General features: G+C 70.1%; 46 protein-coding genes (1 of these 46 running past the window's edge). 22 read left to right on the top strand and 24 right to left on the bottom strand.

Annotation, left to right across the window (positions count from 1 at the left end; genetic code table 11):
• The 3 genes from ACGGCP_RS25800 to mgrA form a co-directional block, all read left to right on the top strand.
• Window positions 1-764 carry the 3' portion of a sensor histidine kinase gene (locus ACGGCP_RS25800; protein ID WP_392971240.1) on the top strand. It extends 484 nt beyond the left edge of the window, so the window shows 764 of its 1248 coding nt (coding positions 485-1248); its start codon lies beyond the left edge, outside the window; it ends in the stop codon at window positions 762-764.
• 12 nt (window positions 765-776) lie between these two features.
• Window positions 777-1463, top strand: coding sequence for a response regulator transcription factor (locus ACGGCP_RS25795; protein ID WP_205325813.1), 687 nt, complete (start codon window positions 777-779; stop codon window positions 1461-1463).
• 90 nt (window positions 1464-1553) lie between these two features.
• On the top strand, window positions 1554-2546 hold the full coding sequence (gene mgrA / locus ACGGCP_RS25790) for an L-glyceraldehyde 3-phosphate reductase (RefSeq protein ID WP_392971236.1): 993 nt from the start codon (window positions 1554-1556) through the stop codon (window positions 2544-2546).
• Window positions 2547-2626: 80 nt separating this feature from the next.
• On the opposite strand, the gene ACGGCP_RS25785 is transcribed toward mgrA, so the two are convergent.
• Complete coding sequence (locus ACGGCP_RS25785) at window positions 2627-3067, bottom strand: Hsp20/alpha crystallin family protein (RefSeq protein ID WP_392971233.1); 441 nt, start codon at window positions 3065-3067, stop codon at window positions 2627-2629.
• Window positions 3068-3249: 182 nt separating this feature from the next.
• Between ACGGCP_RS25785 and ACGGCP_RS25780 the strand changes: the two genes are divergently transcribed.
• Both ACGGCP_RS25780 and ACGGCP_RS25775 read left to right on the top strand, forming a co-directional pair.
• Window positions 3250-3747, top strand: a complete 498-nt coding sequence (locus ACGGCP_RS25780) for a PH domain-containing protein (protein ID WP_392971230.1) — start codon at window positions 3250-3252, stop codon at window positions 3745-3747.
• Window positions 3744-5252 carry a PH domain-containing protein gene (locus tag ACGGCP_RS25775; RefSeq protein WP_392971227.1) on the top strand — a complete coding sequence of 503 codons (1509 nt, stop codon included), beginning with the start codon at window positions 3744-3746 and terminating at the stop codon, window positions 5250-5252. Before ACGGCP_RS25780 ends, ACGGCP_RS25775 begins: the two co-directional genes overlap by 4 nt.
• On the opposite strand, the gene ACGGCP_RS25770 is transcribed toward ACGGCP_RS25775, so the two are convergent.
• The gene (locus ACGGCP_RS25770; protein ID WP_392971224.1) at window positions 5241-6461 is read right to left on the bottom strand and encodes an NAD(P)/FAD-dependent oxidoreductase; all 1221 of its coding nucleotides are present in this window, start codon (window positions 6459-6461) and stop codon (window positions 5241-5243) included. The two genes, ACGGCP_RS25775 and ACGGCP_RS25770, sit on opposite strands and share 12 nt — an antisense overlap.
• Between ACGGCP_RS25770 and ACGGCP_RS25765 the strand changes: the two genes are divergently transcribed.
• Complete coding sequence (locus ACGGCP_RS25765) at window positions 6345-7388, top strand: DNA polymerase beta superfamily protein (protein WP_392971221.1); 1044 nt, start codon at window positions 6345-6347, stop codon at window positions 7386-7388. The genes ACGGCP_RS25770 and ACGGCP_RS25765 overlap by 117 nt on opposite strands.
• On the opposite strand, the gene ACGGCP_RS25760 is transcribed toward ACGGCP_RS25765, so the two are convergent.
• From ACGGCP_RS25760 to ACGGCP_RS25735, 6 genes are read right to left on the bottom strand one after another with little or no spacing between them, the layout of a single operon-like run.
• A complete protein-coding gene (locus ACGGCP_RS25760; protein ID WP_392971218.1) occupies window positions 7385-7807 on the bottom strand; it encodes a polynucleotide kinase in 423 nt (140 codons plus the stop codon). The genes ACGGCP_RS25765 and ACGGCP_RS25760 overlap by 4 nt on opposite strands.
• A gap of 19 nt (window positions 7808-7826) precedes the next feature.
• Window positions 7827-8474, bottom strand: coding sequence for a hypothetical protein (locus ACGGCP_RS25755; RefSeq protein WP_392971215.1), 648 nt, complete (start codon window positions 8472-8474; stop codon window positions 7827-7829).
• An 18-nt stretch (window positions 8475-8492) separates the two neighbouring features.
• A complete protein-coding gene (gene narI, locus ACGGCP_RS25750; protein ID WP_392971212.1) occupies window positions 8493-9239 on the bottom strand; it encodes a respiratory nitrate reductase subunit gamma in 747 nt (248 codons plus the stop codon).
• Complete coding sequence (gene narJ / locus ACGGCP_RS25745; protein WP_392971209.1) at window positions 9236-9856, bottom strand: nitrate reductase molybdenum cofactor assembly chaperone; 621 nt, start codon at window positions 9854-9856, stop codon at window positions 9236-9238. Before narJ ends, narI begins: the two co-directional genes overlap by 4 nt.
• A complete protein-coding gene (narH, locus tag ACGGCP_RS25740) occupies window positions 9853-11604 on the bottom strand; it encodes a nitrate reductase subunit beta (protein ID WP_392971206.1) in 1752 nt (583 codons plus the stop codon). Before narH ends, narJ begins: the two co-directional genes overlap by 4 nt.
• Window positions 11604-15281, bottom strand: coding sequence for a nitrate reductase subunit alpha (locus ACGGCP_RS25735; protein WP_392971203.1), 3678 nt, complete (start codon window positions 15279-15281; stop codon window positions 11604-11606). Before ACGGCP_RS25735 ends, narH begins: the two co-directional genes overlap by 1 nt.
• 125 nt (window positions 15282-15406) lie before the next feature.
• Between ACGGCP_RS25735 and ACGGCP_RS25730 the strand changes: the two genes are divergently transcribed.
• The 4 genes from ACGGCP_RS25730 (at window position 15407) to ACGGCP_RS25715 (ending at window position 19601) form a co-directional block, all read left to right on the top strand.
• A complete protein-coding gene (locus ACGGCP_RS25730; protein ID WP_392971200.1) occupies window positions 15407-16615 on the top strand; it encodes a nitrate/nitrite transporter in 1209 nt (402 codons plus the stop codon).
• A gap of 128 nt (window positions 16616-16743) precedes the next feature.
• On the top strand, window positions 16744-17613 hold the full coding sequence (locus tag ACGGCP_RS25725; RefSeq protein WP_392971197.1) for an ABC transporter ATP-binding protein: 870 nt from the start codon (window positions 16744-16746) through the stop codon (window positions 17611-17613).
• The gene (locus tag ACGGCP_RS25720; RefSeq protein WP_392971194.1) at window positions 17610-18803 is read left to right on the top strand and encodes an ABC transporter permease; all 1194 of its coding nucleotides are present in this window, start codon (window positions 17610-17612) and stop codon (window positions 18801-18803) included. Before ACGGCP_RS25725 ends, ACGGCP_RS25720 begins: the two co-directional genes overlap by 4 nt.
• Window positions 18804-18902: 99 nt before the next feature.
• Window positions 18903-19601, top strand: coding sequence for a hypothetical protein (locus ACGGCP_RS25715; protein WP_392971191.1), 699 nt, complete (start codon window positions 18903-18905; stop codon window positions 19599-19601).
• An 82-nt stretch (window positions 19602-19683) separates the two neighbouring features.
• On the opposite strand, the gene ACGGCP_RS25710 is transcribed toward ACGGCP_RS25715, so the two are convergent.
• The 4 genes from ACGGCP_RS25710 to ACGGCP_RS25695 all read right to left on the bottom strand — a co-directional run bounded on the left by ACGGCP_RS25710 (window position 19684) and on the right by ACGGCP_RS25695 (window position 24336).
• Complete coding sequence (locus ACGGCP_RS25710; RefSeq protein ID WP_392971188.1) at window positions 19684-21057, bottom strand: NCS2 family permease; 1374 nt, start codon at window positions 21055-21057, stop codon at window positions 19684-19686.
• Window positions 21058-21448: 391 nt separating this feature from the next.
• Complete coding sequence (locus ACGGCP_RS25705) at window positions 21449-22591, bottom strand: hypothetical protein (protein WP_392971185.1); 1143 nt, start codon at window positions 22589-22591, stop codon at window positions 21449-21451.
• Between the two features lie 288 nt (window positions 22592-22879).
• Window positions 22880-23590, bottom strand: a complete 711-nt coding sequence (locus ACGGCP_RS25700) for a hypothetical protein (protein ID WP_392971182.1) — start codon at window positions 23588-23590, stop codon at window positions 22880-22882.
• Window positions 23591-23826: 236 nt separating this feature from the next.
• Window positions 23827-24336, bottom strand: a complete 510-nt coding sequence (locus ACGGCP_RS25695) for a hypothetical protein (protein ID WP_392971179.1) — start codon at window positions 24334-24336, stop codon at window positions 23827-23829.
• A 72-nt stretch (window positions 24337-24408) separates the two neighbouring features.
• Here ACGGCP_RS25695 and ACGGCP_RS25690 point away from each other — a divergent pair, with 72 nt between their 5' ends.
• Window positions 24409-26661, top strand: coding sequence for a glycoside hydrolase N-terminal domain-containing protein (locus tag ACGGCP_RS25690; protein ID WP_392971176.1), 2253 nt, complete (start codon window positions 24409-24411; stop codon window positions 26659-26661).
• 89 nt (window positions 26662-26750) lie between these two features.
• Here ACGGCP_RS25690 and ACGGCP_RS25685 read toward each other — a convergent pair whose 3' ends face one another.
• From ACGGCP_RS25685 to ACGGCP_RS25665, 5 genes are all read right to left on the bottom strand, one after another.
• Window positions 26751-27254: a hypothetical protein gene (locus ACGGCP_RS25685; RefSeq protein ID WP_392971173.1), complete on the bottom strand. Its 504-nt coding sequence runs from the start codon at window positions 27252-27254 to the stop codon at window positions 26751-26753.
• A 48-nt stretch (window positions 27255-27302) separates the two neighbouring features.
• Window positions 27303-27713: a hypothetical protein gene (locus tag ACGGCP_RS25680; protein ID WP_392971170.1), complete on the bottom strand. Its 411-nt coding sequence runs from the start codon at window positions 27711-27713 to the stop codon at window positions 27303-27305.
• Window positions 27714-27775: 62 nt separating this feature from the next.
• Complete coding sequence (locus ACGGCP_RS25675) at window positions 27776-28153, bottom strand: hypothetical protein (protein WP_392971167.1); 378 nt, start codon at window positions 28151-28153, stop codon at window positions 27776-27778.
• Between the two features lie 84 nt (window positions 28154-28237).
• Window positions 28238-28612 carry a hypothetical protein gene (locus ACGGCP_RS25670; protein ID WP_392971164.1) on the bottom strand — a complete coding sequence of 125 codons (375 nt, stop codon included), beginning with the start codon at window positions 28610-28612 and terminating at the stop codon, window positions 28238-28240.
• A gap of 203 nt (window positions 28613-28815) precedes the next feature.
• Entirely contained in the window at window positions 28816-29826 is a 1011-nt protein-coding gene (locus tag ACGGCP_RS25665) for a hypothetical protein (RefSeq protein WP_392971161.1), read from the bottom strand.
• Between the two features lie 341 nt (window positions 29827-30167).
• Between ACGGCP_RS25665 and glnII the strand changes: the two genes are divergently transcribed.
• The 4 genes from glnII (at window position 30168) to ACGGCP_RS25645 (ending at window position 35805) form a co-directional block, all read left to right on the top strand.
• A complete protein-coding gene (gene glnII / locus ACGGCP_RS25660) occupies window positions 30168-31187 on the top strand; it encodes a glutamine synthetase GlnII (protein WP_392971158.1) in 1020 nt (339 codons plus the stop codon).
• A 260-nt stretch (window positions 31188-31447) separates the two neighbouring features.
• Window positions 31448-32803 (top strand): glycosyltransferase, encoded by a 1356-nt coding sequence (locus ACGGCP_RS25655; protein ID WP_392971155.1) that lies wholly within the window; start codon window positions 31448-31450, stop codon window positions 32801-32803.
• Window positions 32800-34107: a glycosyltransferase gene (locus ACGGCP_RS25650; protein ID WP_392971152.1), complete on the top strand. Its 1308-nt coding sequence runs from the start codon at window positions 32800-32802 to the stop codon at window positions 34105-34107. Before ACGGCP_RS25655 ends, ACGGCP_RS25650 begins: the two co-directional genes overlap by 4 nt.
• 132 nt (window positions 34108-34239) lie before the next feature.
• Window positions 34240-35805 carry a glycosyltransferase gene (locus tag ACGGCP_RS25645; protein ID WP_392971149.1) on the top strand — a complete coding sequence of 522 codons (1566 nt, stop codon included), beginning with the start codon at window positions 34240-34242 and terminating at the stop codon, window positions 35803-35805.
• Here ACGGCP_RS25645 and ACGGCP_RS25640 read toward each other — a convergent pair.
• Window positions 35802-38333 carry a D-glucuronyl C5-epimerase family protein gene (locus tag ACGGCP_RS25640; protein ID WP_392971146.1) on the bottom strand — a complete coding sequence of 844 codons (2532 nt, stop codon included), beginning with the start codon at window positions 38331-38333 and terminating at the stop codon, window positions 35802-35804. The two genes, ACGGCP_RS25645 and ACGGCP_RS25640, sit on opposite strands and share 4 nt — an antisense overlap.
• A gap of 422 nt (window positions 38334-38755) precedes the next feature.
• On the opposite strand from ACGGCP_RS25640, the gene ACGGCP_RS25635 reads away from it, so the two are divergent.
• Entirely contained in the window at window positions 38756-40840 is a 2085-nt protein-coding gene (locus ACGGCP_RS25635) for a glycosyltransferase family 2 protein (protein ID WP_392971143.1), read from the top strand.
• Window positions 40837-42381: a hypothetical protein gene (locus ACGGCP_RS25630; protein ID WP_392971140.1), complete on the top strand. Its 1545-nt coding sequence runs from the start codon at window positions 40837-40839 to the stop codon at window positions 42379-42381. Before ACGGCP_RS25635 ends, ACGGCP_RS25630 begins: the two co-directional genes overlap by 4 nt.
• 7 nt (window positions 42382-42388) lie before the next feature.
• Here the strand turns inward: ACGGCP_RS25630 and ACGGCP_RS25625 are convergent, their stop codons facing one another.
• The 6 genes from ACGGCP_RS25625 to ACGGCP_RS25600 form a co-directional block, all read right to left on the bottom strand.
• Window positions 42389-42997 carry a hypothetical protein gene (locus ACGGCP_RS25625; RefSeq protein WP_392971137.1) on the bottom strand — a complete coding sequence of 203 codons (609 nt, stop codon included), beginning with the start codon at window positions 42995-42997 and terminating at the stop codon, window positions 42389-42391.
• Window positions 42998-43174: 177 nt separating this feature from the next.
• The gene (locus ACGGCP_RS25620; RefSeq protein ID WP_392971134.1) at window positions 43175-45460 is read right to left on the bottom strand and encodes an acyltransferase family protein; all 2286 of its coding nucleotides are present in this window, start codon (window positions 45458-45460) and stop codon (window positions 43175-43177) included.
• A gap of 221 nt (window positions 45461-45681) precedes the next feature.
• The gene (locus ACGGCP_RS25615; RefSeq protein WP_392971131.1) at window positions 45682-47367 is read right to left on the bottom strand and encodes a hypothetical protein; all 1686 of its coding nucleotides are present in this window, start codon (window positions 47365-47367) and stop codon (window positions 45682-45684) included.
• Window positions 47354-48409 carry an iron-containing alcohol dehydrogenase family protein gene (locus ACGGCP_RS25610; RefSeq protein ID WP_392971124.1) on the bottom strand — a complete coding sequence of 352 codons (1056 nt, stop codon included), beginning with the start codon at window positions 48407-48409 and terminating at the stop codon, window positions 47354-47356. Before ACGGCP_RS25610 ends, ACGGCP_RS25615 begins: the two co-directional genes overlap by 14 nt.
• Complete coding sequence (locus tag ACGGCP_RS25605; protein ID WP_392971121.1) at window positions 48410-49138, bottom strand: NTP transferase domain-containing protein; 729 nt, start codon at window positions 49136-49138, stop codon at window positions 48410-48412.
• Between the two features lie 205 nt (window positions 49139-49343).
• On the bottom strand, window positions 49344-50561 hold the full coding sequence (locus tag ACGGCP_RS25600; RefSeq protein WP_392971118.1) for an NADP-dependent isocitrate dehydrogenase: 1218 nt from the start codon (window positions 50559-50561) through the stop codon (window positions 49344-49346).
• A 310-nt stretch (window positions 50562-50871) separates the two neighbouring features.
• On the opposite strand from ACGGCP_RS25600, the gene ACGGCP_RS25595 reads away from it, so the two are divergent.
• From ACGGCP_RS25595 to ACGGCP_RS25575, 5 genes are all read left to right on the top strand, one after another.
• Window positions 50872-51963 carry an ABC transporter permease gene (locus tag ACGGCP_RS25595; RefSeq protein WP_392971115.1) on the top strand — a complete coding sequence of 364 codons (1092 nt, stop codon included), beginning with the start codon at window positions 50872-50874 and terminating at the stop codon, window positions 51961-51963.
• 2 nt (window positions 51964-51965) lie between these two features.
• Window positions 51966-52859 carry an ABC transporter permease gene (locus ACGGCP_RS25590; protein ID WP_392971112.1) on the top strand — a complete coding sequence of 298 codons (894 nt, stop codon included), beginning with the start codon at window positions 51966-51968 and terminating at the stop codon, window positions 52857-52859.
• Window positions 52860-52863: 4 nt separating this feature from the next.
• Window positions 52864-53952 (top strand): ABC transporter ATP-binding protein, encoded by a 1089-nt coding sequence (locus tag ACGGCP_RS25585; RefSeq protein WP_392971109.1) that lies wholly within the window; start codon window positions 52864-52866, stop codon window positions 53950-53952.
• Window positions 53945-55012 carry an ABC transporter ATP-binding protein gene (locus ACGGCP_RS25580; RefSeq protein ID WP_392971106.1) on the top strand — a complete coding sequence of 356 codons (1068 nt, stop codon included), beginning with the start codon at window positions 53945-53947 and terminating at the stop codon, window positions 55010-55012. Before ACGGCP_RS25585 ends, ACGGCP_RS25580 begins: the two co-directional genes overlap by 8 nt.
• Before the next feature lie 67 nt (window positions 55013-55079).
• The gene (locus ACGGCP_RS25575; RefSeq protein WP_392971103.1) at window positions 55080-56861 is read left to right on the top strand and encodes an ABC transporter substrate-binding protein; all 1782 of its coding nucleotides are present in this window, start codon (window positions 55080-55082) and stop codon (window positions 56859-56861) included.
• Window positions 56862-57671 lie beyond the last annotated feature (810 nt).

Below are 57671 nucleotides of genomic sequence, written 5' to 3'. Positions count from 1 at the left end.
GGGTGCGCCGCGACTTCGTCGCGAACATCAGCCACGAGCTGAAGACGCCGGTCGGCGCGATGCAGATCCTCGCCGAGGCGCTCAAGGACGCCGCGGAGGACCCGGACGCGTCGGCGCGGTTCGCGACCCGTATCCAATCCGAGTCGAAGCGCATGAACCACCTGGTCACAGACCTGTTGGAACTGTCGCGGCTGCAGGGCGCGGAAAAGCTGCCGGACCCCGAGCCCGTCGAGGTCGACCGGATCGTGGCCGAGGCGTTCGACCAGACGCGGATCTCGGCCGAGGAGAAGGGCATCGAGCTCACGTACTCAGGCGTCAAGGGCGCGGAGGTGCTCGGCTCGGAGCAGCAGCTCGTCACCGCCGTGAAGAACCTCGTGGGCAACGCCATCTCCTATTCACCTGACGACACGGCCGTTGAGGTGTCGACGTCGATCGCCTCCCCGACGGGGCACCTGGCGGGTGTCAAGATGGTGTGCATCGCCGTGCGCGACCAGGGGATCGGCATTCCCGCCGAGGAGCTGGACAGGATCTTCGAGCGGTTCTACCGGGTGGACGCGGCGAGGTCGCGCCAGACCGGCGGCACCGGCCTCGGCCTGGCGATCGTCAAGCATGTGGCGGTCAACCACGGGGGTAGGGTCGAAGTGTCCAGTATGCCCGAAGCCGGATCAGTGTTTACCTTGATGTTGCCTGCTCGTTCCCTTCCGTCCGACGCCACGGCACCGGAATCGGATGCAATCGGAAACACCCAGCAAGCCGGCCTGTAGAAAGGTTCACTCGTGACCCGCGTGCTCGTAGTTGAAGACGAGGAATCGTTCTCCGATGCCCTCTCCTACATGCTCCGCAAGGAGGGCTTCGAGGTGGCCGTGGCCGCCGACGGCGACGCCGCCATCAAGGAGTACGAGCGCGCCGGGGCCGACGTGGTCCTGCTGGACCTGATGCTGCCGGAGAAGTCGGGCACCGAGGTGTGCCGCGAGCTGCGGGCGAACTCGAACGTGCCCATCATCATGGTCACCGCCCGCGACTCCGAAGTGGACAAAGTGGTGGGCCTGGAGCTGGGCGCGGACGACTACATCACCAAGCCCTACTCCTCGCGCGAGCTCGTGGCCCGCATCCGGGCGGTGCTGCGCCGCTCGGCCGAGCCCGACGACCCGATCGTCACCGTCCTGGAGGCCGGGCCGGTCCGCATGGACGTCGACCGCCACACCGTCACCGTGAACAGCGCCGACGTGCAGCTGCCGCTCAAGGAGTTCGAGCTGCTGGAGATGCTGCTGCGCAACGCCGGGCGCGTGCTCACCCGCGGCCAGCTCATCGACCGCGTCTGGGGCGCGAACTACGTGGGCGACACCAAGACCCTCGACGTGCACGTCAAGCGCCTGCGCTCCAAGATCGAGCCCGAACCGGGCAAACCGCGCCACCTCGTCACCGTGCGCGGCCTCGGCTACAAGTTCGACCCGCACGCCTAGACACCTCCCGTTCACCTTCGCCCGGCACCCGGTGTTCACCTTGCTCCGAGCGTCGATGAGACCGCTTTCCAGACGGGTTAGGCTTCACTCGTGACTTACCTTGCCGCGGACGACCGCTACGAGACCATGCCTTACCGCCGCTGCGGCCGCAGCGGCCTGAAGCTCCCCGCGATCTCCCTCGGCCTGTGGCACAACTTCGGCCACACCCGGCCGGTCGAGACGCAGCGCGCGATCCTGCGCCGCGCCTTCGACCTCGGGGTCACCCACTTCGACCTCGCGAACAACTACGGGCCGCCCGCCGGGAGCGCCGAGGAGAACTTCGGGCGGATCTTCGCAGAGGACTTCAAGGCCTACCGCGACGAGATCGTCGTGTCGTCCAAGGCCGGGTACTACATGTGGCCCGGCCCCTACGGCGAATGGGGCTCCCGCAAGAACCTCATCGCCTCCGCCGACCAGTCGCTCAAGCGCCTCGGACTGGACTATGTGGACGTGTTCTACCACCACCGTCCCGACCCCGACACCCCGCTCGAGGAGACCATGGGCGCGCTCGACGCGATCGTGCGCTCCGGCAAGGCCCTCTACGTCGGCGTCTCCAACTACACGTCCGAGCAGGTCAAGGCCGCCGCCGCGATCCTGCGGGACCTCGGCACGCCGCTCCTGATCGACCAGCCGCGCTACTCGATGTTCGACCGCCGCATCGAGGACGACAACCTGCTCGACGCGCTCGAGGAGGTCGGTGCGGGCTGCATCGTCTTCAGCCCCCTCGAACAGGGCCTGCTCACCGACCGGTACCTCAAGGGCATCCCCGAGGACTCGCGCATGGCCACCAGCCACTTCCTCAACGAGGACCGCCTGGACCAGGCCACGCTCGACCGCGTCACCGGCCTCAACGCGATCGCCGCCGAACGCGGCCAGACTCTCGCCCAGACCGCGCTCGCGTGGGCCCTGCGCGACGCGCGCATGACCAGCGTCATCATCGGCGCGAGCAGCGTCAAGCAGCTCGAGGACAACGTCGCCTCGATCGGCGGCCTCGGCTTCAACGAGGAAGAGCTGACCGCGATCGACAAGCTCTCGATCGGCTAGGACTCAGGGCCGCCCCTCGCGGGGCGGCCTCCTCTGCTCCTTCGGTCGCGATACGCCGGTGTTCTCGGGAGCGGCCTTCCCTACTTGATCTCGATCTTCCGGTGGCCCTCGGACGCGGCCTTCGGGATCGTCAGGCACAGCACGCCGTCCTCCAGCGACGCCGAGCAGTTCGCGGCGTCGACCGTGTGCGGCATGCGCAGCCCGAACTCGAAGCGGCCCTCGCGCCGCGACGAGCGGCGGCCGGTGCCGTCACCGTGGTCCTCCCGGTGGAACTCCCCGGTCACCGTGAGCTCCTGGCCCTCGATGTCGACCGTGATGTCCTCGCGGGCGACGCCCGGCAGCTCGATGTCGACGTGGTACGCCTCGGCGTTCTCACTCACGTCCGACAGCGGCGTCCAGGACCCCTCGCCGGTCTCCATCGGCGCGAAGTACGGGCCCATCATCCGGTTCATGTACGCGGAGAAGTCGTCCATCAGGCCCATCGGGTCGGCGGCGGTCCTCCGTGCGGGCAGGTGTGTCATCACTGCCACCTCTCTCTTCACAGCGGGTTCCTTGCGTTCCGCGCGCAACACGGGATGCCCGGTCCGGACCCGGGCTAACCGCGACGCCCCGGCACGAGGCGATACCTGGGTATGAGACGCACCGGGGCGAAATCCACCCTGAGTCGGAAGTCCGGTCCGTCACGGGAAACTACGATTCGGGCATGACCGCCTCAGGCACGACCCTGCGCCCGCCCCAGCACCGGTTCGACCCCCGAGTCGTGCCCTGGTGGCGCGCCCAGGGCCACATCACCACGGCCGTGCTCGTCGTGCCGCTCGTCGTGCTCGGCATCCTCATCGCCCCGGCCCGCCCGTGGCTCCTCGGACCGGCGGCCGTGATCCTCGTGATCGGCGTGGCGTCCACACTGGCCATGCCGGCCTGGTGGCACCGCGTCCACCGCTGGGAGGTCACCGACACCGCCGTCTACACCCTCACCGGGTACTTCTGGCGCACCTGGCGCATCGCCCCGATGTCGCGCATCCAGACCGTCGACACCACCCAGGGCCCGCTGCAGCGCAAGTACGGACTGTCCACTCTGGTCGTCACCACCGCTTCCTCGGCAGGCGAGATCAAACTCGAAGGGCTGGAACAGGAGCAGGCCGCCGCGCTCGCCGCGCGCCTCACCGAGATCACCGACGCCACCCCCGGGGACGCGACATGACCGAGACGACCGAGACGCCCTGGCTGCGCCTGCACCGCGACGGCCTCAAGGTCACCGCCCTGTACACCGCCGGGGCCGTGGCCGCCGCCGGGACGCCCGCCGCGATCGCCATCGCCTCGGGGCTGTCCTGGCCGGTCACGCTCGCCTTCGTGATCCCGGGCGCGGCCCTCATCGTCGGCGGGGTCGTCGTCTTCGAGCTCGTGCGCCTGCGCACCACCCGCTACCGCGTCACCGAGACCCGCGTCGAGATGCACTCCGGCATCCTCTTCAAACGCCGCCGGTCCCTCGCCCGCGAGCGCATCCGCTCCGTCGACCTCGCCGCCAACCCGCTCGAACGCGCCTTCGGCCTCACCAAGGTCAAGGTCGGCACCGGCGAGACCGGCAGCGGCTCGGGCTCGGCCACCGAGCAGACCCTCACCCTCGACTCCGTCCACCGGACCGAGGCCGACCGGCTCCGCCTCGCCCTGCTCCGCCGCGAGGGCACCGCCGACCTCGACACCGAAGGGCGCCTTGCGACCTGGGAGCCCGGCTGGCTCAAGTACGCGCCGCTGTCGTTCCTCACCCCGATGCTCGCGGGCGTCGCCGTCGGCGCGGTCTTCCAGGTCGCCGACTGGTTCGGCAAGGGCGGCCTGCCCGTCGAGATCACCGCCGACCTCGTCGACGCGTACGGCCCGTGGGCCGTCCTCGGCGTCGGCCTCGCCGCGCTCCTGGTCTTCGGCGCGGCCGCCAGCCTCGTCTTCCAAGGCGAGGCCTGGTGGAACCACCGGCTCGACCGCGAACCCGGCGGCACCCTGCGCGTCCGCCGCGGCCTCATGGTCGCCCGCTCGCTCAGCCTCGAAGAGGAGCGCATCAGAGGCGTCGAGATCGTCGAACCGCTCGGCGTGCGCACCGCCGGGGCCGGACGCCTCGACGTGGTCGCCATCGGCCTCAAAACCAACGAGGAGGGCAGCGACCTCAGCACCCTCGTTCCCGCTGCGCCCCTTGCGAAGACGCTCGCCGCCGCCGAAGCCGTCATCGGCCCGGTCGGCGTCGCGCTCACCGGGCACCCCAGGGCCGCACTGCACCGGCGCCTGCGCTGGGCCGTCGCGACCGTGGTCGCCGCCGCCGGTGCGGCGACCGCTGCGCACCTCCTGTGGTCGATGCCCGCGCTCCTTAGCGCCGCCGTCCTCCTCGCCGCCGTCCTGACCTCGGCGTTCGCCGTGTGGACCGCGTTCGACTCGTACGCGTCCCTCGGCCACGCCGCCAGCGCGCGCCACCTGGTCTCGCGGCGCGGCAGCACCCGCCGGGCCACCGTGCACCTCGACCGCTCGGGCATCATCGGCTGGCGTATCCAGCAGTCGGTGTTCCAGAAGCGCATGGGGCTCATGACCTTGGACGCGACGACCGCCGCCGGACGCGGCCACTACGAGGTCGTCGACGCCGACGAGCACGAGATCCTCGACTTCGCCGACGCGGCCGTCCCGGACCTGCTGCGGCCGTTCCTCGTCAAGGGCTCAGCGGAATGACTGCAGCGCTTCGGTACTCGGGGGCTCGTCCGCGCGGATGAGCGCCTCGACGTCGGCCATGCGGTCCCACGTGTTCACGGCCATGCCCGCGAGCACTCGGCCTGCCTTCGTCCAGAACGCGACGAACTCGAGGGATTCGAGGCTGCCGGAGACCACGACCTCGTCGTAGTCGCCCTGTCCGGCCACGAACCCGAGGTACTCCATGCCGAGGTCGTACTGGTCGGTGAAGAAGTACGGCAGCTTGTCGTACGGGGTCTCGTCGCCGAGCATGGCCTTCGCGGCGTGCGGGCCGGAGTCGAGCGCGGTCTGCCAGTGCTCGACGCGAATCGGGCGTCCGTAGTGGACGGACGGGATGCTCGCGACGTCACCGGCGGCCCACACCGCGGGGGCGCTCGTGCGCAGCGTCCCGTCGACGGCGATGCCGCCGCCGAAGGCCTTGGGGCGCAGGTTGATCCCGGCTTCGACGGCCAGGCCGGTGTTGGGGGTCGCGCCGACGGCCAGGAGCACGACGTCGGCGGCGACGCGCCTGCCGTCCTCGGTCTCGACGCCGACCGCCTTCCCGTCCTCGCCGAGGATCTTCGCGGCCTGCGTGCGCCGCAGCAGCTCCACGCCGTGGTCGGTGTGCAGGCGGGCGAACACGAGGCCCATCTCGGGGCCGAGCACGGCTTCGAGCGGCTGCGCGCCGAGCCCGAACACGGTCACGTCCCGGCCGAGCTGCCTGGCGGAGGCGGCGACCTCCATGCCGATCCACCCGTCGCCGACGATCGCGACGCGCTCGGCGTCCTTGATCGCGGCGTGCAGGAGGTCCGACTGCTCCACGGTGCGCAGCAGGTGGACCCCCTGCAGGTCCGCGCCGGGGATCGGCAGCGGCCTCGGGCTCGACCCGGTCGCGATGAGGAGCTTCCCGTAGTCGACCGTGGAGCCGTCGGCCAGCGCGAGCCGCTTCGCCCCGGTGTCGAGCCCGGTCGCGGGCTCCCCGGTGCGCAGCTCCGCGTTCTGGGCGTACCAGTCCTCGTCGACGGTGAACACCTTCGACCGGTCGGCTTCGCCGCGCAGGTAGTCCTTCAAGAGCGGCGGCCGCTCGTACGGCCGGTGCGCCTCTCCCGTGACGACCACGAGATCGCCTTCGAACCCCTCGTCACGCAATGTCTGCGCGGCTTTCGAGGCGGCGAGCCCGCCTCCGACGATCACCCACGGCGCACTGCCCACGACAACCTCCCGCTGCTCGGCCCCATTGTCCCGTGTTCACGGGCTCCCTACCCGGATTCCCAGCGGGCCCGACTCTCACCCGCCGTTTCCGGTTCGGTTTCGCAAACGCGAAGACGACCAACCGCGACGAGCGCGACGAGCGCGACGAGCGCGACGAGCGCGAGCAAAGCTCGCGTCAATCGCGAATGTCGGACCCGTGTGGGAGAGTCATCCCATTTCTTCGGTTGGTCGGAGGTGGATGCGGGTGGGAAGGGGCACGCCCTATGTCCATCGGCCGCGAAAGCGGGCCACCGACCGAGATGCCCGCTCGGCCGCATCTATGAGCTGCGCACCCAGCCCGAGGGGCACCGGTCGGGGCACGGCGACACCGACCTGGTCATGTACTCGCTGCGGAAGTTCCTGCGGCTGGCGATCGCCGGGAACCCCACGATCCTGCTGCCGCTCTTCGCTCCCGAGGCTTCGGTCTACGCGGTCACCGGCCTCGGCGAGGAGCTGCGCGCGCTCGCGCCCGCGTTCCTGTCGCAGAACACGGCCTCGCGTTTCGTCGGCTACCTCGACGGGCAGACCGACCGGCTGCTCGGCCGGGGCCGCCAGGGCTCGGTCCCGAACCGGCCCGAGCTGGTCGAGAAGTACGGCTACGACGTCAAGTACGCCTCGCATGCGCTTCGGCTTGGCCTTCAGGGTCTGGAGATCGCCGAGCACGCCCGGCTGACGCTGCCGATGCCCGACGCCGACCGCGAGCGGGTGCTGCACGTCAAGTCCGGCGGGGTCGCGCGGTTGGAGGACGTGGTCGAGGAGATCGCCGCGGTCCGGGACCGCATCGTCGCGCTCCTCGAATCGGGAGGGACGGCGCTGCCCGCCGAGGCGGACGCCGACCGGATCTCGGCCTGGTCGGTCGACGCCCACCAGCGGCACTGGCGCGGCTAGAAGTCCCCGTAGGCGACTTGGAGGCAGGTGAGGCCGAGGTCTTCGCGCCACATCTGGACGACCTGGTCGCGGTCGTCGATGACGCAGAGGACCTCGCGGTGGGCGAGGTGGGCGTCGTAGAGCTCCCGCTTCACCGTGGAGTCGCGGCGGGAGTCGCCCGCTTTGCGCATGTACAGCTCGACCTCGGGCACGGCGATGTGGCGCTTCAGCCAGGTGAGGGTGTCGGTGCGGCACACCTCGTCGCGGCCGGAGAGGAACACGATCTTGTTCCCGGCCTGGGCGAGCGCCTCCACGACCGCGATGACGGGCTGGTTGGGGGCGTCCTCGCCGACCCGGTTGAACGCGTAGGGCTTGCGGGGGTTCTCGCCGAGGCGGAGGGCGACGGTCCCGTCGATGTCGACGATCACGACCTTGGGCATGGGGGTTCCTTCCAGGGGCTCACCGGAGGCCGAAAAGGTCGGCGACGCGGTGGACCGCTTCGCTTTCCGATACGGCCGCATCGACTGTAATCGTCTGCAGCCCGAGTTCGCGAGTCTCGATCCGCAGCCGGTCGGCGAACATCCGCTCCCGTTCGGCGAGGTTCCGTCCCGCCCGTTCGGGGTCGCTGGTCTGCTCGATGAAGCCGGGCCTTCGCGTCTCCTTCGCGCGCTTGTCGACCGCCCAGGCGCGGAACTCGGGGCTCGGCAGCAGCCACACGGCCCGGGTCGGGTCGGCCAGCAGCGGCGCGACCAGGTGCGGGAGGAGCCGGAACCCTTCGACGACGATGCCCCGGTCTTTCGGCATGGCGAGCAGGTCTTCGACGATGAGGTGGAACGCCTCACCCCGGAACCAGTGGAACGTCTCGAGCATGACCTCAGGGGAGCGGTCGAGCCAGCGCTCGTCCATGGTCATGGCGGCGAACCGGTGGAGGTGCGGCGCTTCGGCGGCGGTGGTGCGCTTCGCGTGGTCCGGCATCGACTCGTCGGTGCCGTAGAGGCGCAGGCCGTACCGGTCGGCGAGCGCGGCGGCCACGGTCGACTTCCCCGCGCCGCTCCCCCCGCCGATCCAGTACACGTGCCGCAGGCGTTCGGTCTCGTTGCGCTCCACGGGAATGAAGGTAGCGGGCTAGGTCCAGCCGCGGCGGATCGGGCGGGTCGCCTGGGTCGGCTCCTTGTCGCGGGTGCGGTAGACGACGTAGGGGCGGAAGAGGTACCAGACGGGTGCGCTGAAGGCGTGGACGAGGCGGGTGAAGGGGAAGAGCGCGAACAGGGTCAGGCCGATGAGGGCGTGGAGCTTGAAGTCGGCGGACGCGGCGGTCATGGCGGCGACGTCCGGTTGGAGGACGAAGATGCTGCGGAACCACGGCGAGACGGTCTCGCGGTAGTCGACCTCGGTGGCGCCGTTGAGGCCCGCGACCGCGGAGAGCAGTGTCGTGGTGAGCCCGGCGAGGATCGCGGCGACGAGGACGAGGTACATGACCTTGTCGTTGACCGTGGTGGCGCTGAAGACCGGGCCGTTGGTGCGGCGGCGCCAGATGAGGAGGGCGATGCCGCCGAGGGTGGTCACGCCCGCGACGGCGCCCAGGGAGAGGGCCGTGGCGTGGTACATGTCGTCGGTGACGCCGACTGCGTCGGTCCAGGCCTCCGGGATCAGCAGGCCCACGACGTGGCCGATGACCACCACGAGGAGTCCGAAGTGGAACACCGGGCTGGCGATCCGCAGGATCCGCGACTCGTAGAGCTGGGAGGAGCGGGTCGTCCAGCCGAAGCGGTCGTACCGGTAGCGCCAGACGGTGCCGCCGACGAGGACCGCGAGCACGACGTACGGCAGCGCGCCCCACAGCAGGTAGTCGACGGTGGTCGGGTCGCTCATCGCTTGGCTCCCATCGCCATCGGCATACCGAGTGCCACCTTGCCGCCGAACGGGTCGAGCCCTACGTCCTCGACCGGGGGTCCTGCGGCGGCCATTCGCGCGGCCTCGCGGCGGGCTTCGTCGGAGGGCGGGAGGGTTGCGGCCACGGCGTCCAGGACAGCGGCGTAGGCGCTGCCGCAGTCGTGGAGGGCGGCGCGCAGCAGCTCGACGGCGGGCTGGAAGGCCGCGAGCAGCCGCATGCCTTGGACGGCATCGCCTCTGGCCGCGAATTCGAGGACCACCGCCAGGTGGTCGGGGAGTTCGCCGGGGTCGAGCCGCCATCCGCAGGCCGCATAGATCTCCTTGATCCGGGCCAGCGCGTGGCCGCGTCGTCGTGTGTCGCCGTCGGTGTAGTAGGTGAGATGGAGCGCCCTGCGGCGCTTGAGGTCGAAGGTCCGGACGTATTCGGCGCCGAGGTCGAGCTCGCCGGTCTCCCTGGCGTGCTTGCAGAACGCGTCGAGCGGCGTCGGCTCCTGCTCCGCCAGCGCGCTCTCGATGAGCGGCAGACGTTCGTAGAACGCCTGGTCCGGGTAGCACAGGAGCATCGCGGCGGCTTGGCGTACGACGGCCTCGTTCACTTCGCCTCCTCGTTCTGGTCCTGGTTCTGGCGGTCGGGACTGCTCTTCTGGTCCCGTTCCGGACTGCTCTTCCGGTCCCGTCCCGGACTGCTCCTCTGGTCCCGTCCCGGGAACAGCCCCGGCGGCCTGCCGTTGCCGTCCCAGTTGAGGAGGTTGAAGCGGCGGGCGGCGCCGGCGGAGTCGTCGCTGGTCTGGCGGTCGCGCAAGGCGTGGAACGTCTCGACGCTGGCGGGCTGCGGGATCCCGGAGGCCTCGCCGAAGGGCCCGCCCATGCCGGGGCCGCCCTCGAAGTCGAGGGAGCAGCCGATCTCCTCGATGACGCCCCGGTCCGCCTCGTCCACGCCGTAGGCGGTGGGGATGGCGTACCGGTCGTCGTACTTCGCGATGGCGAGCAGCCGGTACATCTCCTCGATGTCCTTGCCGCTCAGGTCGACCGCTTCGGCGATCGTCTCGTCGGGCTGCTCGCCGAGGTTGAGGCGGCGCATGTACGCGCGCATCGCCGCGAGCTTGTGCAGCACCGATTTCACCGGTGCCACGTCGCCAGCGGTGAACAGCTCGGCGAGGTACTCGACCGGGATGCGGAGCGTGTCGACGGCCGCGAAGAGGTTCCCGGCGTCCTCGCCGTCGTGTCCGGTCTCGCTCAGGGCATCGACCACGGGCGAGAGCGGCGGGATGTACCAGACCATCGGCATCGTCCGGTACTCCGGATGCAGCGGCAGGGCGACGCGGAACCGCTTGGCGAGCGCGTAGACCGGCGAGCGGCGGGCCGAGTCGATCCAGCGCTGCGGGATGCCGTCGCGCAGGGCGGCGGCCTGGACCTCGGGGTCGTCGGGGTCGAGGAACACGTCGAGCTGGGCCGGGTAGAGCGCCTGCTCGTCCTTGACGGCGGCGGCGCGGCCGACGCGTTCGACGTCGTAGAGGACGACGCCGAGGTAGCGCAGGCGTCCCACGCAGGTCTCGGAGCAGACCGTGGGCATCCCGACCTCGACGCGCGGGTAGCAGAGCGTGCACTTCTCGGCCTTGCCGGTCTTGTGGTTGAAGTACACCTTCTTGTAGGGGCAGCCGGTCACGCACATGCGCCAGCCCCGGCACTTGTCCTGGTCGACGAGGACGATGCCGTCCTCGGCGCGCTTGTACATCGCGCCGGACGGGCACGACGCGACGCAGCTGGGGTTGAGGCAGTGCTCGCAGATGCGCGGCAGGTAGAACATGAAGCTCTGCTCGTACTCGAACTTCACCTTGTCGCCGATCTTCTGCACGATCGGGTCCTGCGAACCGAGCTCCTCGCCGCCCGCGAGGTCGTCGTCCCAGTTCGCCGACCACTTGATCTGCATCGGGTCGCCGGTGAGGAGCGAGCGCGGCCGCGCGCCGGGGATGTCGTCGCCGAGCGGCGCGGTGACGAGGTGCTCGTAGTCGTACGTCCAGGGCTCGTAGTAGTCCTGGATCGACGGCATCTTCGGGTTGGCGAAGATCGTCGCGAGCTTCTTGAGCCGCCCGCCCGCACGCGGCTTCAACCTGCCTGCGGCCGTGCGCTTCCAGCCGCCCTGCCAGCGCTCCTGGTCCTCGTGGCGGCGCGGGTAGCCCTGGCCGGGGCGGGTCTCGACGTTGTTGAACCAGACGTACTCGACGCCGCCGCGGTTGGTCCAGGCCTGCTTGCACGTGACGGAGCAGGTGTGGCAGCCGATGCACTTGTCGAGGTTCATGACCATGGCGACCTGCGCCATGACCTTGCCGATGCGCTGTGCCATCAGTACTGGACCTCCGTGGTGCGCTTGCGGACGACGGTGACCTCGTCGCGCTGGTTGCCGGTGGGGCCGATGTAGTTGAACGCGTAGGAGAACTGCGCGTACCCGCCGATGAGGTGGGTGGGTTTGACGAGCAGGCGGGTGAGCGAGTTGTGGATGCCGCCGCGCTTGCCCGTGGTCTCGGTCTTCGGGACGTCGACCACGCGCTCCTGCGCGTGGTACATGTACACCGTCCCCTGCGGCATCCGGTGCGAGACGACGAGGCGGGCGGCGACGACGCCGTTGCGGTTGACCGCCTCGACCCAGTCGTTGTCCTGGGCCCCTATGGCTTCGGCGTCCTGCGGGCTCATCCAGATGTTGGGGCCGCCGCGCGAGAGCGTGAGCATGAGCAGGTTGTCCTGGTACTCGGAGTGGATGGACCACTTGGAGTGCGGGGTGAGGTACCGGACGGCGACGGCGCGCTCGCCGTGCGGCCCGACCTCGGGCTCGCCGAAGAGCCGGTGCATGTTCAGCGGCGGCCGGTACACGGGCAGGGCCTCGCCGAACTCGTGCATCCAGTCGTGGTCGAGGTAGCAGTGCTGGCGGCCGGTGAGGGTGTGCCAGGGCTTGTCGTGCTCGAGGTTGATGGTGAACGGCGAGTAGCGGCGGTCGTGCGCCTCCTTGCCGGACCATTCGGGGCTCGCGCCCACGGGCGTGGGCCCGTGCTGGGTGTCGGCGAAGACGACGCGGCGTTCGGCCGAGCCGTGGATGAGCTCGTCGAAGTCGGTGCCGACGCGGGCGGCGAGCCGCTCGAAGCCTTGGGCGGCAAGGCGTCCGTTGCTGGTGCCGGAGAGGGCCAGGATGGCCTCGCAGACCTTGACGTCGGTGTCCAGGCGCGGCTGGCCGGCGGCGGGGCCGACGGCGACGGTCATGTTGCGGGCGGCCAGCCAGTCCACTTCCTTGTCGGGCGTGAAGGAGACGCCCTTGACGGGCAGGCCGAGCTTCTTGACGAGCGGCCCGAGCGCGGCCATCTTCTCGGCGACGGCCGGGTAGTCGCGTTCGACGCTGATGATCGCGGGCATCGTCTTGCCCGGGACGGGCCGGACACCGGCGGCCTTCCAGTCCGGTGCGGTGCCGCCGGGCTGGGCGAGTTCGCCGGGCGTGTCGTGCTGGTGCGGGGCGGCGACCAGGTCCTGGGCGACGCCGAGGTGGGTCGCGGCGAGCTCGGAGAAACGGCGCGCGAGCGCGTGGAAGGACTCGAAGTCGGTGCGGGCCTGCCAGGGCGGGTCGATCGCGGGCGAGAAGGCGTGCACGAACGGGTGCATGTCCGTTGTGGACAGATCGTGCTTCTCGTACCAGGTGGCGGCCGGGAGCACGATGTCCGACAGGAGCGTCGTACTCGTCATGCGGAAGTCCATGGAGAGCAGCAGGTCGAGCTTCCCTTGGGGCGCTTGGCCGTGCCAGACGACGTCGTCGGGACGGTCGGCCGGGCCCGCCTCCTCGCCCTGCACGGAGTTCTGGGTGCCGAGCAGGTGCTTGAGGAAGTACTCGTCGCCTTTCGCGCTGGAGCCGAACAGGTTCGCGCGCCACACCGTGAGCACGCGCGGCCAGTTCTCGGGCGCGTCCGGGTCCTCGCACGCGAAGCGCAGGTCGCCGGAGGCGAGTTCGCGGGCGATGTAGTCGGCGGGCGCGAGCCCGGCCTCGCGGGCCTCCTCGGCCAGGAGCAGCGGGCTGCGGTTGAACGTCGGGTACGACGGCATCCAGCCCATGCGGGCCGAGGCCGCGACGAGGTCGGCCGTGTGGGTAGATCCCAGGCGACCGGGGCCTGTAGCCGAAGTGAGGGCGTCCGACTTGTAGGTGTCGTACCGCCACTGGTCGGTGTGCAGGTACCAGTACGGGGTCGCGGCCATGAACCGCGCGGGCCGCGTCCAGTCCATCGCCGACGCGTATGCGGCCCAACCGGTCAGGGTCCGGCACTTCTCCTGCCCGACGTAGTGGGCCCAGCCGCCGCCGTTCTTCCCCTGGCAGCCGGTGAGCAGCAGGAGCGTCAGGAACGCCCGGTACATGGTGTCGCCGTGGAACCACTGGTTCGTGCCCGCGCCGAGCACGATCATCGCGCGTCCGCCCGAATCTCTTGCGGTGGCGGCGAACTCGCGGGCGATGCGGATCGTGCGGTCGGCCCGCACATTGGTGATCGACTCCGACCAGGCGGGCGTGCACGGCTGCGACGCGTCGTCGTACCCGGAGGGCCACAGCCCGGGCAGGCCCGGACGCGCGACGCCGTACTGGGCCAGCAGCAGGTCGAAGACGGTGGTGACCAGGCGATCGGCGACCCGCCGGACCGGGACGCCCCGCAATGTGGTGTCGCCGTTGCCGTCGAAGCGCGGCAACGCGACCGCCGCCGTCTCGCCTTCTACGTCGTAGCAGGTCAGCAGTGGCTCGGCGCCCTCCAGGTCGAGGTTCCACCTGCCCGGCCGCTCCTCGTCCCAGCGGTGCCCGAGGGTGCCGTGCGGCGCGCGCGGCGCGTCGAAGCGCTCGTCGATGAAGACCGGCTTCCACTCCGCGTACGGCTCCTCCCCCGGCAGGGCGTCGCGGCGCAGGAACTTGCCCGGGACGAGGCGGCCGTCCCGCTCGACCAGCTCGACCAGGAACGGCAGGTCGGTGTACTTGCGCGCATACTCCTCGAAGGCCTCCGTGCGCTGGTCGACGAAGTGCTCCTTGAGGATCACGTGGCCCATCGCCATCGCCAGCGCGCCGTCGGTCCCCGGGTGCGGGGCCAGCCACTCGTCCGCGAACTTCGCGGCGTCGTTGTAGTCGGGGGCGACCGTGACGACCTTCTGGCCCCGGTACCGGGCCTCGGTCATCCAGTGCGCGTCCGGGGTCCGCGTCACGGGCACGTTCGAGCCCCACAGCACCAGGTACGCCGCGTCCCACCAGTCCCCCGACTCGGGCACGTCCGTCTGGTCACCGAAGACCTGCGGGGACGCCACCGGAAGGTCGGCGTACCAGTCGTAGAACGACAGCATCGAACCGCCGAGCAGGTTCACGAAGCGCGCGCCCACGCCATGCGAGACCTGCGACATCGCCGGGATCGGACTGAACCCGGCGACCCGGTCGGGGCCGTACGCGCCGATCGTGTGGACGTGCGCGGCGGCCGCGATCTCGACCGCCTCGTCCCAGGTGATGCGCACGAGCCCGCCCTTGCCGCGCGCCGACTGGTAGCGGCGGCGCTTCTCGGGGTCCGTGGTGATCTCCGCCCAAGCCGCGACCGGATCCCCAAGGCGCGCTTTGGCCTCGCGGAACATCTCGACCAGGACGCCGCGCCCGTACGGGTACCGCACCCGCGTCGGCGAATAGGTGTACCAGGAGAACGCCGCACCCCTCGGGCAGCCGCGCGGCTCGTACTCGGGCCGGTCGGGGCCGACCGACGGGTAGTCGGTCGCCTGGGTCTCCCAGGTGATGATGCCGTCCTTGACGTACACGTTCCACGAGCACGAACCCGTGCAGTTGACGCCGTGCGTCGAGCGCACGACCTTGTCGTGGCTCCAGCGGTCGCGGTAGAACACGTCCCCTTCGCGGCCGCCCTCCTTGAACACCACTCGCATGTCCTCAGTGGACTCAGAACGGGTGAGGTGGACGCCGGTGCGCAGGAGCAGGTTCCCGGCCGCGCGTTCAGGAGTCGCCGCTCGGTGCTGTGCCATCGCTGCTCACTCCTCGGGTCGGGGGCGGTCGGGCCCAGATTAGGCGCTTTCACGCCTCCGAAGAGGACGAATCGGCATACTGTCCACGGGCCCCGAACGCGGCCCGCCACGGGGAGGGGAACGCGATGACCAGTGCCGCAACCGCCGCGACTTCGGCCACGGTGCAGCGCGGGGCCGGGGCCAACCTGGCGCTCGCGACCGCCGCGTTCGCGCTCACCTTCTGGGCGTGGAACCTCATCGGCCCGCTCTCCAAGACCTACGGGGACAAGCTCGACCTCGACCCGACCCAGGTGTCGGTCCTCGTCGCGTTCCCCGTGCTCGTCGGCGCGGTCGGGCGCATCCCGGCCGGGATCCTCACCGACAAGCTCGGCGGCCGGGTCATGCTCACCGCCTCCTGCTTCGTCGCGATCGTCCCGGTCCTCCTCGTGGGTCTCTCGGGCAACTCGTATGCGGCCCTGCTGGTCTCGGGGTTCCTGCTCGGCATCGCGGGCACCTCGTTCGCCGTCGGCATCCCGTTCGTCAACGCCTGGTACCCGCCCGCGAAGCGCGGCTTCGCGACCGGGATCTTCGGCGCGGGCATGGGCGGCACCGCGCTCTCGGCGTTCTTCACGCCCCGGCTGGTCGAAGGCATCGGGCTCCTGCCCACGCACCTGGTCATGTGCGGCGCGCTCGCCGTCATGGGCGTGATCACGTGGACGTTCGCGCGCAACGCGCCCGAGTGGCGGCCCGCCACCGACCCGGCGCTGCCGCGTCTCAAAACCGTCATGAAGCTCAAGGTCACCTGGCAGATGTCGCTGCTGTACGCGATCGCGTTCGGCGGCTTCGTCGCGTTCTCGACCTACCTGCCGACGATGCTGGTCGCCGAATACGGCCTCTCCCAGACCGACGCGGGCCTGCGCACGGCCGGGTTCAGCCTCGCCGCCGTCGTCGCCCGCCCGGCGGGCGGCATCCTCTCGGACAGGGTCGGGCCGCTCAAGGTCTGCCTCACCTCCTTCTTCGGGGCCGCGATCATGGCCGTGGTCCTCGCCTTCGAACCGCCCCTCGAGATCCCGGCCGGGACCGCCTTCGTCCTCATGGCCCTGTTCCTCGGCCTGGGCACCGGCGGCGTGTTCGCGCTCGTCGCCGAACTCGTCGACCCCGCCCGCGTCGGCGGCGTCACCGGGATCGTCGGCGCGGCGGGCGGCCTCGGCGGATACTTCCCGCCGCTCATCATGGGCGCGAACTACCAGGCCAACGGGGACTACACGATCGGCCTGCTGCTGCTGGCGGTCACTGCACTCCTGGTCGGGCTGTTCACGCTCAAGGCGTTCCGGAACGTCCCGAAGCCGGGCTGAGCCGGTCTTCGCGAAGGAACCCGGAACGCCCTGAAGCCGACCCGATTACTCCTCGCGAATGAAGCGGCCGGGCCGGTATCCCTCTCAAGGCGGAGGAACCGGCCCGCTCCGCGTCCTAGGGTGGGGGCATGCTCGAAATCAAGGACCTTCACAAGCGGTTCGGCGACACCGTTGCCCTCGACGGCGTCTCGCTCACCGCCGCCCCCGGTGAAGTGGTCGGGTTCGTCGGCGCGAACGGCGCCGGGAAGACCACCACCATGCGCATCGCCATGGGCGTCCTCGCCGCCGACAGCGGCCGGATCGTCTACAACGGAGCACCGCTCGACGTCGAGGCCCGCCGCCGCTTCGGCTACATGCCCTCGGAACGAGGCCTGTACCCGAAGATGAAGACGGCAGAGCAGATCGCGTACTTCGGCGAACTCCACGGCATGACCCGCGCCCAGGCGAAGCGGTCCGCCGCCGACCTGCTCGAGCAGCTCAACCTGACCGAGCGCGCCGGCGACTTCGTGCAGGACCTGTCCCTGGGCAACCAGCAGCGCGTCCAGCTCGCCGTCTCCCTCGTGCACGACCCCGAGGCGCTCATCCTCGACGAGCCGTTCTCCGGCCTCGACCCGCTCGCGGTCGACGTCATGGGCACCGCCCTGAAGGACCGCGCCGCCGACGGCGCGCCCGTCATCTTCTCCAGCCACCAGCTCGACCTCATCGAGCGGCTCTGCGACTCCGTCGTCATCATCGGCAACGGGAAGATCATCGCCGCCGGATCGGTCGACGAGCTGAAGGCCAAGGAGGTCAAGCAGCTGCGCGTGAGCGTCCAGACCGCCCAGGACCTCACCGGCTCGCTGCCGGGCACCGTCACCCGCGACGGCGACGACTACCTCGTGGAGGACGCCGACGACCAGGAGGTGCTGCGCATCGCCGCCGCCGCCGGGCGCGTCACCCACTTCGCGTACGACCAGCCCACCATCGCCGAGATCTTCCGAGAGGCCGTGACCCGATGAGCGCCCAGATCCCCGAGGCCTCCCGCATGCGCGGGCTCATGCTCGTGGCCGGACGCGAGATCCGCGTGCGCGGCCTCGCCAAGTCGAACATCATCAGCCTCATCATCACCGTCGTCATCGTCGGCGCGCTCGCGGCCCTGCCCACGATCCTCGGCGCGTTCAGCGGCGGCGACGAGGACGAGAAGATCGGCCTCGCCGGGACCGCCGCGCCCGCGATGGAAGCCCAGCTGAACGCCCTGGGCGGCTACGACGTCACCATGTACGACACCGCCGACGAGGCCGAGGCGGCCGTCAAGGACGGCGACGTGGACGCGGCCGTCGCCGACGGCACCCTCTACAGCGAGGAGTCCGTCGACAACGCCCTCCAGACCCAGCTCGACGCCGCCTGGCAGGCCGCGACCATCCAGACCAACCTCGCCGCCGCCGGACTCAGCGACGCCGAGATCGCCGCCGCGCTCACCGCCAAGCCGCTCGAGACCGTCTCCCTCTCCGAAGGCGAGACCGACCCGGCCACGAACTACTTCACCGGCCTGGTCATCTCCATCATCATGTTCATGATGCTCATGACCCCGGTCCAGTACATCGCGATGGGCGTCGTCGAGGAGAAGTCGAGCCGGATCGTCGAGATCCTCCTGACCAGCCTCAAGCCCTGGCAGCTCCTGGGCGGCAAGGTCATCGGCCTCGGCGTGATCTCCCTGGTGAACCTCGTCGCGATGGTCGGCGTCGGCCTCGGCGTCTCCGCCGCCACCGGCGTCCTCGGCGACCTCCCGCCCGGCACCGCCTCGGCGGCGATCTCCACGATCGGCTGGTGGCTCATCGCGCTCGTCCTCTTCGGAACGCTCGCGGGCGGCGTCGGCTCGCTCGTCTCCCGCCAGGAGGAGGCCGGATCGGTCCTGACCCCGCTCATCATGTCGCTCACCTTGAGCTACGTCGGCGCGATCTTCCTGCTCAACGCGCCCACGAGCACGTTCGCAGAAGTGCTGTCGATCGTGCCGCCGTTCTCGGCGATCGCCATGCCCACCCGCATGGCCGTCACCGAGGTCCCGGCCTGGGAGATCGCTCTCGCCATCGGGCTCCTCGTCGTCGCGGCCGCCGGAGCGCTCGCACTCGGCGCGCAGCTCTACAAGCGCTCGGTGCTGTACACCGGCTCGCGCCTGAAGCTGACAGAAGCGCTGCGCCGAGCGGACTAGCGCCACAAGCGGAACGGGCCGGACGCACGCGTCCGGCCCGCCGCCGTCCCCGCGTCCGCCGGTCCCCCGGCACTGGTCGCACCGCAGTACGGTGTCGCTGTGACCAATTCTGCAAAGGGCGTGTTCGGCGCCATCGCGGCCGTGGTCGGCGTCGTCGCGAGCATCGTGGGGATCCTCGTCGGCGTCCAGCAGCTCCGCGGCGGCGACAACCCGCCCGAGCAACCAGCCGACACCACCGCCGCCACGACCGGTGCACCCGCCGAAGCGGGCACCGAGGAGGACCAGGCCGCGCCCGCCTCCTCCTCCTGGACGCAGGAAGGCGACGGCGGCGAGCTCGTACTCTCCAAAGTGGTGAACAGCTCGGGCGAGTGCCAGTACCTGCACGTCGACTTCGACGCCGGCGTCGAGGGCACGATCCAGCCCGCGGCGACCTCCGGGCTCCGCGTCGAGGACGGCGACGACCTGATCTGGAACCCGTGCGAGAACGGGGACGGGCTCTACGTCGCCTCGCTCACCAGTGCGGGAACCGCCGTCGGCGCCGCCCTGGACGCCGCCGCCCCCTCCCCCGAGGACTGCATGGACGCCGTCACCGCGGCCGGGGGCGCGAACGCCGCACTGAACATCCAGCTCAGTTTCGCCGACGACGGCGCCACCGGCCTCAGCGCGGGCACGTCGCTGTGCGTGTGGAACACCGAGACCGGCCGCCTGACCGTCGCCTCCTCGGAGAGCATGCGGGAAGCCGAGAACGGCGTCGACGAGATCATCACCTACTGGGTGACGACCTACCTGCCCGCGTAGGCGGCCCGCCTGAGCGAGGCGACGCGCATCCGCACGGAAAAGGGCCCGGGATCTGATCCCGGGCCCTTTCGCTTTGCGCGTCTTACTCCGTCAAGAAGAGGAAGTAGCCGACCGAGGCGAGCATGAGCACCCAGGCGATCGGGTGGACTTCCTTCCAGCGGCCCTTCGCGGCCATCATCACCGGGAAGAACACCAGGCCCATGGCGATGCCGTTCGAGATCGAGTAGGTCAGCGGCATCACGGCGACGATGAGGAACGCCGGGATCGCGTACTCCAGCTTGGCCCATTCGATCTGGCCGAGCGCCTTCGCCATGAGCACGCCCACGACGATGAGCGCGGGCGCCGTGACCGCCGGGTTGTTGGCGACCAGGCCGAACACCGGGAACGCCACGAGCGACACGAGGAACCAGAAGCCGGTCGTCACCGCGGTGAGCCCGGTGCGGCCGCCGACCGAGACGCCCGCGGTGGACTCGATGTACGCCGTCGTCGTCGAGGTGCCGAGCACCGCGCCCGCCGAAGTGGCGATCGAGTCGGTCGCGAGGGCGCGGCCCGCGCGCGGCAGCTTGCCGTCCTCCTTGACCAGGCCCGCCTGGCCGGCGACGGCGAACAGCGTCCCGGCGGTGTCGAAGAAGTCCACGAACAGCATGGTCAGGATGACCGCGATCATGTGCACGGTGAACGCGTCCTCGAAGCCGGTGAAGGCCGCGCCGAACGAGTCGAGGTTCGGCGTGAAGCCCTCGGCGAGCTTCAGGTCGATCACGCCGGTGATCACGCCGAGGGCCAGCGTGGCGAGCATGCCGTAGAAGACGCCGCCCTTCCAGCCCAGGACCATGAACACGGCGGTGACGATGAGGCCGAACATGGTGAGCAGCACGGTGCCGTCGGTGAAGTCGCCGATGGTCACGAAGGTCGCGTCGGAGGCCTGGACGATCTCGCCGCCCTTGAGGCCGATGAACGCGATGAACAGGCCGATGCCCGCGCCGACCGCGAGCTTCAGCTGCGCCGGGATCGCGTTCACGATCGCCTCGCGCGCACCGGTGACGGCGAGGATGAAGAACAGCACGCCGGACACGAGCGTGCCGGTCAGGGCCGTCTGCCACGGGATACCCAGGGTCAGGACCACGGTGAACGCGAAGAACGCGTTCAGGCCCATGCCGGGAGCGGTGGCGATCGGGTAGCGGGCCCACAGGCCCATGACGAGGCAGCCGAGCGCGGAGGCGAGCGCGGTCGCGGTGAACACCGCTCCCGGGTTCGGAGCGTCGACCCCGGCCCCGGACAGCGCGAAGCTGAGGATGCCTGGGTTGACGGCGAGGATGTACGCCATCGCGAGGAAGGTCGTGGTCCCGGCGAGGACCTCGCGCTTCCAGTTGGTCTTGTTCTCGGTCATCCCGAAGAACTTGTCGACGCTGCCGAGCTGCGGCGCGTCCTTCTTCTCTTCAGTGGCGTCAGTTGCCATGTGGCGGGCACTCCTGTGCGGGCGTGGTGCGATGCCGGGCAGCTGGCACCTCGGGAAACAGGGTAACGGGGCAGGTACTGAACCTGCGGGTAATGTACCGGGTCCGCCGAGGTTGAGAAAGGGTTCGGGTCCCGCGAATGTGAGTTTTACGCACCCGATATGACTTGGAAAACAAGCGACGCCCCGGAGCCAAGGGGGGGACGGCTCCGGGGCGTCGACTTAGGGTCGAGCCCCCGGTGGCAGGATTCCGGGGGCTCGACAAGGACCGCACCGTCAAGCAGCGGGCGGTAGTCCGAAGTGCCTCTACCCGACGAATCGGGCTTCCTGCCTTGAGACAACTGCTAAACGCGACGGCGACTCGGCCGGTTGCATAACAGTTCGGTAACGGGCCTCAGGCCTCTTCGGCGTCCCGGCGGCGGCTCATGAACACGAGGATCACCGCACCGGCAACCAGCAGCACCCCGGCCGCGGCCAGGACCCAGACCAGCGGGGAGCCGGTGGTCGGCAGCGCAGAACCGGCAGGCGTGGTCGCGACATCGCTCGGTGCGGCACTGGTCGCGGCCGGGCTCGACGACTCCTCGGCGGGAGCCGTGGTCTCGGCTGCGGGCGAGGTGGTCGCCTCCGCAGAGGTGGTGGGCTCGTCGGTCGGGCTCTCCTCCTCGGAGGTCGTCGGCTCGTCGGTCGGAGAAGTTTCTTCGGAGGTGGTCGGCTCGTCGGTGGGCGACTCCTCTTCGGAAGTGGTCGGCTCGTCGGTCGGGCTCTCCTCCTCCGAAGTCGTGGGCTCGTCCGTGGGCGACTCCTCTTCCGAGGTGGTCGGCTCGTCGGTCGGCGACTCCTCTTCCGAGGTGGTCGGCTCGTCGGTCGGCGACTCCTCTTCCGAAGTGGTCGGCTCGTCGGTCGGGCTCTCCTCCTCAGAGGTGGTCGGCTCGTCGGTCGGCGACTCCTCCTCCGAGGTGGTCGCCGCAGCAGACGTGGTCGGCTCGGGCTCGTCCTCAGTGGCCGGGCAGACGTGGGTCAGGTTGAACTGGGCGCCCGTCTCTTCCCCGTTCCCGTTGCCGTTCCCATTCCCATTCCCGTTGCCGTTCCCGTTGCCGTTCCCGTTGCCCTTGTCGTCGTCCTCGAGGTCCACCTGCGCGTCGGCGCCGATGAGGGTCAGACCGGCGGGAGTGACGATGTACGCCTTGTTGTCGCCGCTGCCGCTGACGATCCCGCCGTCGTCGTCGGTGTTGAAGCGCAGGACGTTCCCGTCCTCGTCCGTGAAGACCGCCTCGATGTACTTGAAGTTGCCGTCGGCCGGAACCGACGAGGGCAGCACGAACACCCAGCCGTCGAGCCAGTCGGCGGTGTCCCCGGGGATCTGGTCGCAGCTCTTCGTCTCGAAGCCCTCGGCGGTCGTCGGCACGTTCCCCGGGTTGATCGAGATGGTGTCGTACTCCGTCGCGAGGGCGGGCAGCGCGAACGCGAGCGCGACGGCTCCCGTAAGGCCCGCGCCGGCCGCGGCGGCGAGGGTCTTGTGGCGGCGTGTGAAGTTCAAGGATCTCTCCGATGGTGCGAGCGGGCGGAACGGTCGAATGCGCCGGTTTCAACCGATTCGCCTACGGCGGAGCCGTATTCGATGATGGGCGATGACTCCACGCAGCCCAGGGCCGCCGCGTTGCATCCTTTTCGGATGACTGCGCACTCGACCGAACAGCTGACCTGCGAACACGTATCGAATCGGGGCGAAGACGACGACGCCCCCGGTCCGGAGACCGGGGGCGTCGTATCGGGGAAGCGGTGTCAGCCGCGCAGCCGGGTCGTGGGTCCCGGCCGCGTCAGCGGACTACCAGTCCTGGGCCTCGCGGCGGCGGCGCATAACCATGAAGATCGCGGCGCCGCCCGCGGCGAGGGCCGCGGCCGAGACGAGGGCGATCGTCAGCGGCGTGCCGGTGACGGGCAGGTTCGAGCCGACCGGGGAGGTCGAGGCCTCGCCGGGCGTGCCGCTCTCGCTCGGGTTCTCCGAGCCGGGAGCGGTCGGGGACTCCGAACCGGGCGAAGACGGCTCCTCGGCCGGGGTGGTCTCCTCCTCGCCCGGGGTGCCCGGGCAGGTGTGGGTGAGGTTGAACTGCGCGCCCTGGTCGGGGTCTTCGACGTCGGCCTCGGCGTCGACGAGGGTCCAGCCCGCCGGGGCGAGGATGTACGCCTTGTTGTCGCCCGAGCCGGAGACGATGCCGCCGTCGCTGTCGGTGTCGAGGACCTGTACGTCGCCGTTGCCGTCCTCGAAGGTCGCGGTCACGGAGATGAAGTTGTCCTCGACCCCGGCGGCGGCCGGGAGCACGAAGACCCAGCCGTCGACATCGGAGCCGATGTCGGCGGGCAGGTTGTCGCAGGAGTTCTCGAAGTCCTCGGCGGTCGTGGGCACGTTGCCGGGGTTGATGGGGATGGTGACGACCTCGGCCTGCGCGGCCGAGGCGATGGCGAGCGAGCCGACCAGGCCCGCTGCGGCAGCGACGCTGAGCGCGCCGACGGTCTTGAAGGGTTGCTTGAGTTCCACTTGAGTTGCTCTCCGTATTTCTCTGCCATGGGAGCGAATGTGCCGGATTCATGATGGGCACTTGCTTCACGCACGCAACGACCGCGCGGTTGCAGCACATTCAGATAACGGAAGGCAGAGGAGCGGAGAAGTCCGGCCCGAACGCGAACGACCCGCAGCATGGCTGCGGGTCGTTCGCGTTCGACGGGCCCTATGCGGGCCGCGGGTGCTGGCGCTCTCGGCGGCACATGGCCGCGCTACTCGAAGTCACCCTGGTCGGGACCCTTGCCGGGCCCGCCGTTGCCCGGCTCACCGGGGCAGGCGTGCGTCAGGTTGAAGAACGCGTCGTCGTCGGGGTCCTCGACCTCGGCCGACGCGTCGATGAGGGTCCAGCCCGCAGGCGAGACGATGTAGGCCTTGTTGTCGCCCGAGCCCGAGACGATGCCGCCGTCGTTGTCGGTGTCGAGAAGCTGCGGGTCCCCGTCCTCGTCCTCGAAGAGCGCGGTCACCGAGATGAAGTTGCCTTCGGCTCCGGCCGAGGCGGGGAGGACGAACACCCAGCCGTCCTCGTCGTTGTCGATGTCGCCGGGCGGGATGTTGTCGCAGGACTGGTTCTCGAAGTCCTCGGCGGTCGTGGGCACGTTGCCGTCGTTGATGAAGATTGTCTCGACCGCGGCGAGCGCGGGCGCGGCGAAGGCGAGCGAGCCGAGGAGGCCGCCTGCGAGGACTGTTGCGGACGCGGTCGTGCTGAACTGTTTCAATTTCATAACGGAGAACGTAGATGTCGCCCGCGGATCGCGCAGTGAAAACCCGGATCCGGATCCTATAGGATACGCGGCATGGCAGCAGCATTGAAGCTCACCTATGACTCCGCCCCCGGCGCCTGGCACGAAGGCCTCCCCATCGGGGAAGGCCGCATCGGCGCGATGCTCTGGGGCCCCCGGATCGAACTGAACGAGGACGGCTTCTGGTCCGGTGACGGCTCGTGGGACGTTCCCGAAGGCGTCGAAGGCATCGCCGCGCAGGCCGCCGAGGCCGTGCGCCGCGGCGACTACTACGCCGCCGACCAGCTCGTGACCCAGTTGCAGGGCAGGGACACCGAGGCCTACCAGCCCGCCGGGGCACTCGTCGCGGTCCACTCCGACGACGAGGCCCCCGAACGGCGCGAGCTCGACCTGCGCGACGGCGTCGCCACGGTCACCCGCGGCCGGGTCGTCAAGCAGGCCTTCGCTTCCGCCGCGTACCAGGTCATCGCCCTGCGTTGGACCGCAAGCGAACCCTTCGACCTCGACCTCCGCTTCGACTGGCCGCACGAGGGCGGCGAAGCGGCGACCGGCCCCGCCGAACTCGACTTCACCGGGCACGCCCCGATCAGCGTCGCGGGCGGCGTCCCCGACTACTCCACCACCGAAGGCGTCCGGCGCCTCGGCCTCAACGCGCAGCTGCGCTGCGACGGCGAGGTCGCCGAAACCGAAGGCGGCCACCGGTTCACGGGCTGCCGCAGCATCGAGGCGTACGTCGCGCTGCACTCCGACCCCGACGGGAAGGCCGCGCTCGCGACCGCCCGCGTCGAGGCCCGCCGCGCCGCCGACACCGGCTGGGCCGAGGTCCTCGCCGCCCACACCGCCGCGCACCGCGAGGTCATGGACCGTGTCGGCCTCGACCTCCGTCCACAGGTTCCTGTGGACAACCTGACGACCGCCGAACGCCTGCACCGGCGGGCCGCCGGGTCCGCCGACGAGGACCTCGCCGTGCTCGCGTTCCAGTTCGGCCGCTACCTCCTCGTCGGGTCCTCGCGGCCCGGCACCCAGGCAGCGAACCTCCAGGGGATCTGGAACCACCACGTCACCCCGCCGTGGAACTGCGACTACACCACGAACATCAACGTGGAGATGAACTACTGGCCCGCCGAGACCTGCGCGCTCCCGGAGTTCCACGAGCCCATGTTCGACCTGGTCGGCGACCTCGCGCGCACCGGCGGCGAGACCGCCCGCCGCCTCTACGACGCGGGCGGCTGGTGCTGCCACCACAACACCGACTACTGGCGCCTGACCACCCCGGTCAACGGCCGCGCCTGCTGGCAGGCCTGGCCCATGGGCGGCCTCTGGCTCTCGATGCACCTCGCCGAGCGCTGGCGCTTCTCGCGCGACGAGGAGTTCCTCGCCGACCACCTGCCGATCGCCTTGGGAGCGGCCAGGTTCGCGTTCGACCGGCTCTCCGAGGGCAGGGACGGCACACTCGTCACGAGCCCGGCCACCAGCCCCGAGAACGAGTTCGTCACGCCCGAGGGAAACTCGGCGGTCGACGAGTCCACCGGGATGGACGCAACGCTCGTGCGCGAGCTGTTCGCGTTCGTTCTCGAAGCGGCCGACGTGGTCGCCGAGGCCCTGCACGGCGACGACCTCCAGCTCGTCGAGGGCATCAAGGAGGCCATGCCGCGCCTGGCCGGGCCGAAGATCGGCGCCGACGGGCGGCTCCTCGAATGGGCCGCCGAGCACGAGGAGGCCGAACCGCACCACCGGCACGTCTCGCACCTGTACGGGGTCTACCCCGGCGACTCGTTCGCCGACGAGCCCGAACTCCTCGCGGCGGCGAGGAAGAGCCTCGAAGCGCGCGGCGACGCGGGCACCGGCTGGTCGCTCGCGTGGAAGACCGCGCTGTGGGCGCGGCTGGGCGACGGCGACCGCGCGCACCGGCTGCTCGGGGAGTTCCTGACGCCCGTGGGCTTCCGCGGCGAAGGCGCCGAGTACGCCGACGGCGGGGTCTACGCGTCGCTGCTGTGCGCGCACCCGCCGTTCCAGATCGACGGGAACTTCGGGACGACGGCGGCGATCGCGGAGATGCTCGTCCAGTCGCACCGCGCCGTGGACGGGGTGCCCGTGCTCGAACTGCTGCCCGCGCTGCCGGGCGCCTGGCCCGAAGGCGAGGTCCGGGGCCTGCGGGCGCGCGGCGGGATCACCGTGGAGCGCCTGGCCTGGCACGGCGGGGAGGTCGCCGAGGTGTCGCTCAAGTCCTCGTGCGACACCACGGTCATCGTGCGCGGCGAGCGCGTGCGCCTCGCCGAGGGCCAGACCTGGACCGTGAAGTACTGAGGCGTGAATCGCTAAGGGACGCAAGGGAGCGGCCGGAGCCATGAGGCTCCGGCCGCTTGGGTATGAAGGTCCGACACTGACCGGTCGGGTCAGCAGTCGGTGGCCTCTCCGGCCTGAGCGACCGCGATGCCGCACACGGACCAGTGGAACGCTCCGGCGGTCTCCGCGTTCACCAGCGAGATCCCGCTTCCGGGTCCCACCGGCTCCTTCGGGCCGGGGATCGAGTTGTCGCACTCCGCGGGCTCGATCGAGCTCGCCACCGCGACGCCGCAGATCTGCCACTTGGCGAAGTCCCGCAGGTCGACGTTCGCGAGGGCCGGCATGCCGTAGCCCGCAGGGGACTCCGGCAGCTCGTGGCCGAAGGTCTCGGCCGTGCCCTCCGTGTCGGCGCTGAACAGGCTTCCGCAAGCGGTGTCGGCGAGCGGGCCGGTCTCACCGGTCTCGCACACCGAAGGCAGCGTCGTGTCGTGCTCCGAGTCCACGTTCGCGACCGTCAGCCAGTCGGGTGTGGACGCGGAGGCGGCTCCGCCCGAGAGCGCCGCGGCTGCCGCGGCGGCGACGGCCGAGGCCGCGACCATGGTGGTGTTTCGCATCTTCATCTTCTTCTCACCGCTCGACCAGGCCCGAGGCTGACCTAGGGCCTAGTAGTCGCCCTGGTCGTGACCCTTGTCGGGGTAGCCGTTGTCCGAGATGTGGTCGGTGTTGTCGCAGATCTGGCCGTACGACTGGGTCAGCACGTTCTGGCCGCAGATCTGCCAGTGCGCGGCGGACGACGCGTCCAGGTTCGCGAGCGAGACGTCGCCGGCGTTGACGCCGGACTGCGGGCCCTCGCCGATGTGGTCGCGGTTGTCGCAGGTCTGGCCGTACGACGTGGTCAGGATGTTCTGGCCGCAGATCTGCCAGTGCGCGGCGGACGACGCGTCCACGTTCACGAGGCTGACCGGGCCGGCCCAGACGCCCGAGTTCTGGGCCATCGCGGGCGAAGCGGCACCGAGGACGGCGACGCCGGCGGCGGCGACGGCGAAAGCTGCGGTAGCAGTGGTCTTGCGCATTGCTGTGTTTCCTTTCGAGTTTGGTGGGGCGGGCCCGGCGGGGCCCGCCCCGGAAGATCGACCTACTGCGCGGTGTTGGGCATGTGGTCGTAGTTCAGGCACTGCTGGTAGAGCGACGGCGCGACGCCGACGTTCTGGCCGCAGATCTGCCAGTGGGCGGCGTCCGAGATGTCCAGGTTCGCGGCGGACACGTCGCCGGCCCAGACGCCGGACTGCGGGCCCTCGCCGATGTGGTCGCGGTTGTCGCAGACCTGGTCGAACGACTGGGCGAACACGTTCTGCCCGCAGATCTGCCAGTGCGCGGCGCTCGAGGCGTCGACGTTCACCAGGCTCACCGCACCGGCGTTGACGCCGGAGTTCTCGGCCATCGCCGGGGCGGCGGCCGCGCCGATCGCGGCGACGCCGGCAGCGGCGGCGATGATGTAGGTGGACTTGCGCATTGAGTTTCCCCCGATTCGAAGTACTTTTTGGAACCGTCGGGCCGGAAGCTGATCCGCCCGACGGAGACTGATCGGCCGCAGCGGCTACTGCGCGGCGGGCGTGATGTGGTCGTAGTTCTTGCACATCTGGTCGAGCGACGGCGCGACGCCGACGTTCTGGCCGCAGATCTGCCAGTGGGCGGCGGACGAGATGTCCAGGTTGCCGAGCGAGACGTCGCCGGCGTCGACGCCGGACTGCGGGCCCTCGCCGATGTGGTCGCGGTTGTCGCAGACCTGGCCGAAGGACTGGGTCAGCACGTTCTGGCCGCAGATCTGCCAGTGGGCGGCAGACGAGGCGTCGATGTTCACCAGGCTGACCGGGCCGGCCGAAACGCCCGAGTTGTTGCCGGCCATCGCGGGGGCGGCGGAGAGAGCGGCGGCGCCGGCGGCGACGGCGGCAACGGTGAGAACCTTGCGCATGAGTTGCGTTTCCTTCTGGGTTGTGCGCCCGGAGGTTCCGGGCGACTGCGATCGTCTTTCCCGTCCCGTTCGGGGACGGCGGTGCGACTGGCTTCCGCGCGTCGGGCGCCGGAGGGCGTGGGGTTCGAGACCCCATGCACTGCAACCGGAGGGAGATTTTGAAGGCGGACTTCAAGTTCCCCGCGCACCGACGCGCGGAGGCCCTAGTCTGGGGCGACGGACAGCTCGGCGGCGCGGTCCAACGGCCGCCCCAATTCCCCGATCACCGTGCGGGAGAGTGACACCTCTTCCCCCGCGGCGGACGGGGAGACGCAGACAGCGGTGTGGCCGCTGTCGACGCTGATACCAACGGTCGAGCCGGTGGCTCCACCGGGGATGATCTTCAGGTCAGGCAGTCCGGGGCCGTCGTACAGCCACGGCCTGGCCGAGGTGCGCGGCACGCCGCGCACGTCCTCGACTGCGGATGCGTCCGTCTTCCGCTCGTGTTCGGCGGAGCACTCGGCGGCGGCGGCCGGCCGGCCACTGTTCGCTCCGTGGAGCGACGCCGCCACCTCATCCGAGACCTGCTGTGCTGCAAGTGTGGTGAAGCTCGGTTGTCCTGCGGCACCGACGGGGACGCTCCCGGGCGTCGTCCCGTCGCCGAGGCGCAGGCCATCGGTCACCAGTCGCGCCAGTGCGTCGACCGGATCGGTCGAGGGCGCGACAGTCTCGTAGACACCGGACACCGCGGGGGCCGGGCCGTCCGCAATGGAGGCCGTTCCCTTCACGAGGTTTCCCACCAGCGGTGCCACTACTTCAGCGGTGCGGTCTCCGACGGACTCGTCATCCAAGTCGAGTAGGCCAGGCACGGCGTCGCCCTGCAGTGCAGTGCGCACGGCCCCGTCCGTCTCGCCCACCAGGGATCCCACCGGCTCGTCCAGGCCCGACACCAGCCCCGAGACCTCCCCCTGCCCCGCTGCCGTCCGATGTCCCTGCTGGTTCTGCGGGACCAGTCGCGCGGCCAGGCGCGACATGTCGGACACCTCTGCGGAGAGGGGGTCGGTCATCGCGGCAAGGCCCTGCGATGCTGCGGAATCGTCTGATGCCCAAGCGGATGCGGCCAACGCGAAGGCCCCCAGAAGCAGGGACCCGAATGCGGTGAGCGCGGCGCCGAGGAGGAACCGGAGCACGCTGAAGCGGCGAGTGACCTCGCTGCCTCCGGCGATGCGTCCCATCGTCTCCCCTTCGTCCTGAACCTGAGCGCGAGCGTTCTCGCCGCTCGCAATTGTTAGAACGAAAAGGGACTGATCGGGGATACGGGGTGAAGCAGATTTTGTCATTGAAAATAGGATGAATCAGACTCATAGCTTTCATCCTTGGAAATAGGGCGAGTCGGACTCACAGCGTCCCGCTGCTCACACACAGCAGCGGTTAACAGACTGTTTACATGACTTCAACGAACGAGAAATTGCTTTTTGGGAGCGTGGCAGCACAGCTTCACGGCTCGGGCATTCCTGCTTCACGGTGCGGATCGAGCCAGGCTGGACCGCATCACCGTTTGAAGGGCTCCTACCTGATGGCTATCAAGGCCGAGTACATCTGGATCGACGGCACCGAGCCGACGGCCAAGCTGCGTTCCAAGACCAAGATCCTGGCCGCCGGCGAAGAGCCGGGCATCTGGGGCTTCGACGGCTCCAGCACCAACCAGGCCGAGGGCCACACCTCGGACTGCGTGCTGCGCCCCGTCAAGTCCGTGCCGGACCCGATCCGCGGCGGCGACTCGATCCTGGTCCTGTGCGAGGTCCTGGACATCGACTTCACCCCCCACCCGACCAACACGCGCGCCAAGACCGCCGAGATCGCCGAGAAGTACGCGGGCCAGGAGTCCTGGTTCGGCATCGAGCAGGAGTACACCTTCATGGTGGGCGCCCGCCCGCTCGGCTTCCCCGAGGGCGGCTACCCGGCCCCGCAGGGCGGCTACTACTGCGGCGTCGGCGCCGACGAGATCTTCGGCCGCGAGATCGTCGAGAAGCACCTCGACAACTGCCTCGCCGCCGGCCTGCCGATCTCCGGCATCAACGCCGAGGTCATGCCCGGCCAGTGGGAGTTCCAGGTCGGCCCCGCGTCGGCCCTCGAGGTCTCCGACTCGCTGTGGATCGCGCGCTGGCTGCTGTACCGCACCGCCGAGGAGTTCGGCGTGTCCGCCACGATCGACCCCAAGCCCGCCAAGGGCGACTGGAACGGCGCCGGCTGCCACACCAACTTCTCCACCAAGGCGATGCGCGAGGACTACGAGCCCATCATCGCCGCGTGCGAGGCCCTCGGCCAGGACGACAAGCCCGCCGAGCACATCGCCGTCTACGGCGACGGCATCGCGGACCGCCTCACCGGCGCCCACGAGACCGCCCACTACACCCAGTTCTCCTACGGCGTCTCCAACCGCGGCGCCTCGATCCGCATCCCGTGGCAGGTCGAGAAGGACAAGAAGGGCTACCTCGAGGACCGTCGCCCCAACGCGAACATGGACCCCTACCTGGTGACCGGCAAGATCGTCGACACCGTCTGCTCCGCCCTGGAGAAGAAGGGCCTCGTCTAACCACGAGGACTCAGCAAAGCCCAAGGGGCGCCGCGCGATGCGCGGCGCCCCTTTCGCCGCACTGCGTTTTCAGCATTCGCGTCATCAGTGACACCGACCACACTGAGTGCGCCCGTTTCCCGCGGCACTGCGCCCCACTGGTGAGCCCTGCGAACCGACCGGCCTTGATACTGTGGCAACTGCCGCGGAACCCCTGACGACTCGACGGCACACCGATCCCCTCCCCGCTCAGAAGGCCGTCGCCAATGGACCATCTCCGGATGCCGAAGCCCGTTCGATTCGACCACGCCGCGATCCCCGACCGCAAGCGCCTCGCGGGCATCCGGTGGACCGCGCGGCTCTTCAACGGCTTCCACCAGGAGGCCCTCGCCGTCATCAAGCGCTCGGTCGGCGACGAGTCCGAGATCCCCGAATACCGCATCGCACTGCTTCAGGCGCTCGTGAAATGGCACGAGCGGCGGGCCGAACCCCGCCCGGAGCCGACCGTGCACGACGTGGACGTGCTCATCGTCTCCGACCTCTCCCTGCCCGGCGGGACCACCGCCTCGAACGCCGCCGACGTCGCCGCCCTCCGCAAGGCCGGACTCACCGTGGCGCTCTTCCACCAACCCGGCTACGAGCTCGACGCGGTTCGCGGCGTCAACGCCAAGATCCGCGCCCTGGGCTCCGACGAAGGCGTCCGCTTCGTCGGCCGCCGGGACCGCGTGCGGGCCCGCCTGACCGTGGTCCGGTTCCCGCCGTGCGCGACCCGGCTCGCCGACGAGCTGCCCGAAGTGGAGAGCGGCCGAACCGTCCTCGTCGTGAACCAGGCGCCGTACTACTACTACGGGGACGAACCGAAGCGGCGCTCCTGGCGCGTGCCGGAGGTCCATCAGCAGCTCCAGTCCTGGCTCGGCGAGCACACCTGGTACTGCGCGAGCCCGGTCGTGAAGGAACTCCTCACGACCTGGCACCGGGACGAGACCGACGGGATCGACATCGCCGAGGAGTACTGGTACGACATCACCGACCCCGCCGGGTGGGCCGAGGACGCCCCCGCGCGGCCGAGGCCCGGACCGATCAGGATCGGCCGCCACTCCCGCGACTCAAAGCTCAAGTGGCCCAGCGACGCCGCGAACCTGCGCGCCTGCTACCCGGGCTCGGACGACTTCGCGATCACGGTGCTCGGCGGGGCCGAGGCCCCGCGGCGCCTCCTCGGCGAACTGCCGGGCAACTGGACCGCCCTTGAGTTCGACGAGGTCCCCGTCGAGGAGTTCCTCGCCGGGATCGACGTCTTCGTGTACCACCTCGCCGACGACGGCATCGAGGCGTTCGGCCGGGCGCCGTTGGAGGCGATGGCCGCCGGAGTCCCCTGCCTACTCGACCCGAGACTCGAGCCCACCTTCGGGGACGCGGCGCTGTACCCGGCTCCGGAGGACGTCGAACGGACGGCACGCGAGCTCGTCGCCGATCAGGCGGCCTACGACGCGCAGGTCCTGCGCGGGCTCGAGAAGGTCCGCGGGTCGTTCTCCGACGAGCGCCTGGTCGGCCAGGTCCGGTCGCTGATGGCGCCCGCGCCGCGGCTCAGCCGGATCGCCCGGCGCTGGGGCCGGAACGGAACAGGGGCCCGCCGATGACAGTCCGGCCCCGCCTGCTCTACCTGGCCTTCTTCTTCCCTCCTTCTCGCGCGAGCGGGGTGTACCGCAGCCGCGCCGTCGCCGAGCGGTTCACCCGCGACGGCTGGGACGTGACCGTCCTCTCCGGACCTGTCGGCCACTTCGAGGAGACGAGCGGCGGACTCGACGAGGACCTGGCCGCGACCGTCGACCCCGCGGTACGGATCGAGCGCCCGGAGTTCACCGACCGCCGCGGCAGGTGGAAACGCCTGCTGCCGCGCCGCGGCGGCGACCCGCTGGGAAGGTACGGGGACTTCCCGGAGAAGTACGCCGACTGGTCCCGCAACGCCTACCACGAAGGGCTCCGCCTCCACCGCGAGCAGCCCTTCGACCTCGTCCTCGCCACCGGAAACCCCTTCTCCGCATTCGCCTCGGCCGCGGCGCTCGCCGCGGACACCGGACTGCCGTACGTGCTCGACTACCGCGACTCGTGGACACTCGACCTGTTCACGAACAAGCCGGCGTTCCCTGACGAGCACGCCGCGTACCGGTGGGAGGCCGACTTCATGGCATCGGCCGGGGCCGTCGCGTTCGTCAACACCGCTCTGCGGGACTGGCACGCGAAGCGCTACCCCGACACGGCCGAGCGGATGACGGTGGTGCCGAACGGATGGGACCCCGACGTCCTCGCCGCGACCGAAGCCGAGGCGGCGCCTGAAGGCACGGTCCGGTACGGCTATCTCGGCACCGTCACCGCCCAGCAGCCGGTGATCCGCATGGCGGAGGGTTTCAGGGAGCTGCAAGCGCGACGGCCGCCGTTCACACCGCGGCTGCGCCTCCACGGGCACCTCGGGTACTTCGCCGACGGCGCCGTCAAACTCGAGCGCAAACTCGGCATCGGCCGATTCCGCAGCGCCGACGAACCCGACCCCGACCTGATCCGCTACGAAGGCCCAGTCTCGAAGACCGCCGTCGCGAACGTCTACGCCCGCACCGACGTGCTGGTCTTCCTCGCCGGCGGCTCCCGCTACGTGACCTCCGGCAAGATCTTCGAGTACATGGCCACCGGGAAGCCGATCGTGTCGGTGCACAAGCGCGGCTCCGCGGCCGAGGAGTACCTGGAGCGCTACCCGCTCTGGTTCAAGCCGGCGAGCCTGGAGGCCGGGGACGTCGCCGACGCTCTGGAACGCGCCGCCGAGGCGGCGCAGCTCCCCGACCCAGCCCTCGCCGGAGCCGCCCGGGCGTACGCGTCACAGTTCACCCGCGACCGCGCGCTCGAAGCCCTCGAACGCCGCTGCCGCGAACTGCTCGGCGGCGGCCGCTGAGGCTACTATGAACCCTGCGCAACCTGCTTCACCAGCGAAGATGTATAGTTCTGCTCGCATTGACAGACGGTTCAACGGCACCCCCACCCCACTGCCCGGATCAGCGCGGTGGGCGCTGACGAGAGGCAAACAATGAGCGCAAAGAGGAACTTCGCCCTGCCCGGGAAGGTCCTGATGCTCGTGGACAACCACATCGACGGGGACTCGCGGGTCCAGAAGACCGCGAAGTCCATGGCCGAGGCGGGCTGGGAGGTGCACCTCGTCGGACGCTCCCCCGAGAACAAGTGGGAGCACTACGACCTCGGCGGCGCCCGCGTCCACCGGCTGCCGTACCGCCCCATCCCCCCGCAGCTCACCCTGCGCAAGGCCCTGGCGAACTTCCGCTTCCCGTTGGCGGCGAAGTCGATCGCCATCGCGCGCCGCCGACTCGACCTGCTGGTGCTCGACGCCTCCGAGCTGGCGCAGCGCCGCCTCGAAGCCGGAGACCCCCGGATCGCGCGCCGCCGTTTCCGCGAGCCGCGCCTGCCGCTCGTGCTGTTCCGGCGCGTCGCGGGCATGCGCAAGCGGTGGCTCCAGATGCGGCTGCGGCAGACCGAGACGAAACTCGAATGGCAGCGCGGCCGCTTCAAAGGCGCGCTCGAGGAGTTCGAGGCCGCGTTCTGGACGCTGCTGCTGCGCGACCGGGCCTGGCGCCGACTCGACGTGACGCCCCTGAACTACGACCTGAGCTACGGGAAGTTCATCGACGAAGCGAAGCCGAACCTCATCCACGCGCATGACATGCGGATGATCGGTGTCGCGGCGCGCGCCGCCGCGCGCGCCCGGGTCAAGGGCCGCCGCGTGAAGGTGATCTACGACGCGCACGAGTTCGTGCCCGGCCTCTCCCATCCCGGCCGCAAGTGGCTGAAGTCCGCCATCGCCTACGAGCGCGAGTACTTCCGCTTCGCGGACGCCGTGTTCACCGTGTCCCCCGCCCTCGCGGACCTGCTGGTGGACGCCCACAAGCTCGACGAGCGCCCCGAGGTGACGCTGAACGCCCCGCCGAAGCCGACCGGGGCGGTCCGCGAGGACGCGGCCGCGTTCGGCGACGTGCGCGCCGCCTGCGGGCTCGGCCCCGACGTGCCGCTCATGGTCTACTGCGGCGGGGCCGCACCGCAGCGCGGCCTGCACACCATGGTGGAGGCGCTCGCGTTCCAGCCGAAGCTGCACGCCGCGTTCGTCATCAACCGGCTCGAAGGCCCGTACATCGACCTCCTCCGGGAGAAGGCCGAGGAGGTCGGCGCCTCCGACCGCATCCACCTCATGCCGTACGTGCCCTACGACGTCCTCGTCGGCTTCCTCTCGACTGCTGACGTCGGCATCCACCCCCTGGTCACCGGCCCGGTCAACCACGAAGTGGCGCTGAGCACGAAGTTCTTCGAGTTCATGCAGGCCGGCCTGCCGATGGTGGTCAGCAACGTGAAGGCCATGTCGACCGAGGTCCGGCGGCTCGGCATGGGCGAGGTGTTCGAATCCGAGGACGGCAAGGACCTCGCCCGCGCGGTCGGGGCAGTGCTCGGCGCCCGCGAGACCTACACGAGGGCCTACCTCGACAAGGAGCGGCTGGACGAGTACACGTGGGAGGCCCAGGCTGCCAAGTACGTGCAGGTGTACCGCCGGCTCCTCTTGAAGGGCGGCGGGCAGGACGCGGCCCGCTAGGCCGAGCCGAACTCCTCGACGGGCACCGGCGACGGGCGCCCAGGTTCGATCGGCGAAAGGCCGAGTCCGCTGTAGAGGGGCATGCCGCCCCAGCGGTGCATCGCCGCGGTCCAGCGATCGGCCCACGCGTCCAGTTCAGGCAGACCCGTGGCCTCCGCCAGATGCCGCAGCCTTCTGACGTGCACCGAGTGATAGACGTTGGTCTGCACGCCCGCGATCTTCTTGACGAAGTTCGTGGGCGAGACGATCCGCTCGACCAGGTTCCGGGGAATCGCGAGTGTCCCGTCCTCAGGGGTCACAGTGCCGATCCGCTCCCACTGGCAGTCGACAGGCGCCGCGGCGAGGGGGTCGTACCTGCCGAGGTGGAGTTCGACCGCGGCGGGACGGTCCACATCGAGGTGCACAGTGTTGTCCTCGCGGGAGGCCAGTGAGAAGAGCAGGTTGACCTGCCGGGGACCGGTGCGGTGGTTGGCCCAGCGACTGCGGTGCTCCGTGAGGCCGAACTCGCCTTCACCGGGGACGGTCACCGTGACGCCGCCGAGGTCGGCGCCGACCGTTCGCAGATAGGCGAAGCCCGTGAGGCCGTAGCGGCTGTTGGCCACCTCTGGGGCGTCGAAGTCCGGCAGCATCGCCGCCATCGTCCTGGTCGACTCAAGCACCAGATCGCGGGCGGCCGGGTCGCCCGAGCGCTCGTAGTACTGCCAGGCGGCGTAGAGCGCCGACTGCCAGCCGTTGAGGATATAGCTGTTGGGCGCCTGCGGGACCTCGGCGATCGAGACGCCGTGAACGTCCCGGTAGAGGACCCCGCCCTGCTCGCGGGGCACGGTCAGGGCCTTGAAGCAGCGGCGGGCGGCCTCCTTGAGGTGCTCCTGCCCGGTGGCCTCCGCGGCGGCCCAGAGCTGCTCGGCGTAGTAGCCCTGGGTCAGCGCCGAGTAGTGGCGCTCGTACAGACGCGCACCTCCACCGGCCTCGTACCAGCGGACCAGGGCCCCTTCGAACTCCTCCATCCGCTCGACGGCGGCGTCGGCGACGACGGCCACCGCCCGGAGTATCTCGTCGGCGTTCTCCGGCCGCACCTGCCTGAGGTAGTGCTTGATCGCGTACACGGGATAGATCGGGTGCTCGTAGAGCTTCCCGTTTTCCTGCCGACGGCACGGGTAGCCGGAGTCGTTCCACTCCAGCCGGTAGAACCCTGCCGCCATCTCGGCGAAATGCCCTTCGAACGGCGGCATGTCGGGCACTTTGGGACGCGCGTTCGGCCGGGGTGCCGCGGATTGAGGAACGGGGCTCCTGCGCACGGGCAGGAGGCGCTTGGCGATCCGGCCGCCGGTGAGGCGAAGCAGCCGTCGGGTGGGGAGCTGCTCGGCCGAGGGGGCGGCGGCGAGTTCGGTGAGACGGCGCTCGGCCTCGTCCGCCCTACGTCGTTCGGCGGCGAGTTCGAGACTCTGCCTGCGGGCGCGCTCCGCCGCCCGGCGCTTCACCCCGGTCGCCTCGCGCCAGGCGTCCTCGAGCTCCCGCTCGCGCAGGTCGAGGGCGGCCCGCAGGACGCCGGTCACCACCTCCGCCGCCGCCGCGGGGTCGAGCGGAGCCAACACGGCCTCTTGCCCGGGCACTTCGTCTTGCATCGGGGCGGCGTCGCCGAGCAGCCGCACGTCGGCGTCCGGCAGCCAAGCCATCAGATCCGCGTCCATCGACGCCGCCCGCTCCCGGGCCCAAGCCGGCGTCGAGATGTCAGTCGGCGCGGGGCGGCCGCCCGTCGCCTCCCGCGTGATCCCGACCGCGGATTCGGTGAGGAGGCGCTTCGCGAGCTCCTGGCCGGGCCCGAAGCCGTCGAGCCGCTGGTGGCTCAGGCGCAGCAGCTCGGTCTCGGCGGCGCTCAGCGGGTTGCCGACCCTTTCGGGACTCCGCAGCAGATCGGCGGGTACGCCCAGCAGGTCGGCGAAGCGGTTGAGCAGCAGTTCAGGCCGCCGCAGGTCGACCGGGACGACGGTGACATGCCCGCGTCCCGCGGCGTCGACCCAGCGCTCGATAAAGCGGCGGTGCCACAGCTGGATCCGGTACCGGTCCTGGTGCTCCCCTTCTGGCGGCGCCGCCAGTACCCGCTCCAGCCAGTCCTGGTACGGGTCGGTCTCACCTGACAGCACAGCCCGCTTCCAGTAGTCGGACAGGAGCTCGACGAGGGGGCGGAGGGTGACGACCACCCGCACTCGGTCACCGCCGAGTGCGTCGACGATCCGTTTCGCGTCGTCGGCGCGCGCGTGGGAGAAGCGCTCGCTGCTGATGAACTGGACCCGGCCGCGGTCCCTGGCGACCGCGGCGACCAAGGCGCCCCATGCCGCCGCATGCTCCGGGCCGGTGCCCGCGCCGCCCGACGCGGCCTCCCTGTGGTCGCCCTCGCTTCCGGGAAGGGAGACGCCGTGCTCGCGCAGCCGGTCACGAGCCCCGCCCACCGCCTCCTGGAGAAGAGCCGCGCCGGTCTCCGGGAGGCCGACGTGCAGGACCACATGCTTCGCGAGGGGCTCGGACATGGACCGATCGTAACCGAGGTCCGAGAGGAGCTCACGCTCAGCGCCACCCTCCAGAAGGTCCTGCCAAACGAGTCCACAGTAGTCGCCGCTGCTCTGCATCCGTTTGTCTGGACCAACGGACCGAACCCTGCCCACAGCCTCGGGCAAATACGGTCGAAACGGACGGTCGGCGAAAGCAGATGCGGCCCGGCCGCGCAGTGGACACGGCCTTCGGCACTGTCGCCCGGTCAAGGGCGACACTGCGACGCGAATCCCGACCGCATCCGGACCGGGACATACGGGCTGTGGATCACGTCACCGAGTCCCCGGACCGCGCGCGGCCCGGGTTCGCGCCACAATAGTCAGGCGGTCGCCGCACCAACGAGTGCAGCGCACCCTCCCCGCCCGTCTCCTCCAGCCTCAACGTCAGCATGGTCAACAGCATGGTCGATTCCGAAACCCGCGGCAGCGCGCCCGCACGCCCACGCCTCCCCACGCAGCCCTCGAAGGCGGCGCCCGGCGGGAAGGCCCCTGGGCTGTACGAGCGGCAGCTCGCCGAGATCGCCGAACGGCCCCCGGCCGCGGCGTACCGGTCCTATGTCAGGACCCGGTCGCCGCTGCTCATCGAACTGCTCACGACCACGGCGGCACCGGGCCACACCTACGACGGCCTCCTGGAGCTCATCCGCTCGGGCGAGCCCATCGACACCACGGGCTTCGCCCCCGACTACCTGGTCGCGCTCGCGGGCGCGGCCACCAGGCACCGCGACTTCGCCGACGGCCTCGCGCTCTACCGCTTCGCGGACCTCGCGCTCGGCGCCGCGATCAGCGGCGAACACCAGCTGCACTACGCCGAATGCGCGTCCGCGGTCGACGGCAGCACCGGGACGCTGCTCGAGCGGTTCGACGACCTCACCGAGGTCGCGCGCCGCAGCCTCGAAGCCGAGGACGCCCACCCCGCGCACGGGGGCGACGAGCAGGAGTGGCTGGAACGCTTCGGCGCCGCGACAGGCATGGCTGAGCTCGCGCTCGACCCCGACCGCAGCAGGACCCGCTTCGACCGCCTCACCACCGGGATCACCCACCGGGTCGAACGGCCCGAGAAGATCTCGATCATCATGACCTGCTTCCGGCCTGACGACGCCGTCTTCACCGCGATCGACTCGATCATCGCCCAGACCTGGCAGAACTGGGAGCTCGTCGTCATCGACGACGCCTCCGGAGCCGAGTACGACGACATCCTCGGCCGGGTCGCCGCGCGGGACGAGCGCATCCGCGTCCTCCGCCTCCCCGCCAACTCCGGCACCTACCGCGCCAGGAACCGCGCCTTCGCCGAATGCAAGGGCACGTTCATCACCGGCTTCGACTCCGACGACTGGGCGCACCCGCGCTGGCTCGAACGCCAGGCCGAGCCGCTGCTGCTCGACAGGGGCGTGGTGATGACCTTCGCGAACTGCGCCCGCGTCAAGGAGGACCTCTCCCTCATCAACACCGGCCGCCCGATCCACGGCCCGCGCTCCACCTCGGTGCTCTTCCGCGCCAAGGCGGCCCGCGAACGCATGGGGTTCTTCGACGCCGTGCGCAAAGGCGCCGACAGCGAATTCCACTTCAGGTTCAAGGCGGCCTTCGGCCGCGGCGCGGTCAAGAAGCTCGACGGGGAGATCCTCTCCCTGATCCGGCTCGGCGCGGACACGCTGACCTCCCGCGACATCGGCTACGGCTGGCAGCACCCGGCCCGGTTCGCCTACCGTTCCGCGCACCACCACTGGCGCAGGCGGATCACCGCAGGCGAGTGCGAGCCGTACATGGCGGCCGACGAACCCGACCGCCCGTTCTACGCCCCGGCGCTGATCCGCGGCGAATCCCTCGAAGGCACGCGCTTCGAACTGCTCGTCGTGCTCGACTGCCGGTTCTGGGAGGCGAGCCAGCAGCGGGCGATCGCGCTGGCCCGCGAGGCGGTCGCCGCGGGCCGCAAGGTCGGCGTCGTGCATATCGAGTCACTCCTGCGCTTGCGCGAGGACCTGCGCTTCCTCCGTCCCGAGATCCTCGACTTCCTGAACGAGACCTCGTCCTCCGGAACCGAGTTCGTCGCCGCGATGGACGCGGTGTCCACCGAGGAGCTGATCGTCTCCGACCCGTCGCTGTGGGAGGGCCGCGAGGCCGAGTTCGGCCTGACCGGGCACGACCGGATCGAGGTCTGGGACGCGAGCATCGGCGGCACCGCAGGATCCGGCGCGCCCGCCCCGGCCCCGCCTCGTCGCCGGGTCCGCGCCGTCGAACGGGTCGCGCGCATCGCCCGCCGCGTGCGCCGCCGGATCCGTCCGCGAACCCTCGTGCTGACCGCCGCGACCGGAGGCGCGCTGCTGTGCCTCCTCGCCGCCTCCAGCTGGTTCTGGGCGGGAACCGACACGAAGCTGATACTCACCTTCGCCGCACTCGCGGCACTGCTGGGGGGCGCGGCGGTCGCGATGACCGCGCCCGGGTTCCGGCGCGTGCAGTCACTCATAGACAGGATCTCCCCGAAGTGACCGGCTTGTCCAACCTGAGCCTCCGCCGCCGGGCAGCACTGGCAGGCGCCGGGCTCACCACCGCCGTGGGCGCCGGCGCGGTGCTCGCCTACGCGACTCCACCCGGGGTGTACTTGCCGTACATGGCCGCAGTCCTGTGCGCCGAGGCCGTCGTGGTGGCGCGCACCGCTAAGCGTCGCATGGTCGAGACCGGTTCGGCGAACCTCCGCGAGCTCGTGTCCCCCCGCAACCGCCGCCAGCGCCAGCGACGCGAGCGGGAGGCCCGCCGCGTCAACGCCGAGCTGCGGCTGCTGAGCGACCGGCTCGCTTCGGGCTTCTCCAGCGGGACGGTAGAGCGGCTCGAGGAGATCGCCTCCGACGGCGGAACGCCTGCCGCCGCGAAGGCCGCAGCAGTGCGGACGCTCGCCGAATGGCGCGAGAGGCCCGTTCCCTCGGTGGACCCGGGAGTGGTCGCCGACGGGCACTTCGACGTCCTGTTCGTCTCGAACTTCAATCTCGGCGGCGGCACGACCCAGAGCAACCGCAACGAGATCGAGATGCTGCGGGCGGCCGGCAAGCGGGTCGGTCTCATCCACCACCCGCTCCATCAGATGCACAGCGCCCGTCCGGTCAACGCCAAGATCCTGAGCCTGGTGGACGGCGACCGGGTGCGGCTCATCGAGGGCTCCCCGAGCCTGTCGTGCGATCTGCTGCTCATGCGGTTCCCGCCGTTCGCCTCGCAACTGCGCGACGACCTGCCGTCCATCGACGCCGCGAGCAAGGTCCTCGTCGTCAACCAGGCGCCGATGACCTATTACAGCCTCGGCACCGGCCACCGGCCGGTCTGGGACGTGCAGACCGTGCACCGGAACCTGCGCGGCTGGATCGGCGACCACCACTGGCGCACGGTCGGCCCGCTGGTGCACCAGGCGCTGGTCGACTGCCACGGGAAGGAGCTCCAGGGCGTCGACCTGTCGTCAGAGCACTGGTTCCCGTCGTTCGACACGGCGTCGGCCCAGCGCCGCGACGAGTCGCCCGTGCCAGCTGTCGCGCGTGTCGGCAGGCATTCGCGCGACCACGCGTCGAAATGGCCCGAGCTCGCCGCCGACCTGCGCGGCTCCTACCCGGAACGGGAGGACGTGGCCATCCGCATCCTCGGCGGCGCCGAGTTCCCGCGCCGCATCCTCGGCCGCCTGCCGCGCAACTGGTCGGTCGCCGCGTTCGACTCGGTCGACGTGGGCACGTTCCTGGGGGGCTTGGACTTCTACGCCTACTTTGTGAACTCGACCCTGCTGGAGGCGTTCGGGCGTGCTCCGGTGGAGGCGATGGCCGCCGGGCTGCCGACGATCCTGCCGCCGCGGTTCCGTCCGGTGTTCGGCGACGGAGCCCTGTACGCCGAGCCCAAGGAGGTCCTCGGGATCATCGACGACCTGCGCGGGGACCACGACCGCTACCTGAAGCAGCGGCGGGTCGGCCTCGACACCGTGGAGCGGCTGTTCAGCCATGAGGCCCATCGCGGTCGGTTCCGATCGCTCGGCATCGACCTCGACGGGCCTCGGTAGCTGTTGCTCAGGCGGTCTCGGCGGCGGCCCACGCCTCGGGGTACGGGAACGACTCGGTCAGTCCGGCGCAGGCGGTCTCGACCTGCGCGTAGTAGGCGTCCCACTGGCAGGTGATGTTGATGAGGTACCGGTCGGCGAAGATGAAGTAGTCGCGCCACTTCACCTCGACTCCGTCGAGGGTCGTCTCGCCGTATCGGTAGATCCCCTCCTCGCGGTGCACGAGCGCCGGGTGGAAGTTGTCGAGCGAGACCGTGCTCCCCAGCTTGCTGAAGTAGTCGGTGACGATGCCGGCCTGCAGGTCGTACGTCGAGGTGTCGGCCCCTTCGCTCAACAGGTACGAGGTGACGGTGATCTTGTCCTTGCCGCCTTCGGCACCGGCCACGTAGAACACGTAGGAGACGTGCTCCTCTGCGAGGAGGACGGCACGGTCCTCGCCGGAGGCCGCGGTGAACCCGGACGGCGGTTCGAGGGCGAGCTCGACGGGTGCGGTCGGCTCCGGGGCCCCGCTGCTCGCGTCACCTGAGGGCGTCTCGGTCGGATCGTCTCCGCCGCCTTCGGTGCAGGCGGCGACGGCGAACAGCAAGGCCAAGGTCGCCAAGGCGGTCAACCTGCGCATGGGGCTTTCCTCTCAGGGGATCGTTTCCCGAAACCAGGGCTCCCCGAGCGGGGAGGGGATCGATACACACTGTACCAACACCGGGCGACGGGCCCGGTCCCGCGAGGAGCGCGGAGCGGGCCCGGTCGCCGCGCCGATCCGCAGCTCACAGCATGCGGACGGTGCTGCGGCCCTTCCTCACAGGGGCGGCAGGGCGTCGCCGAGAAGCGTGCTGAGCGAGCGCGCGTAGGGGGTGCTGATGTGGTGCGAGTCCCGGTACACCAGGGTGTTCCCGGTGATGACCGGGCATTCGCCGGAGAAGCAGAACCAGCCGACGGTCTCGACCACTGTGGCCCCGGCCTCCTCCGCCGCGGCCATGCCGGCCTCGCGGTTGCCCGAGTCGTCGATGGCCTCGGAGCGGTCCATGACGCATTCCCGCACCTCTTGCTGGTGCACGGCGATGCACTCCGGGATCGAGTCGCCGGAGGGGCTGCGCGGGGTGTCCGTGAGGGCCACGGTCTGCCCGGCGGCCGCGGTGACGCGTTCGAGGGTGCGGGTCCACGCCGCGGCCCAGCCTTCGGGGCTTGAGTCCTCGCTGTCGGCGAGGGAGGGCGCGTCCTCGCCGCTGAGGATCACCATCGCGGGTTCGATCTCCTCGATCTCGCTGAGGATGTCGTCGCGCCACTCGTCGCATTCGGTGTAGTCGCGTTTGTACGCCGAGCTGTACTGCGTCAGGTCAGCGGGCCCGCAGGAGCTCTTGGTGCGGGCGAGCAGCTTCCAGCCGTTCTGTTCGGCAAGCGCTTCGAGGGCGGGGAACCACTGCGCCGCATGGGAGTCGCCCATGAGCACCACCGTGGTGGCGCTGGCGGTGTCGCCGTAGGCGCATTCGGAGGGCAGGGCGATCTCCTCGAAGACGAGATGGCAGCCGTCGTCGTAGATGGTCGGCTGGTCGGTCTCGGCGCCGGTCAGGGAGGGTTCGAGGTCGGCGGGGACCGAGGCGACCGCGAGGCCTTCCTGGAGGCGGCGCTCGATCTCGGAGACGTCCTCGACCTCTTCGACCGCTTCGAGGTCGACCGGCGGTTCCTCCTCCGGCGGGACCTTCGCGAAGCCGACGGTCATCGTGACGACCATGGCGACGCTGAGGAGCGAGCAGACCACACCGGTGACCAGGCCCCACATGTTGCCGGTCTTCGGGGACCCGGCTTTGCGGACGGGAGATTCGACGTACCGGTAGGTGAGCTGCGCGATCGCGACGGCGGCGATCAGCAGGACCACGTTCAGGCCGACCGAGGGCTCTGCGCCGACGGCGAGGGGAATGAGGACGAGGATCGGCCAGTGCCACAGGTAGAGGCTGTAGGAGATCTGGCCGAAGAACTGGAACGGAGCGGTGCTCAGGAGCGAGCCGACGGGATGGCCGGCGGCCGTCGATCCCGCGATGAGGAGCAGCATGGTGCCGACGACGGGGAGCAGCGCGGTGTACCCGGGGAACGCGGTGTCCTCTGTATACAGGACTCCGGCCAGGACGACCATGGCCAGACCGGCGATGCCGAGGGCCCACGCGAGGAACTTCGGCGTCTTCCGCCAGGTCGGCAGGCTGAGCGCCAGGATCGCGCCCGCGGCCAGCTCCCACGCCCGGGTGTGCGCCGCGTAGTACGCGGTCGGCTGCGACTGCTCGGTGACGAACACCGAGAACACCAGCGAGATCGCGGCGATCGCCGCGCAGGCGGCCAGTCCGGCGGACACGAGTTTGCGCGGCGACCTGCCCGCCAGGAACATGAGTCCGATGAGGAGCAGCGGCCAGACCAGGTAGAACTGCTCTTCGACGGCGAGGGACCAGAACTGCTGGAACGGGGTCGGCATCTGGTCGGCGTTGAGGTACTCGGTCTCCTCGGCGATGAGGCGGTAGTTCACCACGTAGACGATGACCGTGAAGGCGTCCTGCATGACCGCTTCGAGGCGCGTGATGGGGAACCACAGCCAGGCGCCGAGGACGGTGGCGACGGTGACCAGGCTCGCGGCGGGCAGGATGCGGCGGGCGCGGCGGGCGTAGAACCCCGCGAGCGAGATCTTCCCGGTCTCGAAGGCCTCCTTCACCAGCAGCGAGGTGATGAGGAACCCGGAGAGCACGAAGAACACGTCCACGCCGACGTAACCGCCTGCGGCGAAACCGAACCCGGCGTGCGAAGCCAGGACCAGGAGCACGGCGACGGCGCGCAGGCCCTGGATGTCGGGCCGGAAGCCGGTCCCCTCCCAGCCGGGGCGCGGCACCTGCCGGGACGGGGCGGGGGCGGCGGACTCGGCGGGCGGCGGTGGCGGTGCGGGGGCCCGGAACGCGGGGCGGATGGGGTACGGGCTCGGCGCGGTCTGGGCAGCGCGCGGTGCGGCCGATCCGGGCACGACCGTCGGCAGGTGGAGGGTCTGCTCATTGACACCGTTCCCGGCGGCGGCGCTAGGCCGGGGCCTGGGTGGCTGGGGCGAGGTCATGGTGCAGGAGTCTCCGTCTGGGGATCTATCGGGCGCTTGGGACCGCCCCATACTAGGCGGTCCGTCCCTGCCGGAAGGGCCGGAGTGAGCGACCGACCGGTTCGGGCACAAGGGGGAGCGTGCCCTGGGCGGTTCGTCTCCCATCGTACCGAGGGGGACGCGGCCGCGCCGTACCGCGCGGCGGCCCCGGCCTGATCACAGGCCGGGGCCGCCGCAGTCGGTCAGAGCGCCTTGAGGACGCGCGGTTCCATCCGGTAGAAGATCCAGCGGCCGAAGAACATCAGGAAGGCCGAGAAGCCGACGGCGACGCACAGCTGGAACGTGTTCGGTGCGAGACCGGGGATGAACGCCGCGCGGTGCATCAGGAAGATGCCGATGAGCGGGTTCGACGAGAAGAGGTCGTACAGCCAGGGGTTGTCCTTCATCGTCTGCGCTTCGGAGACCTTGGTGATCGGGAAGATGATCGCCGAGGCGTAGAAGAGCACGCGCATGAACAGGCCGAGGAAGCGCTGCACGTCCTTGTAGAGGACGTTGGCGGCGGCCAGGATGAACGTCATGCCCGCCAGGAGCATCGTCTGCACCAGGATGGCCGGGATGAGCCAGAGCAGGTTGAATCCCCAGGTGCCGTTGTCCATGAGGGCCACGATGATGATGATCGGGAAGCCGACCACGTACTCGGCGAAGCGCGCGAAGACCTTCGAGATCGGGAAGACCTCTCTGGGGACCTTCATGACGGTGATGAGCGCCGCCTGCCCGCCGAGGGCGGTCGCACCCTGGTTGACCGCCTGGCTGAACCACTGGTACGCGAAGATGCCGGAGACGATGAAGAGCAGGTAGCCCGCGTTGTTGGGGAGCGAGTTACCGCTCTTGAAGACGACTTCGAACACGAACCAGTAGATGACCGTGAGGCCCAGCGGCTCGATGAGCGACCAGACGTAGCCCATCGCGGTCGACTGGTACTTGACGGCCAGGTCGCGGCGGACCAGGACCGACATGGCGTGCCGGTGGCGCAGCAGCGCGGTGAAGCCCGTCGTCAGCGGGAACTTCCGCTTCTGGGGCTTGACGGCGGCTTCGGAGAGGCGGATGGCCCCGGTCGCGGGGCCCTCGTCGCTGCGCGCCGAGTCCAGGAACGCCGGGAGCTCGGCGGTGTCGTCGAGGTTGCGGCGGATCGGGGAGGCCCCTGCCATCGGCATGTCGCGGCTCGGTTCGGAGCGGGTCGCGTAGGGGGCCTGGGGGACCTGGCCGGACGAGTCGGGCTGGGGGGCGGCCGCCGGAGGCGGCGGCGTCTGACCGTGGGGGGCCGGTGCCGTCGCGGGAGGCGGCGGGGTCTGGCCCTGGTGCGCGGGCGGCGGGGTCTGGCCGTGGGGGGCCGGAGCGGTCGCCGGGGGCGGCGGGGGCTGCTGCGGCTGGTAGTGGCCGCCGGGGGCGGGCTGCTGGCCGTACGGCTGCTGCCCGGGGCCGTGGGGCGGGGGGCCGCCGTAGGGCTGCTGGGGCTGGCCGGGGCCGTGAGGCGGCGGCGGGGTGCCGTAGGGCTGCTGGCCGCCGGGGGCGGCGTAGCCGGGGTTCGGCGGGGCCGGGCGGTGCGCGGGCGCGCCGTAGGCCTGCTGCTGCCCGGCGGGCGCCGAGTAGGACGCGGGGCCGTAGCCCTGCGGCGCCTGGGCGCGCGGCGGGGAGCCCGCGGGTCCGCCCTGGTGGCCCGGGGTGATGCCGGGCGCGGCCGAGGGCGGCGGGCTGGCGAAGGCCGCCGAACCGGAGCTCATGGACCCCGGCGGGTATCCCGCGGGGTTGGCCGAAGGCCCGGTACCGAAGCCGCCTTGGGGGGCGGCCGCATCGGGATTGTCCGGGCTCCCGTCGCTGTTCCCGGCTGGGCCGGAGACGCCGTCGGGGTGCGGGCTAATCGAGCTCATGCATCATCTCCGTCAGGTGTCGCTCCAGCGCCACCGAGTCCAGTTCACGATGTTCGAGAATCGTATAACGGCCTGGCCGGGTCCTCGGCGCGTAGGCCACCGCTGTGGCGAGCTCCGCGGTATTCAGTCCGAGTTCACTTGCCGTGCGAGGCAGGCCGTGCCGCTTCATGGCGGCCGACAACTCCTGGAACAGGGCCTTGTCGCCCCGCAGCCACGTGCACACCAGCGCCCCCAGGGCGCCTTGCGCCCCGTGGGTCCCCGAGCCGGGGTGGAGCGCTTCGAGCGCGTGCGCGATCTCGTGGCAGCCGCCCGAGCAGGGCCGGGACGATCCGGCCATGCTGGACGCGAGGCCGCCTTGGATCAGCGCGTCCGCGAGGGTCGCCAGGAACGACTCGTCGGCGATCGTCCCGGGGTGGCGCAGCACCGCTTCGGCGCCGGTGCGGGCGATCGCGGCGGCGAGGCCGTCCACGGGTTCGCCGTTCACCTCGTGCGAGAGCTGCCAGTCGGCGACGGCCGAGAGGTTCGTCAGCGCGTCGCCGATGCCCGACTGCAGCTGGTGCGCGGGCGCATGGCGGATGAAGTCGAGGTCGGCGAGGACGGCGAGCGGCGGGTGGACCCCGTACGAGACCGAGACGCCGTCGCGTTCGAGCGAGGCGGTGGGCGAGGCGAGGCCGTCGTGGGCGAGGCTCGTGGCGACCGAGACCATGGGCAGGCCCAGGTCGGAGGCGGCCCATTTCGCGGTGTCGAGGAGCTTGCCGCCGCCGATGCCGACGAGCGCGTCGACGCGGTGGTCGTCGCGCAGGCGCTTGGTGAGCTCCTTGGCACTGTGGAGGCTGCCGGGCGTGACGGTGTGGACCGTGGCGTCGGGCAGGTGGTCGAGCTCGGCCGCGATGCTCTCGCCGAGGCCGGGTCCGAGGGCGACGGCGACGCGGCCGCCCGAGGAGATCCGGGCGTCGGCGAGCAGTTCGGGGAGGCGCTTCAGCGCCCCGGACGACACCTCGACCGTGATGGGCGCCAGGACGGTGCGCGCGAACGTGGGCACTTAGAGGCCCTCGGCGATGGTCTTGGCGAGCGCCCAGTCGGCGTGGTCGTCGACCTCGGTCCAGGCCACGGGCCCGGTGGAGACGGTGCCGATCTGCCCGGCCTCGGCCAGGAGCTGGAACGCGTCCTCGTAGTAGAGGGTCGAGTCGCGGTTGAACGTCGCCTCGAGGGCCTTGGTGAGGTCTTCGGCGAGCCCGGCGGGGATGAGGCTCACGCCGATGTACTCACCCGCGGCGGAGGCGATCGGCTGCTGCTTGTGGATCAGCTCGACGCCCGCGGCGCCGACGCGGACCTTCATGGCCTCGTCGGTGAGCTGCTTGTGGTCGTCCAAGGCGAGGAGGAGGCGGGGGTCCGTTTCGGATGCTGCCAGGAGGTTCCGCTCGATGCTGGTGGGGTGCACGGTGTCGCCGTTGACGAGGACGGCGCCCTCCGCGTAGTGCTCGCGGGCGGTCCACAGCGAGTACGCGTTGTTCCAGTGCGGCTTGTCGTTGTCGACGATGCGCACGGTCACGCCGTAGCGGTCTTCCAGCTCGGGGGCGTGGTCCTTGATGCGCTCGGCGGCGTGGCCCACGGTGATCGCGAGGTCGCGGACGCCGACCTCGGCCAGGCCCCGCACGATCGTGTCGAGGATCGTCTCGGTCGCGGTGACCGGCAGGAGGGTCTTGGGGAGCGCGTCGGTGTCAGGGCGCAGGCGCTGTCCCTGTCCGGCGGCGAGGATGACGCCTCTCACGAGTTTGCGGCCTTCCGATCGACGGCTGTAACCCGCCTAGTTTACAAGTCCCGAAAGGGGGGAGGCCCCTGCCGAGTGTGCGCCTGCACACGTCGGCCGGGGCCTCCAACTGGGAAGGGGCGGCTCGCGCGGATGCGCTTGCCGCTTCCTTCTACAACGAGCCGCGAGGGGCCCGGTTACGCCTTGCTTCGGGTATTTCGCGAAGTTACTTGGCGGCCTTGGCGAGGTTCTCCGACAGGGTGTCGAGGAACTCGTCCGTGGTCTGCCACTCCTGCTCCTTGCCGACGAGCGCGGCGAGGTCCTTGGTCATGCTGCCGCCCTCGACGGTGTCGATGACGACCTTCTCGAGCTGGTTCGCGAAGCCGGTGACCTCGGGGGTGCCGTCGAGCTTGCCGCGGTGGGCCAGGCCGCGGGTCCACGCGAAGATCGAGGCGATCGGGTTGGTCGAGGTCTTCTCGCCGCGCTGGTGGGCGCGGTAGTGGCGGGTCACGGTGCCGTGCGCGGCCTCGGCCTCGACGGTCTTGCCGTCGGGGGTCATGAGCACGGAGGTCATGAGGCCGAGCGAGCCGAAGCCCTGCGCGACGGTGTCGGACTGGACGTCGCCGTCGTAGTTCTTGCAGGCCCAGACGTAGCCGCCCTCCCACTTCATGGCCGCGGCGACCATGTCGTCGATGAGGCGGTGCTCGTAGGTGAGCCCAAGCCGATCGAACTCCGACTTGAACTCGTTGTCGAAGATCTCCTGGAACACGTCCTTGAACATGCCGTCGTAGGCCTTGAGGATGGTGTTCTTGGTGGACATGTACACCGGGTAGTTCCGGGCCAGGCCGTAGCGGAACGAGGCGCGCGCGAAGTCCTCGATCGACTTGCGGTAGTTGTACATCGCCATGGCGACGCCGCCGCCCTCCGGGTACTCGGCGGCCTGGAACTCGATCGGCTCGGAGCCGTCGGCCGGAGTGAAGGTGACGGTGAGGGTGCCGGGGCGGTCGACCTTGAAGTCGGTGGCCTTGTACTGGTCGCCGTGGGCGTGGCGGCCGATGATGATCGGCTGGGTCCAGCCCGGGACGAGGCGGGGCACGTTGCTCATGATGATCGGCTCGCGGAAGACCACGCCGCCGAGGATGTTGCGGATGGTGCCGTTCGGGGAGCGCCACATCTTCTTGAGGCCGAACTCCTCGACGCGCGCCTCGTCGGGGGTGATCGTGGCGCACTTGACGCCGACGTTGTACTGGTTGATCGCGTTGGCGGCGTCCACGGTGACCTGGTCGTCGGTGGCGTCGCGGTGCTCGATGGAGAGGTCGTAGTACTTGAGGTCCACGTCCAGGTAGGGGTGGATCAGCTCGTCCTTGATCTTGCTCCAGATGATGCGGGTCATCTCGTCGCCGTCGAGCTCGACGACCGGGTTCGCAACTTTGATCTTCGCCATAGTCTCGCTACCTCTCCTGCGCCTACCTGCGCCTGGGTTGACCGCGCCTCGTGCGGGCGCCGGGGCTCCGCCCCTAACAGTACGAGCGTACTGGCTTTACCGTGGAAGGCCGCGCCCGGGCCCGGGAGTCAATGGTCACAAGCCGGACGCACGGATAACGATTCCGTCTCAGGGCTGGCGCGCCGCCGGTCACGGCAGGTAGCTTCTTAACTAGAAACAATCTTTCCAATTTGTTTCGCCCCCCGTCGTCCGAGGCTCACCGGCCCTTCCACGGGCCGGATCCCACTTACGCACGAAGGAGTGCACCGAGGTGACCGCACCTGCAGCACCCCCTCCGCCGAAGGCGGAAGGTACGCCGCCCCGCACCGCCGCCCGCGTACTGCGGCGCATCTGGACCTCCTACGTCTTCCGCCGCATCCTGCAGTCCGTGTTCGTGATCTGGCTCGTCGCGACCATCACCTTCATGCTCATGCAGCTCATGCCGGGCGACCCGATCGAGATCATGGCCGGACGCCTCAACAGCGCCGGCATGTCGCACGACCAGGCCATGGCCACCGCCGCGAACATCGTCGCCTACGACCCGAACGCCAGCTCCTGGTCGCAGTACCTCGACTTCCTCAAGGGCCTGGTCACGCTGGACCTGGGCAACTCGCTCACCAGCCCCAGCACCTCGGTCTTCGAGCACGTCATGGAGTACCTGCCCTGGACGCTGTTCGCCGTCGGCGCCGGCATCGTCCTGGCGGCCGTCATCGGCCTCTCCGTCGGCATGGCCACGGCCTACCGGCGCGGCTCGATCCTCGACCACACCATGACCTCGGTCGGGTCCTTCCTCACGGGCGTCCCGAACTACATCCTCATCGCGGCGGTCGTCGTCCTCGGCTACACCGTGCTGGGCATCCTGCCCTTCCTCGACATGCGCGGCCGCGTCACCGCGGGCATCGAGCCCGGCTTCGACCCGGTGTTCTTCGGCGACGCGCTCTTCCACGCGATCCTGCCGATCCTCGCCTTCGCATTCACCTCCACCGGCGCGTTCATGCTCAACATGAAGGCCGCCACCACCGAGGTGCTCACCGAGGACTACGTGACGGTGGCCCGCGCCCGCGGCCTCAAGCCCGGCCGCATCAGCCGCAACTACGTGGGCCGCAACGCCCTCCTGCCGGTCGTCCCGCAGATCGCCCTCCAGCTGGGCATGCTCGTCGGCGGCTCGATCGTCATCGAGCAGATCCTCAACTACCCCGGGGTCGGGCAGATGCTCATGCAGGCCATCGGCAACCGCGACTACCCGGTGGTGCAGGCCGCCGTCATCATCCTCGCCACGTCGGTGGTCATCACGAGCCTCATCGTGGACCTCCTGCTGGTGAAGATCGACCCCCGCATCAAGTCCGAGAGCCAGGAGGCGTGAGCATGACCGCAGTGGACACTGCCAAGCCTCGCCGGACGTTCCGGGAGAGCACGTTCGGGCAGATCTGGACCGGGCTCACCCGCTCCCCCGCCGGGTTCGCCGGCACGGTGCTGGTCCTCGGGATCGTGCTGTTCTCGTTCGTCGGACCGCTCGTGGTCGACCAGGACAACCCCACGGACACCTCGCAGATCTGGACCGCCCCCTCGGGCGAGCACTGGCTCGGCACCCAGTACGAAGGCAAGGACACCTTCACGATCCTGGTGAACTCCGGGGCGGAGCCGATCTGGGTCGGCGGGATGGCGGCCATCATGGCCGTGTTCGTGGCCGTCGTCCTCGGCTCGATCGCCGGGTACTTCCGCGGCCGGATCGACGCGGTCCTGCTGCAGCTCACCGACGTCACGGTGACGATCCCGCAGTTCCTCCTCATGATCGCGGTCGTCGCGTTCTTCGAGGACATCCCGCCGTGGGGCGTGGCGATCGTGGTCGGCTCCACCATGTGGGCCTTCCTGTTCCGCTCCATCCGCGCGCAGGTCATGTCCCTCAAGGAGCGCGAGTTCGTCGAGGCCGCGAAGCTCCAGCACCTCGGCACCATGCGCATCGTGTTCCGGGAGATCCTGCCGAACATGGCCGGGTTCATCTTCGTGAACTTCGTGATCGCCGTCAACCAGGCCATCTACGCCATCGTCGGCCTCTACATCCTCGGCCTCATGCCCTCGGGCACGCCGAACTGGGGACTGATGATCCACCTGTCGTGGCAGAACAACTTCTTCCTGCTCCCGGTCGCGCTGCCGTACGTGCTCGCGCCGCTGCTCATGATCGTGCTCTTCACGATCGGTCTCGTCACCATGGGACGCGGCCTCGACCAGGCCCTCAACCCGCGCCTGAGGGAAAGGTAAGACCATGACCGACCCGATTCTCAGCGTCCGCGACCTCTCCATCGCGTACCGCACCGGCCGCAAGGAGTCGGTGACCGCTGTCAGCGGCATCGACCTGGACCTCTACGAAGGACAGTCGCTGGCCCTCGTCGGCGAGTCCGGCTGCGGCAAGACCACCCTCGGCCTCGGCCTGCTGCGCCTGCTGCCGGGCCTGGGCGAGATCACCTCCGGCTCGCTGACGTACCGCCTCAAGGACGGCTCGAAGGCGGACCTCCTGAAGATGAAGCCGGAGCAGCTGCGCCGCTTCCGCTGGGCCGAGGCCGCCATGGTCTTCCAGGGCGCCATGAACGCCTTCAACCCGGTCATCAGGATCCGCGACCATTTCGCCGACACCCTCCGCGACCACTCGGACGGCAAGAAGAAGTGGACGAAGGCCGCCGTCGAGGCCCGCGCCGGGGAGCTCCTGGAGACCGTGCGGCTCGACCCCGACCGCGTCCTCCAGTCCTACCCGCACGAGCTGTCCGGCGGCATGAAGCAGCGCGCGCTCATCGCGCTCGCCATCGCCCTCGACCCGCAGGTGCTCGTCCTCGACGAGCCGACAACCGCCCTCGACCTGCTCACGCAGCGCTCGATCGTGCAGCAGCTCCACGAACTGCGCAAGAAGTTCGGCTTCACGATGGTGTTCATCACCCACGACCTCGGCCTCGCCGCCGAGCTCGCCGACCGGGTCGCCACCATGTACGCCGGGCGCATCATCGAGACCGGCTCGGCCCGCGACATCTTCTACGAGCCCAAGCACCCGTACACGGCCGGGCTCATCAACGCGGTCATGCCCGTCAAGGGCGCACGGCCCCAACTGGAGTCGATCCCCGGCTACCCGCCGAGCCTCAAGGCGATGCCGAGCGGCTGCGCGTTCCACCCGCGGTGCGCGTTCGCCACCGACGAGTGCAAGCGCGAGCGCATCTACCTCGACCTCCTCGCCGAACGCCCGCTCGGCATGAGCCACACGGCCGCCTGCCTCCACCACGACCAGGTCCGCTTCGAGCGCAAGTGCGACGACGCCCCCGCGAACGCGGCCGAGGTCCGGACCGAAAGCGAGACCGCCGATGTCTGAGACGCCGCTGCTGAAGCTGTCGGGCCTGGAGCAGGTCTTCGACACCCGCAAGGGCCCCGTCGCCGCAGTCGGCGGCGTCGACCTCGAAGTCAAGGCCGGCAAGGTCCTCTGCCTCGTCGGCGAGTCCGGCTGCGGCAAGACCACGACCGCCCGCGCCGCCGCCGGGATCACCAAGCCCACGGCCGGAGCCGTCGAGTTCCGCGGCAAGGCCCTGACCGCGATGACCGCGGCCGAGCGCACCGAGTACCGGCGCTCGGTGCAGTACATCCACCAGGACCCGTACGCCGCGCTCAACCCGACCCGCACCGTCTACTCGACCCTCACCGCGGGCCTCAAGCGCCACGGCCTGGTCAAGGGCCGCGCCGAGGCGCGCGCGAAGGCCGCGGACCTGCTGCGGCTCGTGGACCTCACGCCCCCCGAGTCCTACCTGGACTCGTACCCGCACCAGCTGTCGGGCGGCCAGCGCCAGCGCGTCAACGTCGCGCGGTCGCTGGCGATGGACCCGAAACTGCTCATCTGCGACGAGTCGACCTCCATGCTGGACGTCTCGATCCGGGTGAGCCTGCTCAACACCCTCGGGCGGCTGCGCGACGAGCTCGACGTCGGCTTCCTGTTCATCACGCACGACCTGGCCGTCGCGAAGTACTTCGCGTGGGACGGCGAGATCGCGGTCATGTACCTGGGGAAGGTCGTCGAGCACGGCCCCACCCCGGAGGTCATCGGGAACCCTCAGCACCCGTACACCAAGGCCCTCATCGGCGCGGTGTGCGAGCCGGACCCGGACCTGGCGCGGGCCAACCGCTCCACGGAGCAGCTGCGCTCCGCGGAGATCCCGAGCCTGCACGACCTTCCCGCCGGGTGCGCCTTCCACCCGCGGTGCCCGGCCTTCGAGCCGGGCCTGTGCGACGGCGAGCGGCCCCTGCTGCAGCTCTCCTCGCGGAGGAACGTGGCCTGCCACGTGGTCGCCCGCGACCGCGCGAAGACCACAGTGGACGACCGAACACTCACCTTCGACGCCGTCCCCGGCTCGCGGCGGCCCGAGACCGAATCAGCCATCTGAACTCGGAACCCCTGCTCCACCCACCTGTACGAACACTGCCCTCTACATTGATTGAAAGGAAACGGCGATGACCTCTCAGCGATTCGAGCTCAGCCGACGCAACCTCATGCAGGCGGTCGGCCTCGGCGCCGGCGCCGTTGCGACCGCGGGCGTCCTCGGCGCCTGCCAGGCCGAAGGCTCGGAAGGCGAAGGCGCCAGCGGCACCTTCATCTACGTCTACCCGTTCGACATCACCACCCAGCACCACAACGCGGCCATCAACAACGCCGCGCTGCTGGTCCCCGCGCCCGTCGCGGAGCTGTTCCTGCCCCGCCCGGCGATCCTCGACTGGGAGACCCTGGAGTGGATCCCGCAGCTGGCCGAGTCGGTGAACCTCGACGGCACCACGCTGACGATCAAGCTGCGCTCCGGCGTCAAGTGGACCGACGGCAACGCCGTCACCGCGAAGGACGTCGTGGGCACCATCTACCTGCAGAAGCTCAACGCCGCGCAGGGCACCGTGGGCTGGGACCAGCTGGTCTCGGCCACCGCCGACGACGACACCACGGTCACCGTCACGTACTCGGCGGCGTTCCCCGGCGTCGAGCACGGTGCGCTCAAGGCCCAGATCCTCCCGCACGCCCGCTACGGCGAGTGGATGGACGAGGCCCAGGGCCTCGTCGAGGCCGGCGCGATCCAGGGCAGCCCGGAGCAGTCGGCGCTGGCCGAGAAGATCGCGGCCGTCGACTTCAAGGACGAGGACCCGATCACCAGCGGCGCCTACCAGTTCGACCAGATCGGCGAGACCGTCATCTCCTTCAAGGTCCACCCGGACGGCCTGTTCGCCGACCAGGTGAAGTTCGCGAAGATCGAGGTCCAGAACGGCGACAACGCCGCCGCGGTCCAGATGCTGCTCTCGCGCGAGATCGACTACTGCACCCAGGTGCTCGGTGCGACCGACCGCCAGACCATCGCCGGGGTGGAGGGGCTCAAGGAGCTCTCGACGCCGGGCTTCGACGGCATCGGCCTCATGCTCAACCAGGGCCGCTTCCCCGAGTTCGCCGACGCGCGCGTCCGCAAGGCGTTCATGTACATCCTCGACGGCGAGTCCATCGGCGAGATCGCGAAGGGCAACGGCGGCTACTACATCCCGTCGACCTACTCCGGCCTGCCGGACCCGCACGCCGAGGGCCTGTTCGACGACGTCGAGCTGGAGTACTACACGCCCGACCACGCCAAGGCGGAGTCGCTGCTGACCGAGGCCGGCTGGAAGAAGGAGTCCGACGGCTGGCACACCCCGGCCGGGGACAAGGCCGAGTACGCCATCACCGGCGTCGAGGGCTGGACCGACTTCGTGCTCTCCGGCGAGCAGGCCGCGGCCCAGCTCACCGAGTTCGGCCTCGCGGTCACCTACAAGAGCGTCCCCGAGGACAACCCGTGGGGCATCTGGGGCGCGGGCGACTACGACATCGCGGTGCGCCAGTGGGCGAACCCGTTCGTGCCTTACGCCTACGGCTCTTGGCAGATGGCCTGGTTCACCGACAACGCGGGCACCGCCGACGCCGCGGGCATGGGCATCCCGACCGACTCGGTCGACTCGCCCACCCAGGGCAAGGTGAACGTCAACGAGGTGTACCTCAAGGCCCAGCAGGGCACCGAGGAGGAGCAGGCCGCGGCGAACAAGACGCTCGGCATCGTCTTCAACGAGACCCTGCCGCGTCTGCCGCTGTTCCTGAACCAGCGTGTCAGCTACGGCATCGAGGGCGCCCGCGTGGCGAAGATCGACCCGGGTTCGTACGCGCTCAACGACGTGTACTTCGACAACCCGATCATGGTCCGCCTCCTCGAGGGTGGCATCGAGCCCAAGTAAGGGTCCACCAGGGCTCCGGCCACATGGACCCGCTCCCCGGGCGACCTGCTCGCGCCCGGGGAGCCCCCTCCAAATGAATAAGCTCGGATCGGGTCTTCAGCCCCGACCCGAAGCCGCGCAAGACCGAGGCGGGTCAACGCGCGGCTAACAAGAGAAGCGAGGCCCCGGCTCCGCGCCCCCACAGGACGCAGAGCCGGGGCCTCGCCGCGTTCACAGTCTAGGAGCGGGTTTCGCATGGCACGGCCCGTATCGGCAGTCCGGTCTCAGCACCAGACTGCAGCGACAACGAGAAGCGAGAAGTCGGGGCCGGTCTGTGCTTTGCGGTCTGCGGTCTGCGGTCCGCGGTCCGCGGTCCGCGGTCAACGGAGGCCTAGGGCTGGGCCCCTCGGCCTCGTCGTCTCGACTGCTTGCGGTTCGGGGAGTCGGCGACAGCGAGGTGAGACGGGGTCGGGGCTGGGGACTTCGGTCTTGTGGTTGCGATGACTTGCGGTTCAGGCAGGCGGCGACAACGAGGTAGGAGCGAGCCGGGCGGGGATTTCGGGCTCCCGGCTGGTTGATGCCCGAGGTTCAGGCGGGCGGCGACAACAAGGTGGCGGCTGTGCCGGGGTCGATTTGCGGCTGGCCGGTCTGGTCGGGTGCGGGTTCAGGCGAGCAGCGACTGGTGGATGTCGGGCGGGGTCGGTTTCGAGCCTCGGGGAAGTCGTGTGTCGATCCTGGGCATGCCGGAGGGCCCGACCCCTCTGGGGGATCAGGCTGCGCTGCAAGATGATGTGTTGCTTTGCGGTGCTTCCCCCAGCGGTCGCCCGCTGG

Origin of the sequence: Glycomyces sp. NPDC048151 (assembly GCF_043202775.1) — a bacterium.
Classification (GTDB): Bacteria; Actinomycetota; Actinomycetes; order Mycobacteriales; family Micromonosporaceae; genus Glycomyces.
Note: the sequence above shows the minus strand (reverse complement) of the source record. Positions and strands in the feature narration are given on the sequence as shown.

What these genes read in the sequence shown, in the direction of transcription:
- ACGGCP_RS25785 (WP_392971233.1), bottom strand. Translation starts at nt 3,067, where the DNA reads ATGACACACCTGCCCGCACGGAGGACCGCCGCCGACCCGATGGGCCTG.
- ACGGCP_RS25780 (WP_392971230.1), top strand. Translation starts at nt 3,250, where the DNA reads ATGACCGCCTCAGGCACGACCCTGCGCCCGCCCCAGCACCGGTTCGAC.
- ACGGCP_RS25775 (WP_392971227.1), top strand. Translation starts at nt 3,744, where the DNA reads ATGACCGAGACGACCGAGACGCCCTGGCTGCGCCTGCACCGCGACGGC.
- ACGGCP_RS25760 (WP_392971218.1), bottom strand. Translation starts at nt 7,807, where the DNA reads ATGCCCAAGGTCGTGATCGTCGACATCGACGGGACCGTCGCCCTCCGC.
- narI (WP_392971212.1), bottom strand. Translation starts at nt 9,239, where the DNA reads ATGAGCGACCCGACCACCGTCGACTACCTGCTGTGGGGCGCGCTGCCG.
- narH (WP_392971206.1), bottom strand. Translation starts at nt 11,604, where the DNA reads ATGGCACAGCGCATCGGCAAGGTCATGGCGCAGGTCGCCATGGTCATG.
- ACGGCP_RS25735 (WP_392971203.1), bottom strand. Translation starts at nt 15,281, where the DNA reads ATGGCACAGCACCGAGCGGCGACTCCTGAACGCGCGGCCGGGAACCTG.
- ACGGCP_RS25730 (WP_392971200.1), top strand. Translation starts at nt 15,407, where the DNA reads ATGACCAGTGCCGCAACCGCCGCGACTTCGGCCACGGTGCAGCGCGGG.
- ACGGCP_RS25725 (WP_392971197.1), top strand. Translation starts at nt 16,744, where the DNA reads ATGCTCGAAATCAAGGACCTTCACAAGCGGTTCGGCGACACCGTTGCC.
- ACGGCP_RS25720 (WP_392971194.1), top strand. Translation starts at nt 17,610, where the DNA reads ATGAGCGCCCAGATCCCCGAGGCCTCCCGCATGCGCGGGCTCATGCTC.
- ACGGCP_RS25710 (WP_392971188.1), bottom strand. Translation starts at nt 21,057, where the DNA reads ATGGCAACTGACGCCACTGAAGAGAAGAAGGACGCGCCGCAGCTCGGC.
- ACGGCP_RS25695 (WP_392971179.1), bottom strand. Translation starts at nt 24,336, where the DNA reads ATGAAATTGAAACAGTTCAGCACGACCGCGTCCGCAACAGTCCTCGCA.
- ACGGCP_RS25690 (WP_392971176.1), top strand. Translation starts at nt 24,409, where the DNA reads ATGGCAGCAGCATTGAAGCTCACCTATGACTCCGCCCCCGGCGCCTGG.
- ACGGCP_RS25685 (WP_392971173.1), bottom strand. Translation starts at nt 27,254, where the DNA reads ATGCGAAACACCACCATGGTCGCGGCCTCGGCCGTCGCCGCCGCGGCA.
- ACGGCP_RS25680 (WP_392971170.1), bottom strand. Translation starts at nt 27,713, where the DNA reads ATGCGCAAGACCACTGCTACCGCAGCTTTCGCCGTCGCCGCCGCCGGC.
- ACGGCP_RS25675 (WP_392971167.1), bottom strand. Translation starts at nt 28,153, where the DNA reads ATGCGCAAGTCCACCTACATCATCGCCGCCGCTGCCGGCGTCGCCGCG.
- ACGGCP_RS25670 (WP_392971164.1), bottom strand. Translation starts at nt 28,612, where the DNA reads ATGCGCAAGGTTCTCACCGTTGCCGCCGTCGCCGCCGGCGCCGCCGCT.
- ACGGCP_RS25665 (WP_392971161.1), bottom strand. Translation starts at nt 29,826, where the DNA reads ATGGGACGCATCGCCGGAGGCAGCGAGGTCACTCGCCGCTTCAGCGTG.
- glnII (WP_392971158.1), top strand. Translation starts at nt 30,168, where the DNA reads ATGGCTATCAAGGCCGAGTACATCTGGATCGACGGCACCGAGCCGACG.
- ACGGCP_RS25655 (WP_392971155.1), top strand. Translation starts at nt 31,448, where the DNA reads ATGCCGAAGCCCGTTCGATTCGACCACGCCGCGATCCCCGACCGCAAG.
- ACGGCP_RS25650 (WP_392971152.1), top strand. Translation starts at nt 32,800, where the DNA reads ATGACAGTCCGGCCCCGCCTGCTCTACCTGGCCTTCTTCTTCCCTCCT.
- ACGGCP_RS25645 (WP_392971149.1), top strand. Translation starts at nt 34,240, where the DNA reads ATGAGCGCAAAGAGGAACTTCGCCCTGCCCGGGAAGGTCCTGATGCTC.
- ACGGCP_RS25640 (WP_392971146.1), bottom strand. Translation starts at nt 38,333, where the DNA reads ATGTCCGAGCCCCTCGCGAAGCATGTGGTCCTGCACGTCGGCCTCCCG.
- ACGGCP_RS25635 (WP_392971143.1), top strand. Translation starts at nt 38,756, where the DNA reads ATGGTCGATTCCGAAACCCGCGGCAGCGCGCCCGCACGCCCACGCCTC.
- ACGGCP_RS25625 (WP_392971137.1), bottom strand. Translation starts at nt 42,997, where the DNA reads ATGCGCAGGTTGACCGCCTTGGCGACCTTGGCCTTGCTGTTCGCCGTC.
- ACGGCP_RS25620 (WP_392971134.1), bottom strand. Translation starts at nt 45,460, where the DNA reads ATGACCTCGCCCCAGCCACCCAGGCCCCGGCCTAGCGCCGCCGCCGGG.
- ACGGCP_RS25615 (WP_392971131.1), bottom strand. Translation starts at nt 47,367, where the DNA reads ATGAGCTCGATTAGCCCGCACCCCGACGGCGTCTCCGGCCCAGCCGGG.
- ACGGCP_RS25600 (WP_392971118.1), bottom strand. Translation starts at nt 50,561, where the DNA reads ATGGCGAAGATCAAAGTTGCGAACCCGGTCGTCGAGCTCGACGGCGAC.
- ACGGCP_RS25590 (WP_392971112.1), top strand. Translation starts at nt 51,966, where the DNA reads ATGACCGCAGTGGACACTGCCAAGCCTCGCCGGACGTTCCGGGAGAGC.
- ACGGCP_RS25585 (WP_392971109.1), top strand. Translation starts at nt 52,864, where the DNA reads ATGACCGACCCGATTCTCAGCGTCCGCGACCTCTCCATCGCGTACCGC.
- ACGGCP_RS25580 (WP_392971106.1), top strand. Translation starts at nt 53,945, where the DNA reads ATGTCTGAGACGCCGCTGCTGAAGCTGTCGGGCCTGGAGCAGGTCTTC.
- ACGGCP_RS25575 (WP_392971103.1), top strand. Translation starts at nt 55,080, where the DNA reads ATGACCTCTCAGCGATTCGAGCTCAGCCGACGCAACCTCATGCAGGCG.